57 protein-coding genes (2 of these 57 only partly in view) are annotated in these 57,671 nt (G+C 40.5%); 27 read left to right on the top strand and 30 right to left on the bottom strand.

Annotated elements, in window-relative coordinates; all coding sequences use genetic code 11:
- The 6 genes from ACNKW3_RS06310 to ACNKW3_RS06285 all read right to left on the bottom strand — a co-directional run.
- Positions 1-1,295 carry the start of a TonB-dependent receptor domain-containing protein gene (locus ACNKW3_RS06310; RefSeq protein ID WP_427398430.1) on the bottom strand. It extends 1,825 nt beyond the left edge of the window, so the window shows 1,295 of its 3,120 coding nt (coding positions 1-1,295); it begins with the start codon at positions 1,293-1,295; its stop codon lies beyond the left edge, outside the window.
- A 229-nt stretch (positions 1,296-1,524) separates the two neighbouring features.
- Positions 1,525-3,324 carry a tetratricopeptide repeat-containing sulfotransferase family protein gene (locus ACNKW3_RS06305; protein ID WP_427398429.1) on the bottom strand — a complete coding sequence of 600 codons (1,800 nt, stop codon included), beginning with the start codon at positions 3,322-3,324 and terminating at the stop codon, positions 1,525-1,527.
- Between the two features lie 111 nt (positions 3,325-3,435).
- Positions 3,436-4,575: a carboxynorspermidine decarboxylase gene (gene nspC, locus ACNKW3_RS06300; protein ID WP_427398428.1), complete on the bottom strand. Its 1,140-nt coding sequence runs from the start codon at positions 4,573-4,575 to the stop codon at positions 3,436-3,438.
- Positions 4,576-4,655: 80 nt separating this feature from the next.
- The gene (locus ACNKW3_RS06295; RefSeq protein WP_427398427.1) at positions 4,656-5,858 is read right to left on the bottom strand and encodes a saccharopine dehydrogenase family protein; all 1,203 of its coding nucleotides are present in this window, start codon (positions 5,856-5,858) and stop codon (positions 4,656-4,658) included.
- Positions 5,859-6,059: 201 nt separating this feature from the next.
- On the bottom strand, positions 6,060-6,476 hold the full coding sequence (locus ACNKW3_RS06290) for a hypothetical protein (RefSeq protein WP_427398426.1): 417 nt from the start codon (positions 6,474-6,476) through the stop codon (positions 6,060-6,062).
- Positions 6,477-6,551: 75 nt separating this feature from the next.
- Positions 6,552-7,457, bottom strand: a complete 906-nt coding sequence (locus ACNKW3_RS06285) for a 1-aminocyclopropane-1-carboxylate deaminase/D-cysteine desulfhydrase (RefSeq protein WP_427398425.1) — start codon at positions 7,455-7,457, stop codon at positions 6,552-6,554.
- Between the two features lie 104 nt (positions 7,458-7,561).
- Here ACNKW3_RS06285 and ACNKW3_RS06280 point away from each other — a divergent pair, with 104 nt between their 5' ends.
- Both ACNKW3_RS06280 and ACNKW3_RS06275 read left to right on the top strand, forming a co-directional pair.
- Entirely contained in the window at positions 7,562-8,068 is a 507-nt protein-coding gene (locus ACNKW3_RS06280; protein WP_427398424.1) for a chalcone isomerase family protein, read from the top strand.
- Complete coding sequence (locus ACNKW3_RS06275) at positions 8,069-8,611, top strand: DUF3833 domain-containing protein (RefSeq protein WP_427398423.1); 543 nt, start codon at positions 8,069-8,071, stop codon at positions 8,609-8,611.
- 2 nt (positions 8,612-8,613) lie between these two features.
- On the opposite strand, the gene ACNKW3_RS06270 is transcribed toward ACNKW3_RS06275, so the two are convergent.
- The gene (locus tag ACNKW3_RS06270) at positions 8,614-9,984 is read right to left on the bottom strand and encodes an ATP-binding protein (RefSeq protein ID WP_427398422.1); all 1,371 of its coding nucleotides are present in this window, start codon (positions 9,982-9,984) and stop codon (positions 8,614-8,616) included.
- A complete protein-coding gene (locus ACNKW3_RS06265) occupies positions 9,985-10,683 on the bottom strand; it encodes a response regulator transcription factor (RefSeq protein ID WP_427398596.1) in 699 nt (232 codons plus the stop codon).
- Positions 10,684-10,755: 72 nt separating this feature from the next.
- Between ACNKW3_RS06265 and ACNKW3_RS06260 the strand changes: the two genes are divergently transcribed.
- A complete protein-coding gene (locus ACNKW3_RS06260) occupies positions 10,756-11,142 on the top strand; it encodes an MAPEG family protein (protein WP_427398421.1) in 387 nt (128 codons plus the stop codon).
- Here ACNKW3_RS06260 and aceK read toward each other — a convergent pair.
- Both aceK and ACNKW3_RS06250 read right to left on the bottom strand, forming a co-directional pair.
- Positions 11,139-12,854, bottom strand: coding sequence for a bifunctional isocitrate dehydrogenase kinase/phosphatase (gene aceK / locus ACNKW3_RS06255; protein ID WP_427398420.1), 1,716 nt, complete (start codon positions 12,852-12,854; stop codon positions 11,139-11,141). The genes ACNKW3_RS06260 and aceK overlap by 4 nt on opposite strands.
- A gap of 169 nt (positions 12,855-13,023) precedes the next feature.
- The gene (locus ACNKW3_RS06250) at positions 13,024-13,566 is read right to left on the bottom strand and encodes a YkvA family protein (RefSeq protein WP_427398419.1); all 543 of its coding nucleotides are present in this window, start codon (positions 13,564-13,566) and stop codon (positions 13,024-13,026) included.
- Positions 13,567-13,829: 263 nt separating this feature from the next.
- Here ACNKW3_RS06250 and ACNKW3_RS06245 point away from each other — a divergent pair, with 263 nt between their 5' ends.
- A complete protein-coding gene (locus ACNKW3_RS06245; RefSeq protein WP_427398418.1) occupies positions 13,830-14,504 on the top strand; it encodes a hypothetical protein in 675 nt (224 codons plus the stop codon).
- A gap of 144 nt (positions 14,505-14,648) precedes the next feature.
- On the opposite strand, the gene ACNKW3_RS06240 is transcribed toward ACNKW3_RS06245, so the two are convergent.
- Positions 14,649-15,425, bottom strand: a complete 777-nt coding sequence (locus ACNKW3_RS06240; protein ID WP_427398417.1) for a hypothetical protein — start codon at positions 15,423-15,425, stop codon at positions 14,649-14,651.
- Between the two features lie 627 nt (positions 15,426-16,052).
- Here ACNKW3_RS06240 and thrA point away from each other — a divergent pair.
- The 4 genes from thrA (at position 16,053) to ung (ending at position 21,535) form a co-directional block, all read left to right on the top strand.
- The gene (gene thrA / locus ACNKW3_RS06235) at positions 16,053-18,518 is read left to right on the top strand and encodes a bifunctional aspartate kinase/homoserine dehydrogenase I (protein WP_427398416.1); all 2,466 of its coding nucleotides are present in this window, start codon (positions 16,053-16,055) and stop codon (positions 18,516-18,518) included.
- Positions 18,519-19,466 carry a homoserine kinase gene (thrB, locus tag ACNKW3_RS06230; protein WP_427398415.1) on the top strand — a complete coding sequence of 316 codons (948 nt, stop codon included), beginning with the start codon at positions 18,519-18,521 and terminating at the stop codon, positions 19,464-19,466. It begins immediately after the preceding gene.
- 27 nt (positions 19,467-19,493) lie between these two features.
- A complete protein-coding gene (thrC, locus tag ACNKW3_RS06225) occupies positions 19,494-20,780 on the top strand; it encodes a threonine synthase (RefSeq protein ID WP_427398414.1) in 1,287 nt (428 codons plus the stop codon).
- Between the two features lie 86 nt (positions 20,781-20,866).
- On the top strand, positions 20,867-21,535 hold the full coding sequence (gene ung / locus ACNKW3_RS06220; protein ID WP_427398413.1) for a uracil-DNA glycosylase: 669 nt from the start codon (positions 20,867-20,869) through the stop codon (positions 21,533-21,535).
- Here the strand turns inward: ung and ACNKW3_RS06215 are convergent, their stop codons facing one another.
- The 3 genes from ACNKW3_RS06215 to tal all read right to left on the bottom strand — a co-directional run bounded on the left by ACNKW3_RS06215 (position 21,536) and on the right by tal (position 24,511).
- A complete protein-coding gene (locus ACNKW3_RS06215; protein WP_427398412.1) occupies positions 21,536-21,712 on the bottom strand; it encodes a DUF3545 family protein in 177 nt (58 codons plus the stop codon). It lies immediately after the preceding gene.
- Between the two features lie 187 nt (positions 21,713-21,899).
- Positions 21,900-23,537, bottom strand: a complete 1,638-nt coding sequence (gene pgi / locus ACNKW3_RS06210) for a glucose-6-phosphate isomerase (protein ID WP_427398411.1) — start codon at positions 23,535-23,537, stop codon at positions 21,900-21,902.
- 20 nt (positions 23,538-23,557) lie between these two features.
- Entirely contained in the window at positions 23,558-24,511 is a 954-nt protein-coding gene (gene tal / locus ACNKW3_RS06205; protein WP_427398410.1) for a transaldolase, read from the bottom strand.
- Between the two features lie 164 nt (positions 24,512-24,675).
- Here tal and yaaA point away from each other — a divergent pair, with 164 nt between their 5' ends.
- Positions 24,676-25,455, top strand: a complete 780-nt coding sequence (gene yaaA, locus ACNKW3_RS06200; protein WP_427398409.1) for a peroxide stress protein YaaA — start codon at positions 24,676-24,678, stop codon at positions 25,453-25,455.
- 21 nt (positions 25,456-25,476) lie between these two features.
- Positions 25,477-26,109: a glutathione S-transferase family protein gene (locus ACNKW3_RS06195; RefSeq protein ID WP_427398408.1), complete on the top strand. Its 633-nt coding sequence runs from the start codon at positions 25,477-25,479 to the stop codon at positions 26,107-26,109.
- Positions 26,110-26,121: 12 nt separating this feature from the next.
- Here ACNKW3_RS06195 and ACNKW3_RS06190 read toward each other — a convergent pair whose 3' ends face one another.
- The 4 genes from ACNKW3_RS06190 to ACNKW3_RS06175 are packed head-to-tail and all read right to left on the bottom strand — an operon-like array spanning position 26,122 to position 28,712.
- Positions 26,122-26,571: a DUF4426 domain-containing protein gene (locus ACNKW3_RS06190; RefSeq protein WP_427398407.1), complete on the bottom strand. Its 450-nt coding sequence runs from the start codon at positions 26,569-26,571 to the stop codon at positions 26,122-26,124.
- A gap of 44 nt (positions 26,572-26,615) precedes the next feature.
- Entirely contained in the window at positions 26,616-27,158 is a 543-nt protein-coding gene (locus tag ACNKW3_RS06185) for a YggT family protein (protein WP_427398406.1), read from the bottom strand.
- A 15-nt stretch (positions 27,159-27,173) separates the two neighbouring features.
- Positions 27,174-27,995, bottom strand: coding sequence for a pyrroline-5-carboxylate reductase (gene proC, locus ACNKW3_RS06180; RefSeq protein ID WP_427398405.1), 822 nt, complete (start codon positions 27,993-27,995; stop codon positions 27,174-27,176).
- Between the two features lie 9 nt (positions 27,996-28,004).
- On the bottom strand, positions 28,005-28,712 hold the full coding sequence (locus ACNKW3_RS06175; protein ID WP_427398404.1) for a YggS family pyridoxal phosphate-dependent enzyme: 708 nt from the start codon (positions 28,710-28,712) through the stop codon (positions 28,005-28,007).
- 41 nt (positions 28,713-28,753) lie between these two features.
- Between ACNKW3_RS06175 and ACNKW3_RS06170 the strand changes: the two genes are divergently transcribed.
- Together ACNKW3_RS06170 and ACNKW3_RS06165 are read left to right on the top strand one after the other, a co-directional pair.
- Positions 28,754-29,797 carry a type IV pilus twitching motility protein PilT gene (locus ACNKW3_RS06170; RefSeq protein WP_427398403.1) on the top strand — a complete coding sequence of 348 codons (1,044 nt, stop codon included), beginning with the start codon at positions 28,754-28,756 and terminating at the stop codon, positions 29,795-29,797.
- Positions 29,798-29,808: 11 nt separating this feature from the next.
- Positions 29,809-30,927: a PilT/PilU family type 4a pilus ATPase gene (locus ACNKW3_RS06165; protein ID WP_427398402.1), complete on the top strand. Its 1,119-nt coding sequence runs from the start codon at positions 29,809-29,811 to the stop codon at positions 30,925-30,927.
- On the opposite strand, the gene ACNKW3_RS06160 is transcribed toward ACNKW3_RS06165, so the two are convergent.
- The gene (locus ACNKW3_RS06160) at positions 30,924-31,352 is read right to left on the bottom strand and encodes an organic hydroperoxide resistance protein (RefSeq protein WP_427398401.1); all 429 of its coding nucleotides are present in this window, start codon (positions 31,350-31,352) and stop codon (positions 30,924-30,926) included. The two genes, ACNKW3_RS06165 and ACNKW3_RS06160, sit on opposite strands and share 4 nt — an antisense overlap.
- A gap of 110 nt (positions 31,353-31,462) precedes the next feature.
- Here ACNKW3_RS06160 and ACNKW3_RS06155 point away from each other — a divergent pair, with 110 nt between their 5' ends.
- Positions 31,463-31,897, top strand: coding sequence for a MarR family winged helix-turn-helix transcriptional regulator (locus ACNKW3_RS06155; RefSeq protein WP_427398400.1), 435 nt, complete (start codon positions 31,463-31,465; stop codon positions 31,895-31,897).
- A gap of 40 nt (positions 31,898-31,937) precedes the next feature.
- On the opposite strand, the gene ACNKW3_RS06150 is transcribed toward ACNKW3_RS06155, so the two are convergent.
- The gene (locus tag ACNKW3_RS06150) at positions 31,938-32,096 is read right to left on the bottom strand and encodes a hypothetical protein (RefSeq protein ID WP_427398399.1); all 159 of its coding nucleotides are present in this window, start codon (positions 32,094-32,096) and stop codon (positions 31,938-31,940) included.
- Positions 32,097-32,231: 135 nt separating this feature from the next.
- On the opposite strand from ACNKW3_RS06150, the gene ACNKW3_RS06145 reads away from it, so the two are divergent.
- Positions 32,232-32,564 (top strand): DUF2007 domain-containing protein, encoded by a 333-nt coding sequence (locus ACNKW3_RS06145; protein ID WP_427398398.1) that lies wholly within the window; start codon positions 32,232-32,234, stop codon positions 32,562-32,564.
- Here ACNKW3_RS06145 and ruvX read toward each other — a convergent pair.
- The 5 genes from ruvX to ACNKW3_RS06120 all read right to left on the bottom strand — a co-directional run bounded on the left by ruvX (position 32,561) and on the right by ACNKW3_RS06120 (position 35,600).
- Positions 32,561-32,977, bottom strand: coding sequence for a Holliday junction resolvase RuvX (ruvX, locus tag ACNKW3_RS06140; RefSeq protein ID WP_427398397.1), 417 nt, complete (start codon positions 32,975-32,977; stop codon positions 32,561-32,563). The two genes, ACNKW3_RS06145 and ruvX, sit on opposite strands and share 4 nt — an antisense overlap.
- A 7-nt stretch (positions 32,978-32,984) precedes the next feature.
- Entirely contained in the window at positions 32,985-33,560 is a 576-nt protein-coding gene (locus tag ACNKW3_RS06135) for a YqgE/AlgH family protein (protein ID WP_427398396.1), read from the bottom strand.
- Positions 33,561-33,575: 15 nt separating this feature from the next.
- On the bottom strand, positions 33,576-34,523 hold the full coding sequence (gshB, locus tag ACNKW3_RS06130; RefSeq protein ID WP_427398395.1) for a glutathione synthase: 948 nt from the start codon (positions 34,521-34,523) through the stop codon (positions 33,576-33,578).
- Between the two features lie 77 nt (positions 34,524-34,600).
- The gene (locus ACNKW3_RS06125) at positions 34,601-35,329 is read right to left on the bottom strand and encodes a 16S rRNA (uracil(1498)-N(3))-methyltransferase (protein WP_427398394.1); all 729 of its coding nucleotides are present in this window, start codon (positions 35,327-35,329) and stop codon (positions 34,601-34,603) included.
- Between the two features lie 70 nt (positions 35,330-35,399).
- Positions 35,400-35,600: a hypothetical protein gene (locus ACNKW3_RS06120; RefSeq protein WP_427398393.1), complete on the bottom strand. Its 201-nt coding sequence runs from the start codon at positions 35,598-35,600 to the stop codon at positions 35,400-35,402.
- Between the two features lie 314 nt (positions 35,601-35,914).
- On the opposite strand from ACNKW3_RS06120, the gene ACNKW3_RS06115 reads away from it, so the two are divergent.
- Complete coding sequence (locus ACNKW3_RS06115) at positions 35,915-36,715, top strand: mechanosensitive ion channel family protein (protein ID WP_427398595.1); 801 nt, start codon at positions 35,915-35,917, stop codon at positions 36,713-36,715.
- A 58-nt stretch (positions 36,716-36,773) separates the two neighbouring features.
- On the opposite strand, the gene ACNKW3_RS06110 is transcribed toward ACNKW3_RS06115, so the two are convergent.
- Both ACNKW3_RS06110 and metK read right to left on the bottom strand, forming a co-directional pair.
- Positions 36,774-37,571, bottom strand: coding sequence for a M48 family metallopeptidase (locus ACNKW3_RS06110; RefSeq protein WP_427398392.1), 798 nt, complete (start codon positions 37,569-37,571; stop codon positions 36,774-36,776).
- Between the two features lie 41 nt (positions 37,572-37,612).
- A complete protein-coding gene (gene metK, locus ACNKW3_RS06105; RefSeq protein ID WP_427398391.1) occupies positions 37,613-38,764 on the bottom strand; it encodes a methionine adenosyltransferase in 1,152 nt (383 codons plus the stop codon).
- 304 nt (positions 38,765-39,068) lie between these two features.
- Here metK and epd point away from each other — a divergent pair, with 304 nt between their 5' ends.
- The 4 genes from epd (at position 39,069) to ACNKW3_RS06085 (ending at position 43,030) form a co-directional block, all read left to right on the top strand.
- On the top strand, positions 39,069-40,088 hold the full coding sequence (epd, locus tag ACNKW3_RS06100; RefSeq protein WP_427398390.1) for an erythrose-4-phosphate dehydrogenase: 1,020 nt from the start codon (positions 39,069-39,071) through the stop codon (positions 40,086-40,088).
- A 12-nt stretch (positions 40,089-40,100) separates the two neighbouring features.
- Positions 40,101-41,276, top strand: a complete 1,176-nt coding sequence (locus tag ACNKW3_RS06095; protein ID WP_427398389.1) for a phosphoglycerate kinase — start codon at positions 40,101-40,103, stop codon at positions 41,274-41,276.
- A 62-nt stretch (positions 41,277-41,338) separates the two neighbouring features.
- Positions 41,339-42,244 carry a fructose bisphosphate aldolase gene (locus ACNKW3_RS06090; protein ID WP_427398388.1) on the top strand — a complete coding sequence of 302 codons (906 nt, stop codon included), beginning with the start codon at positions 41,339-41,341 and terminating at the stop codon, positions 42,242-42,244.
- Positions 42,245-42,511: 267 nt separating this feature from the next.
- Entirely contained in the window at positions 42,512-43,030 is a 519-nt protein-coding gene (locus ACNKW3_RS06085) for a hypothetical protein (RefSeq protein ID WP_427398387.1), read from the top strand.
- Between the two features lie 43 nt (positions 43,031-43,073).
- On the opposite strand, the gene ACNKW3_RS06080 is transcribed toward ACNKW3_RS06085, so the two are convergent.
- From ACNKW3_RS06080 to ACNKW3_RS06070, 3 genes are read right to left on the bottom strand one after another with little or no spacing between them, the layout of a single operon-like run.
- Positions 43,074-44,615, bottom strand: coding sequence for an exopolyphosphatase (locus tag ACNKW3_RS06080; protein ID WP_427398386.1), 1,542 nt, complete (start codon positions 44,613-44,615; stop codon positions 43,074-43,076).
- A gap of 3 nt (positions 44,616-44,618) precedes the next feature.
- Positions 44,619-46,682, bottom strand: coding sequence for a polyphosphate kinase 1 (ppk1, locus tag ACNKW3_RS06075; protein WP_427398385.1), 2,064 nt, complete (start codon positions 46,680-46,682; stop codon positions 44,619-44,621).
- A 12-nt stretch (positions 46,683-46,694) separates the two neighbouring features.
- The gene (locus ACNKW3_RS06070; RefSeq protein ID WP_427398384.1) at positions 46,695-47,192 is read right to left on the bottom strand and encodes a glycine cleavage system protein R; all 498 of its coding nucleotides are present in this window, start codon (positions 47,190-47,192) and stop codon (positions 46,695-46,697) included.
- A gap of 90 nt (positions 47,193-47,282) precedes the next feature.
- Between ACNKW3_RS06070 and ACNKW3_RS06065 the strand changes: the two genes are divergently transcribed.
- From ACNKW3_RS06065 to prsK, 8 genes are all read left to right on the top strand, one after another.
- Positions 47,283-49,421 carry an ABC transporter permease subunit gene (locus ACNKW3_RS06065; protein ID WP_427398383.1) on the top strand — a complete coding sequence of 713 codons (2,139 nt, stop codon included), beginning with the start codon at positions 47,283-47,285 and terminating at the stop codon, positions 49,419-49,421.
- Entirely contained in the window at positions 49,414-50,958 is a 1,545-nt protein-coding gene (gene pstA, locus ACNKW3_RS06060) for a phosphate ABC transporter permease PstA (protein WP_427398382.1), read from the top strand. The genes ACNKW3_RS06065 and pstA overlap by 8 nt, the downstream gene beginning before the upstream one ends.
- Positions 50,959-51,765, top strand: a complete 807-nt coding sequence (gene pstB / locus ACNKW3_RS06055) for a phosphate ABC transporter ATP-binding protein PstB (RefSeq protein WP_427398381.1) — start codon at positions 50,959-50,961, stop codon at positions 51,763-51,765.
- Positions 51,766-51,782: 17 nt separating this feature from the next.
- Positions 51,783-52,496, top strand: a complete 714-nt coding sequence (gene phoU / locus ACNKW3_RS06050) for a phosphate signaling complex protein PhoU (protein WP_427398380.1) — start codon at positions 51,783-51,785, stop codon at positions 52,494-52,496.
- A 126-nt stretch (positions 52,497-52,622) separates the two neighbouring features.
- Positions 52,623-53,915, top strand: a complete 1,293-nt coding sequence (locus tag ACNKW3_RS06045; RefSeq protein ID WP_427398379.1) for an inorganic phosphate transporter — start codon at positions 52,623-52,625, stop codon at positions 53,913-53,915.
- A gap of 46 nt (positions 53,916-53,961) precedes the next feature.
- Positions 53,962-54,870 carry a hydrogen peroxide-inducible genes activator gene (locus ACNKW3_RS06040; RefSeq protein WP_427398378.1) on the top strand — a complete coding sequence of 303 codons (909 nt, stop codon included), beginning with the start codon at positions 53,962-53,964 and terminating at the stop codon, positions 54,868-54,870.
- A gap of 126 nt (positions 54,871-54,996) precedes the next feature.
- Positions 54,997-56,121 carry a beta-ketoacyl-ACP synthase III gene (locus tag ACNKW3_RS06035; protein WP_427398377.1) on the top strand — a complete coding sequence of 375 codons (1,125 nt, stop codon included), beginning with the start codon at positions 54,997-54,999 and terminating at the stop codon, positions 56,119-56,121.
- A 5-nt stretch (positions 56,122-56,126) separates the two neighbouring features.
- Positions 56,127-57,671: the 5' portion of an XrtA/PEP-CTERM system histidine kinase PrsK gene (gene prsK / locus ACNKW3_RS06030; protein WP_427398376.1), read on the top strand. The gene runs 480 nt beyond the window's last position; 1,545 of the gene's 2,025 nt are visible here — the first part of the coding sequence; it begins with the start codon at positions 56,127-56,129; its stop codon lies off the right edge, out of view.

The following is a 57,671-nucleotide window of genomic DNA, read 5'->3' as shown; positions in this document are numbered from 1 at the left end:
GTATAAGTAGAAGGGTTGTCATCACTAAAATCAAGTGGATCCTGAGTTAGTAAAAGACCACCAGTCACATCTACTACTGGTAGTAGTTGCTCAGGAATAAAAGGGTTATCAGGTAGAATGAAAAGCGTATCGTAGAAAGTGTCTTGTTCTGCAAACGTAGTAGATTCCGCTTTCACATATTTGGCTTCAAAGAAACCAGACAAATCATCAGTAAAATCATATTTACCGTTCAAGTTTAGAACGAATTTATCTGTGGCAGGGAAAAGCGTATCACGATTGAAACTAATAGCTCCACCGTCACCGCCAATACCCCAAAGACCGTTCAATACGGTACCATCTTGGTTGACGCTAACTGAACCATCTGGGTTGGTAATCCAGCAACCAGCTAAGAATCCAGTACGGCCAGCTTCTGATTCTTGACAGTCTGGGATACCATTACCATTGATGTCTACATAAGTAACATCTCGTCCACCAAAGGTTGGTGCTATGGATCCTTGTTGTGATGTTAACCAAAATCTTGGATCATGGATGACGGCTCTAGGTGGACCGTTTGGATCAGGGTTTGCTCTTGGTTCCACTGATGCAATGCCGTTATCTTTCGACCAGTCTCTTTCGCCATAAGTAAGATCATTTTCTCTTTCAATAGTGGCAGCAAAAACGATATTACCCTTGCTGTTATCAAAGTTTTGTCCGTAAAGCACATCAAACCCGAAGCTTTCACCACCTCCTTCTAAAGGTGCGACACCTACGGCATCAAATTCAAAGCCTTCAAAGTCGTCTTTTAGAATAAAGTTAACAACACCTGTCACAGCATCTGCACCATAAACTGCAGATGCACCACCGGTAGTTACTTCAACACTTTTTACTAACGCTCTTGGGATAGTACCTATGTCAACTGCAGAGGTCCCTCTAAAACCTGCCACATGGCGACGACCATTCACTAAGGTTAAGGTTCTTTCTTCACCTAGACCTCTTAAGTTAAGGGCGTTTGCACCTGTTGTAGAGTTTTCAGCAGTTAAAGACGAAACAAGTGCAGGAATATCATTCACTATATCCGCCAAGTTTAACTCACCTGATAATTTGATGTCAGATTCGTCTATAGATTGTAATGGAACTGAAGAGGTAACATTGGGGTCTGTAGGAATACGAGAACCTGTGATATTAATAACCTCTACATTTTCTTCATCTTCCTGCGCAACTGCAAATCCAGATACAGACATGCCTAATGCTGTTGCTATACATAGAGAAACCGTAGATCGCTTTATGTTTAGTCGTGGTGTGTTGTTTGACTTCATTATAGTTTTACCCTGTGCTTCTATTAAATATATTATTCAAAAGCGTTTCTGTCTTTTAAAAAAGTGACAAAAGCATACTTTGTGCCAGACGTTTTATCTCAAGCAAACAGCGTTCTACAGCTTATTTTGAATATGCTAAAGATAATTGAGCGCCCTTATGGTGCAACTATGGCACTAATACGGTGCGTAAAGATAAGAGTAATAAGTGAAATTTCAAATATCAAGCAAATTAAAGATAGGTTGAGAACCTTTGCAAGGTTTTCTTGTCCAACGCGGCCTTTAATTGTTGTAATTCTTGCGCAAACGGGTTCCAACTACCTATTCCCTTGTTATTAATAGGCTGCCTGACTTGTTCGCTACTCGCCGTATGCACTTTTCGCTTAGAAGCATAAAAATTAAGGCATTGCTGTTGGTACTCAAGTCCAATACCCTTTAACAATTTACGCACTTGTGTTTCTGGATTTTGGATTAATTCTTCGTACTGCACCGAGATAATGTTGGTTGGAATTAGTGTTTCCCAATGCGTCATTAAATCTACGTAGGCGTTATAAAAGTGCGCTATATGTTGCAGGTTAAAACTAAAAGCAACACCCGATGGGAAGTACTGTTTATACAAGCTAAACCCACAATCTAAGGGATTTCGACGCACGTCGATAATCAGTGCTTGTGGTAAGATTTTATGAATCAACCCTATATGCCTAAAGTTAAAAGGCTGTTTGTCAGTGAAGAAAGGTCTATTGGTTTGCCTAAATAGCGCCCCTTTTTTGATATAGTCCTGCCCAAGACGGTGCAATTGCTCGGGTGTTAAATTTTCGATGGCGGAAAAAAATCCAGTTTTGTGTTGAGATAAGCAGAGGTTATGGGCATTTCTCTCGATACAAGCCATCGTCGGTTGCTCAAAGGTTCCTTCAATTTGACTATGACTGGCAAGTATTTGCTCCACAAGGGTAGAACCAGAGCGGGGTAAACCTAAAATAAAAATCGGCCTTGGTTCGTTTGCATCTAAAGGTGCTTGAGTATCTAACACTGTTTTTGAAAAGGTTTGTTTGCGCAATTCAAATTCTTTATCGACGTTTTCTGGTTGGTATCTGTCTAGGTTGTAAAGCTGGTTAGCCTTATTGTATAGGGCCATAGTGGTCGCATTATCTTTGTCACTTTCGGACGCTTTAGCCAAACTAAAAGTAGCAAGACATTTACTGATTTGTGGCACATCGGGTCGCATCAACAACTCGGTCAGAGCTTGTTTGTCTTGGTCAGTGAATTGATAATTTTTCATATCAGCTAATGCCCACCAAGCGTCAGCGTTTTGCGGATTCAACCTTAGGCTTTGTTTTAGGGCTTTAATACTGTCATCGCGTTTACCCAAAATTCGCAGACATTGCCCTCGGGCAAGTTGTAGTTGACTGCCTTGTTGTTGGTTTAATTGCGATAAGGACTCAGCCTCAGCACAAGCATCCAACGAAGCTTCATGTTGCCCCAGCTTTAGTCGCAAATTTATTTGTCGCCATAAATTGGCAAAGTTTTTTTGCAATGAGACCAGCGTGTCTAGGTTGTCTAACGCTTGTTGAAAGTCTCCTGAAGATTCCAACCCATTAATATACATTTGCCTAAGCACAAGATTGGCTGGAGAATGCGCTAGCCCATGAGCTAAGTAGGTATTACTTGTTTGTAAATCTTGCTTTTGCTGAGATAGATGGGCGAGAGTAAAAATAGCTCTGGGGTGGCCGGGTTGTTCATTCAACATTTTTTCAGCCAGTGTTTCAGCTTGGGCGAATTTTTGCGATTGGATTAATTGCTGTATGTCAGAAAAAGATTGTTGTAAGGGGTCAAATTTCTCAGCGTTTTGTCCTACTAAGACTGCTTCATTATAAAAGCCTGTGTTGTACAAACATTGACTCAATAAAAGCCATGCTTGATAGTCTTGAGGGAATTGAGTAACGCGTTTTTTTAGGGCGCTGATTGCTTGGGTAAATTCTTGGTTATCAATGTGCTGTTGAATGGCCTGTAATGCATCGGCTGAGTTGCCCATATGTGATAACCTAATTGTTTTTAAGTTTTATTATTCTATTGGCTTGAGGCTAACAATTATTTCAATAGCTCGCAACTTCAGAGGAGAATTTACGAGCAGCTATTGACGTGACTAAGATAGACGATGTTTAAAATCTTCATAACTAAATTCACGAACAAGATCGAATTCGCCGGATTTTCTTAAAATGCCAATGGCAGGATGTTGTACCCCATTAAAAAACGTGGTTTTTACCATGGTGTAGTGCATCATATCTTCGAACACGATGCGATCGCCTGGATTCAAGGGCTTATCAAAGCTATATTCTTCAATCGCATCTCCAGCAAGACAAGAATTTCCTCCAAACTTATAAGTATGCGCTTTTTCCCCGGGCTTGCCTGCACCAAGAATACTTGGTCGGTAAGGCATTTCTAACACGTCCGGCATATGAGCGGTGGCAGATATATCCAAAATGGCGATGTCCCTTTCGTTATGCACAATATCGACCACCTCACAAATTAAAGGGCCTGTCTGCCATGCAACAGCGGAGCCTGGTTCTAAAATGATTTGCAAATTCGGATACTTGGCTTTAAATCTGGTCAGCACTGAGATCATATGCTCAATGTCGTACCCTTTACGGGTCATTAAATGACCACCTCCCAAATTTAGCCATTTAAGATGAGGCAAATACTCCCCAAATTTTTCATCAATTGCGTTTAGGGTGCGTTCGGCAGCATATGAATCACACTCACAAAGATTGTGGCAATGAAATCCTTCTATTCCCGATAGGTCTTGGCCATGAATGTCTTTTGCTAAAATTCCCAGACGAGAGCCCGGGGCACAAGGATCGTAAAGAGGTGTTTCCGCTTCTTGGTTTTCAGGATTAATGCGTAAACCTGCGGATACCCCATTGGTTAATACTTGATGCTTAAACTTAAACCACTGAGCAAGGCTATTAAATGAAATATGGTTCACCAAACCGACTAAGGTATCCATATCAGAATCTTTGTAAGCGGGTGAAAATACATGCACATCGCCGCCGATTTCTTCTCGGGCTAATTTCGCTTCCCACACGCCACTTGAAGTAGCCCCTTTTAAGTACTGCTTGACCATAGGAAAGCACGACCACATGGAAAATCCTTTAAGAGCAAGAATAATATCCACACCAGTTGCTTGTTGAACCCGTTGCAATAACTGTAAGTTAGCTTCTAATTTGGCTTCTTCTAACACATAACAAGGTGAGGGAATTGCTTCTGACAAGAAGATATTATTCATTGCGTAAATTTACCTGTGTATCTAAGAGGATAAAATAAAGGTGAGCTCCTTGCAGGTACTCACCTTAACTGCGTTTATTGTTATTTGCTGAACGGACTCTTGTCACATTCAATCACATGCCAAGGTAACCCGTGGATGTTCAACATTTCCATAAAGGGATCTGGGTCAAATTGTTCCATATTCCAAACGCCAGGCTTGTGCCAAGTTTTATTCAACATTAGCGCTGAACCTATCATTGCAGGCACGCCAGTGGTATAAGAAACCGCTTGAGCGCCTACTTCTTCAAAACACTTGGCGTGATCACAGTTATTATAAATAAATATGGTTTTTTCTTTACCGTCTTTTATACCCGTAATGTAAGTACCTATACAGGTCATTCCCGTATATCCGTCAGCAAGAGAACCTGGATTTGGTAACACAGCTTTTAGGAATTCAAGGGGGACGATTTGTTGACCTTGGAATTCTATGGGTTCAATACTTGTCATGCCAATGCCTTCTAGCACGCGCAAATGCGTTAGATAAGCATCACCAAAGGTCATCCAAAATCTAGCGCGTTTCAGTGTTGGGAAGTGCTTAACAATGGATTCTAATTCTTCATGGAACATCAAATATGACGCTCGTACACCAATATTCTGGTAGTCCAAATCTTCGCGAACACTTAGTGGGTCAGTTTCTCTCCATTCACCGTCTTCAAAATAACGACCGCGTTGAGTAATTTCCCGGATATTAATTTCAGGGTTAAAGTTAGTTGCAAATGCCTGACCGTGATCACCGCCGTTACAATCAACAATGTCTAAATAGTGAATTTCATCAAAATAATGTTTAGCTGCGTAAGCTGTATAAACGTTTGTTACACCTGGATCAAAACCACTGCCAAGCAATGCCATAATACCTGCTTGCTGGAATTTTTCCTGATATGCCCATTGCCACGAATATTCAAACTTAGCTTCATCTTTGGGTTCATAATTAGCTGTATCAAGATAGTCAGTACCTGTGGCCAAACATGCATCCATGATGGGAAGATCTTGGTAAGGTAATGCTAAGTTAATCACTAAATCCGGTTGTACTTTGTTTATTAGCGCTTCTACAGCCTTGGCATCGTCTGCATCAACTGCAAACACACCTTTCACTCGGTCTTCGCCCACTTCTTTTTGTAATGATTCACATTTTGAAACGGTACGACTTGCCAAATAAATTTCATCAAAATGTTCTGGCAAACGTGCGCATTTCTTAATAGTAACTGAAGCAACACCGCCTGCACCAATAATCAAAACTTTAGACATTATACTCTCCAAGAAAAATTGTTTTGCCTGTTAGGGGGCTAAATAAGCTTATACTGAAAAATAAAAAATGAGGTCATTTTCAGCATTCTTATGTTTTATTGTATATTTTTGCGCATGATAACACAGGCTGTGATTACCACTAGAATTTTAGAGGAGAATGGGGAAATTTACACCAAGCTAATAAAGATAAACAGGCTCTAACTAGTTTGAAAAATCGCAGGTATAGGGTAGTCCCAGTTCGATTTTTCGACCTATGTGCATGTAAGGGTAAACGGTGATGGTATTACAACCCGCACTGTCTGTAATATTCAGTACCAGGGCATCATCTTCTAAACCATCGGGCTGAGAAATGGTGGCGGCGTAAACTAGAATTCCCACGGCATCTTCTGCCATTAGTCGTTGTGCATTCAATTGATCTTCAAGTGCTTCAATTAAATCTTGCGGTGTTTCCTGACCATCGTGCTCTGAAAATACACATTGCACATCTTTATCAATGGATATAACGGCGAAGGGATACAATATTGGAGAATGCGCTAACATAATATCGCAAAGTGATAATGCAGAGTTTATCAAGTTCGCATAAGGAATATTTTGTTTTAAAATGACATTAGGTTTCATCTTAACACCTGTCTTTTTATACGCAGTATCCTCCTTAACGGCAGCAAGATATAAAAAGTTCAGCACTTTTTTACTTTAATTTGACCGAACCCCTTGTATTCCGCCTGTATGAAGCAAGCAAACGGTTTTATTTTTCAATTCTGGTTGTGAGTTAACTAACTGATTATAGGCAAAAAAACTCTTGTTATTATAAACAGAATCTAGCGGGATTTTGGTCTGTTGAAAAAATTGCTCACTGAACGCATCTAGCACCTTGTTTCGTTTTGCATAACCTCCTTGATGAAAGTTATCTTCAATTCGCCATTGGGTATTTTGAATAGGAAGAGCGGTCAATTCTGGTATTAATTGGGTGTGATATCCCGGCGCTTTTAACACACTGATACCGATTAATTCGATTGCTAAACTGTGTTGTTCAATGTGGGACAACAAGCCTGCAAAAGTACCACCGCTGCCGACAGGAAGAATTATTACTTCTGGCAAGTGTTGGGAGGATAACTCTTCTACGATGCTACCCACATAAACTAACGTATCTTTGTCAGTGCCACCTTCCGGTACACATATTTGCGCATTGTGCCGTAGCTTTAATGCCTCAATGTAATCGGCATCATTGCGTTTTAAATATTCTTTTTTATTCACAAACACCAGCTTAGCTCCCCAGTTTTTCGCATCTAGCAAAGTAGGCGTTAACTGATGGCTATAATCCCCTCGAATGATCAATGTACAAGCAACATTTAGACGATTACACACATAAGCCAAAGCATGAATATGATTAGAAAAGCCACCGCCAAAACTTATAAGATGTTGAATATCTTGTTGCTGGATTTTCTGCGTTAAAGGTTTGAGTTTTCGCCATTTGTTTCCCGAAATAACAGGGTGCAATAAATCGTCTCTTTTGATCCAAACATTATGCTGCATGTGTGGCCACGTAATCTGCTCTAAAGGCGAGGGAGAGGTAATTTGTAGCAATCTTTCTATTGGCATTTTAGGGGGAAATGACACGCAAATATGAAAATTACGTAAAGTTAATGATCTTAGAAGTATATATCGCACGTTTATAAGCTCAAGCACAAAAGAGGTAATAATGTATGAAATGGTTTATCACATTACTTTTATTTTGGTCGCTTACGGTTTTAGCTGAACCACCGAAGCTTGAGTTCGTTAAAGATCCTAAAACTGTAGGAAAAACCCGGCTGGAAGTATTGTTTTGGGATATTTATGAGGCAGAACTCATTGCGCCTGAAGGTAAATGGGATAAGGATAAACCTTTCGCACTGAGATTAACCTATCTGAGAGACTTTGAAGGCAAAGAAATTGCCAGCCGCTCGGTGGATGAAATGCGTGATCTAGGCTTTGATGATGAGCTCAAGTTAGCAAAATGGTTTCAGAAAATGCATCGTATCTTTCCCGACGTTAAGGAAGGCGAATGCATCATGGGAATTGTTGACGAAGACAAGGTAAGCCATTTTTATTTCAATGACGAAAAAATTGGTAAAGTAACTGATGCAGAATTTACCGAATGGTTCTTTGCTATTTGGTTATCAGAAGATACCTCAGAACCTAAAATGCGTGAACAACTGTTAGGAATGAATTAAATGAGAAAGCAGCTCAAAACAATTGCATTGGCAGGTTTTAGTCTACTTTTCATTAATGCTTGCTCTGTTTCGATTAGCGGACAAAACTACGAAACTATTACGCCTGAGTTTTCATTAGAGGCATTTTTTGATGGCAAAATTAAAGCTTGGGGCATAGTGCAAGGCCGAGATGGAGAAATTTTACAACGCTTTATTGTCGACATAGATGCTTACAAGGAAAATGACACCTTGATATTGGACGAAGCTTTTACTTACGGCTACGGAGAAGGTCCCACCAAGCGCACTTGGAAAATAAGTAAGAATCCTGATGGAACATACACTGGCAATGCAGGGGATATTGCAGGGCCTGCGCTAGGTAAGTCCCACGGGAATGCATTTAACTTTAGTTATGAAATGGATTTAGACGTAGACGGTAGCGAATATCGCGTTAACTTTGACGACTGGTTTTGGGCATTTGATGACAATACTATGATGAATCGCTCTTACATCAAGAAGTTCGGCATTACCTTTGCGCAAGTGACTATTTTCATGCAGAAACAGTAAGTTTACTCTACCGGAATATCAAAACTACACTTGAGTCCTTTGTCGTTTTCATTTGCCGAGAATGTCAAGTGACCATTGTGCAATTCTACTACAGCCGAAACTAACGATAAGCCAAGACCATTACCTTGAGTCGATCGGCTTTTATCTGCTCGATAAAAACGACGGGTTAGTTTATCAATGTCTTTTGAAGATACGCCAATGCCGGAATCACTTACGCTGTAGTGAATATTTGTGCCTTGCCGTTTTAGGCTGATAGCAATTTCCCCTTGTTCAGGCGTAAACTTCACCGCGTTGTCGATAGTGTTGGCAAAGGCTTGGAATATCAAACTTTTGTCACAGATAGCATGTAAATCATCACTAATTTCGGTGGTTAACCGAATATGCTTATCTTCCATTACAGGTACATAGAGGTCGATAGCATCTTCTAATACCACTGAAAGATTGTTTAATTCAAAATGCGAACGCTGAGCACTGGTTTCAATATAGGTAATTCGAAGCAATGAATTAAAAATTTCCAGAATATTGTCGCACTCTTGCAATAATTGATATTTTTCGTCTTGGTTTGGCAATGCTTCTAAGTGGGTTTTAAGTCTAGTTAATGGGGTTCGTAAGTCATGAGCAATACTGTCTGATACGGATTTTATGCCTTTGACAGAATGCTCTAATTTTTCCAGCATTTGATTAAGCGCTAGAGTTAGCTTACTTAAGTCATCCCATTCACTTTCCACATATAAACGTTCGCTGAGATTACCTGATGAGACAATTTTGTCAGCCGTGTCTGATATTTTATTTATCCGACTTACTACATAGTAAGCCACGGCAATACTTAATATAGAGATGATACTCACTATGATGATCATGACCCAAGAAGAGACTTGGGCCAAGCGAACCGCTAATTCGTAGTTTTGCACACTACGTCCCACCAAGAGTTCGTCTTTGTTGTCTAGTTCTAGGATCATCGCTATGACGGTCTGATATTTGCGATTTTGTGCGGTCTGCGCGTTTCTTGGTTTTGCTTCTATTTCAAGAATACCATTGCGTACAATTTTTACGTTTTTGGTTGGCCATTTATCTAAATTACCGGCTAAGAAATTGTCATTTTTGTCTTTAAGATAATAAAAGAAGTCGTTGTTAAGGTTATTCACTCGGCTTTCAATGGATTTAATAACAGCCGATCTTCCTGCATTATCAAACAAACTTTTGAACCCGCCAATATCAGAAAGAATGGCCGCTTCAGTTTCTCGAATTAATAAGTCATCGTTGGTAACTGAAAGCACATAATTGTTAAATGCAACGCCAATAAACAAAAGACTCATGAAGATAAAACTAACAATAAAGCTAGAGCTTTTGGAATAGGCTTTTATCGCGCGCATTTAATCTGTGTTCGCTTGTGACTCTGGCGTTAAGCTATAACCCGCTCCGCGGATAGTGGAAATCATATTATGCTCGAATCCTTTGTCTATTTTATTGCGCAATCTGCTGATATGTACGTCTATTACATTGGTTTGGGGATCGAAATTATATTCCCAGACTTTTTCCAATAGCATAGCACGTGTAATAACTTTTCCTTGATTAAGCATCAAATACTCAAGCAACTTAAATTCTTTGGATTGCAATTCAATCTCAATATCGCCGCGTTTTGCTGTGCGCTCAATTAAGTCTAAGGTAAGGTCGCCCACCACAATTTCTGTATTGGTTGGATTGTTCTCGCTTATGGAACGGCTGGCGAGAATCTCAATGCGAGCGAGCAATTCTTCGAAGGCAAAGGGCTTACTTAAATAGTCATCGGCACCCGCTCTAAGCCCAGTGACTCTATCTTCCACCTTGTTTTTAGCGCTTAAGAATAATACAGGTGTGGTGATTTGTTGTTGCTTGATGTTTTCCAACACCTCCATACCATCCATTTCTGGCAGCATGCGGTCAAGAATAATCACGTCAAAGCCACCACTTAACGCCGAGGTTAAGCCACTGCGGCCGTCACTTTCACAGGAACAAGAATGCCCAGCTTCGGTTAAGCCATTTAGGATAAATTGAGCAACTGTTGGCTCATCTTCTATTAATAAAATCTTCATCACGATAAGATAGCGAATCCTGAGAGTAATGTCAGATTAAATTACTGTAATTCTTTTTAGAAAGGAACCTTTATGTTTGTTATCATCATTTGTATGGCCTTGGTGGTGTTTATGCCACTTGTCGCAAAAGCGCCGTTAGCTTGGCAAATGCATAAGTCTAATGGTTATGACAATCGAAATCCCAGACAACAGCAGGCTGGTTTGCAGGGTCTTGGAGCTAGGGCTTTAGCTGCCCACCAAAATTGTTACGAAGCTATTGCCTATTTCGCGCCAACAGTTTTACTGGTCATCGCAATGGATGCCCATACTGTTTTTACCGCACAATTGTGTATAGCCTTCGTACTACTTCGTTTGGCTTATTTAATTTGTTATTGGGCCAATTGGCATATCATCCGTAGTATTTTGTGGGTTTTGGGCATGCTCACAATTGGGATCCACTATTACCTTTTATTGCGTTAATGCTTAAAGCGAATCTCTTCAGGATATGGGGTGAAATTCTGTATTAACCCTTTGGCGGCTTCTTTTTGCAGAGACCGCCAATATTCTGGTAGCAACAAATCCCCATGCAGTTCTTTCAAGATATCCTTAAGATGTTTTTTGCCTACAATAAAGTGCTCAAATTGTTCCGGAAAAACATCATCTGGCGCTACTGATAAGGTATCGAGCGCGTAAGGGTCATCGCTTTTTGGGAGCTCTCTAAAATTACGCTCGTTCATGTAGCAAATTTCATCGTAATCGTAAAAAATGACACGACCAGTGCGATTGATACCAAAGTTTTTATGCAGCATATCGCCTGGGAAGATATTTGAATATGCAATTTGCTTAATGCATTGCCCCAGTTCATTAATCGCACTTCTTATTTTTTCTTCGTCAGTTTCTTCATTTAAATAAATATTGAGCGGGGTCATTTTGCGTTCAATGTATAAATGAGTGATGATCAACTCGTCTTCTGTAAACTCTAGAGAGCTTGCACAAGTATCTTTGAGATATTTAAGTAATTCTTCATCAATACGCTCCAAGGGGAACCTAAAGTTTACATACTCGTGGGTGTCAGCCATACGACCAACCCGATCTCCCATTTTGACAAGCCTATATCTATCTTTAACATGTTCTCGGGTAATCTTTTTACTTTCTGCAAATTCGTCTTTTATGACTTTAAAAACAACGCCGTAAGAGGGGAGGTGGAAAACCGCCATCACTAAGCCTTTTATACCCGGCGCTAAGCAGAAATTATCGTCACTATCCTGTAGATGTTGTAAAAAATTTCGGTAGAACACAGTTTTTCCATGTTTATAAAAACCTATGCCCATGTAGAGTTCAAAGTTCTTTTTGTGGGGAAGCAGCTCTTTTAAAAAGGCCACTAGCTCGGCCGGATACTGAGTATCTGCCATAAAGTAGGAGCGAGCAAAACTAAATACAAAACTTAAATGAGCCCGCTCAGCAACTAAGGCATCGACCATAATTTTTTGTTCATCTGTCATATGTAAAGCAATAACAAATGGCAAGGTTTCTTCGGGCATACACATTCGACCAATCATATAAGCAGCCTTACCTCGATAAAACACAGGTTTTAGCATTTCTATGGTATGCACACTGGCTAATTGAGCTTTGTTGAGACGCTTTCTTAATGCGGTGTCCAGATTTTGAATATCTCGTTCAAAATCTTCAAAAGGCGTATTAAAACGATAGGTGTTGAACACTTCATAATACATCTGGCGTACGCTGCCAGTGGTATCAAAGGTATTGATAATTTTATCTCTGTCACGTCCCGGTAAAAAGCATCGGCTTGGTAACACAAACATAATGCTATCGTCGATTTTAGTATGTTTAAAGATGCGTCCTATAACAGAATTATAGAAGGTTTCGGCAAGTTCAAATTGGGGATGATCTTCCAATAATTTAGAAAAGTAATTTTTAGTCTCTAACCAAAACTCCTGAGATTGCTGTCTTGGATAAACTTGGTGGTAAATCTCTGCCACAGCTTCGGACAAGCTTTTCTCATAAATGGTGATGCGCTCGGTAACCGCCGACTGAGATTCGGCCCATTGACAATTTTCAAAGCGTTCTTGTGCGCCTGAGGTAATGCGACGAAACCATCTAAATGACTTATCAAACTCATTTAAAATCTGGTAGGCCAGTTTTTTTGCGATTTTCTTTTCATCTGCCAACATACAATAAAGCTCTAAAAATGACGAAATAACCCTGTTTGCAACTCACCATAACCAAAACAAAACTAGAAACCTAGTGTACTTTAGTCTTCTATGATGAATGAGACATGCATTGATTTTAGATAAAAAAATGGCGCTAGTAGATAGCGCCAATGTTTTCGAGTTGGTTAGATTAACCAAAAATTCTTCTGCGCTTGCCTTCTTTACGGCGACGTCTAAATCCACTTCGAATTTCTTTACGAGTAGCATCGATCCAAACTTCGCGATTAACATTCGCTTGATCACCTCTACGGTTTTCTTCAATACGTCTAAATTCGCAGAATCTGTTATAGGCATCAAGATCTTGAGATAAATCTTGAATAACCAATTCAATCATTATGGCATCGTCTACATAACCAAGGCCTGGGATATGATCTGGTACTAAATCATGCGGCTCAGTGAAGTAGGCTAGGGAAGTCAACACTTCTGTTTTTTCATCTTCAGGCATTTGCCATTCAGGATCTTCAAGGGCGGCGATTAAGGTCTTTAAACAATCTAAACGCTCAGCAACAAAATCTGGAAGTGTTGCTTGAGACATTTCATCACAGACTTCTTTTGCTTTGGTAATGATTTCTTCGCTTGAATATTGGGTGGCTTTTGCAAGCGCATCCTTCATCAATGCACGAAAATGTTCCAAGTCGTTGTCAGATAATTCAAAGTTAATTTGTACTGGCATTAGCTGTCCTTAAAATTTTTTTAACTACATTAAAGGCATCTGGCTGAATAATCAATAATATTTGCGTGAAAAACCAGTCGGAGTTTTGATAAAAGGAGATTTAAAATCTGTTAATTTTTGAATTGGTGTCTCATAAAAAAAGATAAATAAAAATTAATAGCTAGGTTAATCACGGGTTTGCTTACTTTGACGCATTATATAACTGGTGGACTTTGCATTTACTACTATACTTTTTCTACTAGCAACAAAAGGAGATGATGCTTATGTATCTGCACAAACAAAATGCCTACACCAAGTTAATTCAAACACCTTTATTTTTAATTACCACTATGCTCTTTATGATGGCTAGCCAAACTGCTAACGCGGCCTTGCTTTCATGGGATAATGCTACTTTGTTAAAGGGCAATAGCCTAGATGATATCAACCCATTAGTCTTGTTTGGTTTTAATCCACAGCCAGAACCGCCGGCGTTGCCTAGTACGAAACCTACATTTGTGGTTGAAGATGTGGAAAATCCACAAGTCTTTGATTTGGGTTTTGCAATCGCTAGTGAGGGCAATGTTGCCCCTTTAATGATAGAACTGCTAGATACTCCCATCGATGACTTTTCTAGCCTAACGTTGATGGTTAAAAATCAGAGAAGCTTAGAAGATATTTTCCAGGTTAACTTTGAATTTTCCACAAGTTCAGGCGGTGTAATAGATCTTGATAGTCTATCTTTTAACCCTCAGCCTGAACCGCCCGCAGAATTTAGAGACGGTGGCGTTTTCGGTATGAATTTTTCGTTCACTTCACTATCCGATGTGTGGGTATCCTTTGAAGTACTCAATATCAATAACCAAGCCATTAGTTTCTCTAGAGTCTCAGCGCCTAGTACTGTCTTGTTACTATCATTTGCAGTTTTTGGGCTTTTAAGGCGTAGAGGGAACAGAGCATAAAATTGAGACATTTTAGAGAGGAGACTGGGGCTCACTATAGGTTCGGGCCCTGGCTATACTTGTCCCATGATAAATATGCTTTCACGAAAGACATAAAAAAAGCCGACGAATCGGCTTTTAAGAAAACGTCACTATGTCAGTATATCACGCTGTTTTGCGTCTAAACGCAAGACCTGCGATACCCATTACAAACAAGCCAAGTGCGGCAGGGGTAGAAACTGTAGGAACAACCTGCTGTTCTGTTAGGCCAGCATATAATACGTTCTGTTGAGAGTAGTTGTAAAAACCTACCGAACCATCACCAAATGAAGCAAGTCCAGCATCGGCAGCAGTAAAGTTCAACTCAAGTACGTTATCAACGTATACTTGTATCAAATTTGAAGTAAAAACTATGTCAAACAAATACTCGGTACCGGTGACCCAGCCAGTTGAACCTAGAGTAGTTGCTCTGGTAACTTCGCTAACAGCACCTGTATGTGTCCAAAATTCCGAATCAGCTGCAGCACCTGTTACAACAGAAGCTGCCAAGCCGTCGAACGCTTGACCTAGACCAGGAAAGGATTGATCTCCCTGCTTCCAATCTATCAAAATATACTCTGCACTAGCAGAAGTAAGCTCGTTGTCTTGATATCCCAAAACAAAACCAATAAAGTCGTCGTCTCCGCCGTAATTACTGGAAATGCGACCAGATATTTGAGTGCCCTGAGCATTCTCACCGTCTTTAAAAAAGATAGTGGGATCTGTGTTTTGGGTTTGTCTTACAGTATCGTTCCCAGGTTGGAGCTGCCAAGTTGTAGTGCCATCTGATTGCCATGTTGATAAGTCGATGGGAATAGGCGCAGCTTGAGTTGTAAAGGCAGAAAATAAAAGCGCCGCAGCACCATATTTTAAAAGATTTAGTTTAGATGTTTTTGTGAACATTCGATTCCTTTCTGTTATGTGATATTAAAAGCAAAAGTGATTAAAAAATTGCCGTATAGATTCTAAGGCAATAATTACGCCAAAAAATAAAGCTAATTTTTTCAATCATTTATTGATTTATTTGACGTGGTTTGTAAAAAAGTCTGACAATGATTAAATCTATCAAATTGTTCAGCCGTAAAATGAGTGGGGAACTTTTTTTGCCAAATTAATTTGGATTGCGAAGCGCTTATTTACAATAAATATGAAGATCAGAATCCCCAATTAAAATATAAAAATTCCCACCCAAAATGAAAATTTTGATCAGAAAAAATCTGTCATTTTTCCTAACTTATTGAAAACATTGAATTCCAAAACATTGAAAACTTCCCAAGTTAAATTGATATGATCATATTTATCTGATTTTATCGAGGTTCGGTATTGACATTTAGACGTCTATACGGCAAATTGGCGCCATGAAAACAATTCTAATGACTAACGACATGATTATTATTACCACCTCTATTGAGGGCGGTCGTTAGCCAGTGCCAGATTCCTGATAACGAAAGCCCGCAAATATAGCGGGCTTTTTTGTATCAAAGGCATTGAATTGAGCAAATTAAAATTTAAGAGAGCGAGGAGTCTCGAATGAAAGTGTTGAAGTTTGGTGGTTCGTCTTTGGCCGATGCTCAACGGTACTTGCGAGTATTTGATATCAGCCAACAAACGCATCAGGCAGAAGGGGCTGCGGTAGTTTTATCTGCGCCCAAAGGGGTCACTAATGCGCTGTCTTTACTATGTGAACAAGCGCATAAGAATCAAGATTATGGTGAACTTTTTGCTAAATTGACTATGACCTTAAAAGGTATTGCAAAAGAACTCAATGACACTCTCGATAACTTTAATTACCCTCCTTTAGCAGAATATATACAAAATAAACTTGATAATTTAGAGCAACAACTACAGGGCATTAGTCTACTAAAAAGCTGCCCAGATCAAGTTACTGCTGGCATTTTAAGCATGGGCGAATACGTCAGTGTCAATATTTTTAGCGCCATCTTATCCGCCAAGGGCATAAGCAATAAAATAATCGATCCAGTAGATTACATTATCGCAGAAGGGGACTATTTAGATAGTTTAGCCTTGTTATCAGAAAGCCGCGCTCGTTGCAGCGAAATAAACACAGACGGTAGCGAGTTTTTGGTAATGCCAGGCTTTGTCGCTGTGAATGAGCTAGGCGAAAAGGTGACGTTGGGCCGCAACGGTTCTGATTATTCAGCGGCAATTTTAGCTGCTTGTATTAATGCGAACTGCTGTGAAATCTGGACTGATGTTGACGGTGTTTACAATGCTGATCCCAATCAAGTAGAAGGTGCGGTATTACTGGATAAACTTACCTATCAAGAAGCCATGGAGTTATCTTATTTTGGGGCTAAGGTGTTACATCCAAAAACTATTGGTCCTATCGCGCAATTTGGAATTCCTTGTTTAATTCGTAATACCTTGAATCCCGCAGCACCCGGTACGCTAATATCTAACGAACCCAGTGAAAAATGGACCAGTGTTAAGGGTATTTCGCACCTTGAAGATATTGTGATGTTTAATGTATCCGGTCCTGGCATGAAGGGCATGGTAGGCATGGCGAGCCGCATTTTTGATGTGATTTCAAAAGGCAATATTTCTATATCCCTGATTACTCAAAGTTCGTCGGAATATAGCATTAGTTTCTGTATTCAAAACAAAGATGCAGAGAAAGCACAAGAATTATTAGAAGAAAGTTTTGCCCTTGAATTGAGCAACCACTTATTAGAGCCAATTGAAGTACGCAAGCATTTAGCCATAGTCACCTTAGTGGGCGATGGTATGCGAGAATCTAAAGGTATGGCAGCGAAGTTTTTTAATGCCTTGGCCCAAGCAAGAGTCAATAATGTAGCGATCGCGCAAGGGTCATCAGAGCGTTCTATTTCAACTGTGATTGAAAACAGTAAAGCGCGCAAAGCAGTGAAAGTTATACATCAAAACTTTTTCTCCTCCAATCAACCATTGGATGTGTTTTTTGTGGGCTGTGGCACTGTAGGCGAAGAACTACTTAGACAAATGCATGTGCAACAAAAACTACTTGCAACTAAGGATATAAAACTCACTGTTTATGGTATCGCCAACAGCAAGGCTAATTTACTTAAGGCCGGTGGTATTGCCATTGACCAAGATTGGAAAGCAGACTTAGCGGCCAGCAAAGAGGCGTTTTCAGTAGACGCAGTAGCTGAATTTGTGCGCACCAACAGCCTAACTAATCCAGTGATTATTGATTGTACCAGCAGTCAAGAGGTGGCTGATCAATACATCAATATGTTAGAAGCTGGCTTCCACGTTGTTACGCCGAATAAAAAAGCCAATACGGCCAGTTATAAATATTATCAACAGCTACATAAAGCTGCCCAAAACGTGAAGCGTTGCTACTTGTATGAAACTACGGTTGGCGCAGGTCTGCCTGTCATTGATAACTTACAAAAGCTTGTGCTAGCAGGTGACAAACTTGAAACCTTCGAAGGGATCTTGTCTGGCTCGCTATCTTTTGTATTTGGTAAGCTTGATGAAGGATTAACCTTGTCTGAGGCAACCAAAGTCGCTAAAGAAAAAGGCTTTACCGAGCCTGATCCTCGTGATGATTTAAGTGGCATGGATGTAGCGCGAAAGTTGCTAATCATGGCGCGTGAATCAGGTATGCGCCTTGAACTAGATGATATTAAAATTGAATCGGTTTTGCCTGATGATTTTGATGCTAGCGGCGACGTCGCACAATTTATGGCTAACCTACCGGCGTTAGATCAAAAAGTTTCTGACATGGTGAGCAAAGCTCAGGCTGAAAATAAAGTCCTTAGATATGTTGGCTCGATCAAAGACGGTCAATGTAAAGTGAGTATTCAAGCTGTCGAGCAGACGCATCCATTGGCGGCGGTAAAAGACGGTGAAAATGCGCTGGCAATACATTCTACTTATTATTCACCGATTCCATTTGTTATTCGTGGTTACGGAGCGGGCGCTACTGTGACCGCTGCGGGCGTGTTTGCTGATTTATTGCGTACCATCCCAAATGAATTGGAGTATCAATAAATGGCAACAAGAGCATTTGCACCTGCTTCTATAGGTAATGTAAGCCTTGGTTTTGATATTTTAGGTGCAGCGTTAGCGCCAATAGATGGAACTCAACTTGGGGATTGGGTTGAAGTTACGGACGCAGATACATTTGCCCTAACCGTGGATGGGCGATTTAGCGATCGCCTTCCCAGTGGTACCCAAAACAATATAGTCACCCAGTGTTTTGAATACTTTCAAAATGCACTAGTGAAGCATGGACATGCGCCTTTAAAAGTCGCTATGCATTTGCATAAAGCCCTGCCAATTGGCAGTGGACTTGGCTCTAGTGCTAGTTCGATTGTGGCTGCTTTTTATGCGTTAAATGCTCATGCAAATAAGCCCTTCGATGAAAATACGCTATTATTAATGATGGGTGAATTAGAAGGGCAAATTAGCGGCAGTATTCATTACGACAACGTAGCACCAAGTTATATTGGCGGTATGACATTAATGTCAGGTCTTGAGGATGCGGTGGCATTATCTTTGCCTGTATTCGATGATTGGTATTGGATCGCCAGTTATTCAGGTTTGTCGGTATCTACTGCTGCTGCTAGAAAAATTTTGCCAAAACAATATGATATGTCTACATGCTTAACGTTTGGAAGACAAATGGCGGTGTTCGTTGATGCCTTATATCGTGGTGATCGCCAAATTGCTGCCAAGGTTATGACAGATGTGATTGCCGAAAAATACCGTAAATCGTTATTGCCCATGTTTGATAAAGCCCGTGATTATGTTGCAAGTCAACAAGGCTTGGCCTTTGGTATTTCAGGCTCTGGACCAACAGTTTTTGCGGTGACTGACAACCTAGACGCAGCAAAGAATATTGAAAATTGGTTAAACCAGCATTACGTACAAAATGCTGATGGCTTCAGCCATATATGTAACATTGATACTGCTGGTACTCGTGTTATTTCTGAATAATACGATGCCATGTAATAGGAAATAGAAGTGAAATTAGTAAATCTAAAAGATGCAAGCGACACAGTCAGTTTTGCAGAAGCAGTAAGAAAAGGCTTAGGAAAACAACAAGGACTGTATTTCCCCGATAAAATAACCCCTATGCAAGATATTGCAGGGTTATTGGCTTTACCTTTGGTTGAGCGTAGTGTAAAAATTATTTCTCATTTAATTGGCGATGAAATTCCCGTTACTGAACTGGAACCTCTGATTAAAGCCGCCTTCACATTCCCTGCGCCGTTAAATAAAGTAAACGAGAATACTTATTGTCTTGAGCTATTTCATGGTCCTACCTTAGCGTTCAAAGATTTCGGTGGGCGTTTCATGGCGCAGGTACTGGCGCATATTAGTAAAGGACAGCCAATCACCATCTTAACCGCAACATCTGGTGATACTGGTGCAGCTGTAGCTCATGCTTTTCACGGCATAGACAACATCAATGTGGTGATTTTATTTCCTAAAGGCAAAATTAGCCCATTGCAAGAAAAGTTATTTACAACATTAGGGGATAACATCCACACGGTTGCGATAGAGTCGGATTTTGATGCTTGTCAGCAACTCGTGAAAACAGCATTTGATGATCCCGACGTACGTGAAGGTCTACATCTTAATTCGGCAAACTCAATCAATATAAGCCGATTGATCGCCCAGGTATGCTACTACTTTGAAGCTGTAGCCCAATTACCTGAAGATGAAAGAGAAAAAGCTGTTTTTGCCGTTCCTAGTGGTAACTTTGGTAATTTAACCGCTGGGATCATTGCAAAAACGTTGGGTCTCCCCATTAAGCGCTTCATTGCTGGCACTAACAGCAATGATACAGTACCTCGTTATTTAGCTAGCGGCGAGTGGGCACCGAAAAAGACCATTCCGACTATGTCGAATGCAATGGATGTGGCGCAACCGAATAATTGGCCACGTATTGAAGCGCTTATTGAGCAAGGCTATTTTGACAAAGGTTTGTTAACGGGTGAAGCTGTAGACGAAGAATATACTCAGGTCGCTATGCGTCAGTTACAACAGCAAGGGTATTTGTCAGAGCCTCATGCCGCTATTAGCTACCGAACATTGACCAAACAACTGCAAGATGATGAAGTAGGTGTATTTCTTGGTACCGCACACCCTGCAAAATTCAAAGAAACAGTAGAAAATGTACTAGGTCAGCCAATCACTGTGCCTAAAGTATTGGCTGAATTTTCCGCCAAAAAATCATTGGCGGTAGAAATGGTAAATGATTACCAAGCACTAAAAGCGCATATGTTTGCTACTTTAAAGAACTAGTTTGACTAGCGAGCAATGAGAGGGCGATTTTTATCGCCCTTTGTTTTATATAAAAGTAAAAGTTGACCTAAGACAGAGCGCAAAATATGGACTGGCAATCACTGATTGGTGAGCAGAAACAACAAGACTACTTTCAGGATCTGATGGAAAGTGTACAGCAGGAAAGGGATCAGGGGATTCTTGTATATCCACCAAAAGAAGATGTGTTTAACGCGTTTAAATATACAACGCCAGACAATCTAAAAGTGGTGATTATTGGGCAAGACCCATATCACGGACCAAATCAAGCTCACGGTCTATGCTTCTCAGTCAAAAAAGGTAATAAAATACCCCCTTCTTTGCGCAACATATTTAAAGAATTGGAAAATGATATAACTGATTTTAGTACACCCAGTCATGGCGATTTAACCGCTTGGGCAAAACAAGGGGTCTTGTTGCTGAATACAGTTTTGACCGTGAGAAACGGTGAGGCCAATTCACACAAGGGTAGAGGCTGGGAGAAATTCACAGATGCAGTGATTTCAGCCATTAGTGAGCATTTATCTGGCGTCGTGTTTTTGCTCTGGGGAAGTCCAGCACAAAAAAAATCGCAGCTAATAGATGCTAGTAAACACGCCATTTTAAAAGCCGTCCATCCATCGCCGTTATCGGCACACAGAGGCTTTCTTGGCTGTAAACATTTTAGCCAGGCAAATCAAATATTGACTCAAACAAATCGCCAACCTATAGACTGGCGATTGTTTGAGGATAAATGACTATCGAGTTAGTTGCTCTAGCTCAAGTTCTAACGAAAGATCCATGTCAGAAAGTTCGCGCTGTAACTTGTATCTGTCTTGAATAGCTTCGATTTCGCGCCACTTGCGCTTCTTGCTATTAGTTTTAGCAGGACGAGTTTCATTGTCTATCATAGAGAGAATTTCGACTGATTCCATGAGGATGCTCCTATCAGTTACTACACGTGGATGTTATTGTTATTGCCACTGCTTACTTTTTAACACAACAAGCTTAAAAATAAAATAATTAAGTTAAAATTATGTTAAAAGTAAACGAAATTTTTATGAAGCTTTTCTGACAGAGGTACTGCGGGGGAAGAGTTATGCGGGCATTGCCCGCAACTAACTATTTGTTAACAAATCGGTTAATCAATTGCTGGGTGGAGCTATCTGCGCTAGTGAGATCTGTTTTTCCATCAATCATATCTAACACTTGATTTCCTAGCACTTTGCCGAGTTCAACACCCCATTGATCAAACGAGTTGATACCCCAAATACATCCTTGCACAAAAACCTTATGCTCGTACAAAGCAATTAGTGCGCCAAGTGTCTTAGGATCCAGTTGTTCAAACACCAATGTGTTGCTAGGGTTATTGCCAGGCATGGTTTTGTGGTGTGCCAGCACATTTTTTTCCGCTTCAGATAAAGAAGAATTTTGCAAATCTGCGAGGCATTCATCAAAGGTTTTGCCCTGCATTAGTGCTTGTGCCTGTCCAAAACAGTTCGATGCAAGCATATTATGGTGCGTTTGATTTTGATTAGGCACCTTAATAGGAAACATGAAGTCCACCGGAATAGGTAAATTAGACTGGTGAATCAATTGATAAAAGGAGTGTTGACCATTGGTTCCTTCACTTCCCCAAATAATAGGTCCTGCTCCGTAATCAACAATCTTGCCGTCAATTGTTACCGATTTACCATTACTTTCCATGTCTAATTGCTGAACATAAGCAGGGAAACCGCGTAAATAATGATAATAGGGCAAAAGCGCATGGCTTTGGCAACCTAGAAAGTTTCGATACCACACGCCTAGCATGGCTAATATGACCGGCATATTTTGTTCAAACGGTGCTGTTTGGAAATGCTCATCCATCTCGAAGGCGCCTTTTAAGAGGCTTTCAAAATGTTCAAATCCAAGCGCCAAACAAATAGGTAAACCTATAGCTGACCATAAAGAATATCTGCCGCCTACCCAATCAGCCATAGGGAACACATTTTCTTTTGACATGCCGAACTCCACTGCCGCCGGCACGTTAGAGCTTACCGCAACAAAATGTTTTGCAATGTCTTCTTGGCTTGGGCCTTGTTCCAAGAACCAAGCTTTTGCAGTTAGGGTATTTTGTAAGGTTTCCTGAGTACCGAATGACTTAGAAGACATGACAAATAATGTTGTTTCTACATCAATGCTAGCGAGCACATCATGAATATGGCATCCATCAACATTGGCCACAAAATGTACCTTTATGCCCTCTTTGGAATAGGGCTTTAAGGATTCGGTTACAATTTTAGGCCCTAAAAATGAACCTCCAATGCCGATACTTACAACAGTATCAATAGCTTTGCCCGTATAACCCTTGTGTTCGCCACTATGCACACTTTCGGTGAAAGTCTTCATTTTAGCTAAGGTATTTTTCACATCTGGCATGACGTTTTCGCCAGCCACATAAACGGGGTTATCAGAAAAATTACGCAATGCAGTATGCAACACTGATCTATCTTCAGTGGTATTTATCGGTTGCCCACTGAACATGTCTTGTATTTTCTGCTGTACTTTTCGTTCTTTTGCTAACGCGAAAAGAGCATCAAGTACATTTTGATCAACGCGATTTTTTGAATAATCCAAAAATATGCCCGACGTTTCTAAGCTGTATCTGCTAGATCGTTCTGGGTCTAGTTCAAACATTTGTCGCATATGCTTACGCTTAACTAAAGGAGCAAGCGTTTCTAGTTTAGTCCATGCGGGTGCGCTGCGTAACTTTTCCATAATGATTCCCTAGATTAAGACTAAAATAAATCGCTTAGTAAGGTTTCAAGTTTGCCTTGGTCTTTAGCGAAGTTACGAATACCTTCGGCTAGCTTTTCGGTTGCCATAGCATCTTGATTCATATCCCATCTAAACTCAGCTTCGGTGAGTTTCTCACTGGCAGTTTTTACCTTGCCATTGTCAACCAAAACGGCTTCTAACTCGCCTGAAGTATCTTCTAGCTCTTGTAATAACTGAGGACTGATAGTTAAGCGATCACATCCAGCCAATGCGATGATTTCCCCTGTATTTCTGAAACTGGCGCCCATAACAATAGTATCGTAGCCATGATCTTTGTAATACTGATAAATTTGGGTAACTGATTGAACGCCTGGGTCATTTTTGCCTTCGAAATCTTCGTCTTCGGTATTGGCTTTGTACCAATCAAGGATTCGACCGACAAAAGGAGAAATTAAGAAAGCGCCTGCTTCAGCACATGCGCGCGCTTGTGCAAAGCTGAAAAGTAAGGTTAGGTTACAGTTGATGCCTTCTTTTTCGAGAATTTCGGCTGCTTTAATGCCTTCCCAAGTAGAAGCAATCTTAATGAGTATGCGGTCTTTACTTACGCCAATTTGCGAATACATATCGATCAGTTTTTTCGCTTTAGCAACTGTGGCTTCGGTGTCAAAAGACAATCTAGCATCCACTTCTGTAGAAACTTTACCCGGCACAACTTCAACGATTTCTTTACCAATTAATACCGCAAGTTTGTCACTTGCTTCTATGATTTGCTCATCAACATCGCTGGTTTGTGACTTAGCGTAATTCACCGCTTCGGTTAACAGTGATTTATACTGGGGCAAGCTCGCCGCCTTTAACAATAAAGAAGGATTTGTTGTAGCATCAACGGGTTGGTATTTTTTAATCGCATCAATATCACCAGTGTCAGCGACAACAGTAGTAATTTTGCGTAAAGAAGCTAATTGATTTGACATGATATTCCTGTAAATTAGTGAAAAATTTAGCGCTAAGCTTATAGAACTTATTCGCCAATACTAGAGTAAAATTTTTTACTGTGTTTGCTTTTTCTAACAAATTTGCATCATTAATAATAATTTTATAATTAAATAATACAAATAAGAGGGATTCTACACCAATTATGCTATTAGTTGTATCACCCGCAAAAAATTTAAATTACACAACAGCTGTTCCTGACGTTTCTGCTACTTTACCAAGGCTGCTACAAGATACCAAGGTGCTGGTAGACAAATGTCGCACATTATCACCTGCCAATTTGGCATCTCTAATGAAAATTAGTGATAAGCTAGCGATTCTAAATGCAGAGCGCTTCAATAGTTTCGAAACTACTTTTACCGAAAATAACTCACGACCTGCGATTTTTGCGTTTAATGGCGATGTATACACTGGACTAGATGCTAATAGTCTTACATCAGAAGATTTAATTTTTGCCCAGCAACATTTACGCATATTATCTGGTCTATATGGTGTATTACGCCCGTTTGATTTAATGCAAGCTTATCGCCTTGAAATGGGGACTAAATTGAAAGTGGCAAGAAAAGGCTCGTTATACGATTTTTGGGGAAGCAAAATTACTGATTTGGTCAATCAAGATATAGCAGAAAGTCAATCAGAAGTACTGATTAATCTAGCATCTAACGAATACTTTAAAGCCGTTAAGCCAAAACAATTAAAAGCGAAAATAATCACCCCGCATTTTAAAGATCAAAAGAATGGGCAATATAAAATTATTAGTTTCTTTGCCAAAAAAGCCCGGGGACTAATGGCGAGGTACATCATACAAAACAAGTTAACAACAACAGAGCAGTTGAAAGGATTTGATTTAGACGGATACGAATTTGATGCTAATGAAAGTACTGAAACAGACTTGGTATTCAAACGTCCAGAAAGTCATCGTTGATGCTGATTGGAGACAAAGTACATGCTAACGATCTATAGCCATCCTGGTTCTCGAGGCTTTCGCTGTGTTTGGGCAGCTGAAGAGCTTGAGCTGCCTTATGAATTTAAACTGGTAAACTTATACAAAGGCGAGCATAAGGCGCCAGAATATAAAGCAATTACACCTACAGGCAAGGTGCCTTGTATTAGTGTAGACGGTGTTACTATTGCGGAATCTGGCGCTATTCTGTCTTTTTTAGGAGACAAGTCTGGTAAGTTGATTCCAGTCGCTGGCAGCGCCTTAAGAGCCAAATTTGAAGAGATGATGTACTTTGTCATGACGGAACTTGAACAACCGCTTTGGTTGATTGGTAAACATAGCTTTGCATTACCAGAAGATAAGCGTATAGAACAAAACAAAGCCTTAGGCGCTTGGGAGTTTCAACGTGCGTTAAAAGTGTTTAGCAAAATGTTGGGCGAAAATGACTATGCAATATCAGATGTATTTTCGCTGGCAGACGTGGCTGCAGGCCATACGCTAGCTTGGGCCAAAGCATTTGAACTAGAAATTGCACCCGATAACGTAAAGGCTTATTTAGAACGCGTGACCTCAAGAGAGGCGTATAAAAAAGCACGCCAAGTAGAAAAAGATGTGAAAATAGCAGCCGGACTTTAGGCTGCTGTTATTTTATTCTTCATACATTAGCTGTTGAAACTTTAACTGCTGCGATTGCTTTCCTTGCTCAAGATCTATTGTGAATCTGAGAGTTTCTTTATCATCAATGCCAACTGTTGCTAGATAATAAATGGCGTCGCCTTCAGCTACCTTTTTAAATGTCAGTGGCGTGGTGGTCCCCAAAAGATTGCGCGCTATGCCTGTTACTTCAACATCTTGTGCTGCTTGAGTCACTTTATCAAGCACTGAAATATTTACCAGAGCAGTCACCTTGCTGCGGCGAATATCATAAGCACGAGCCACTTCTGGGGTCAGAAAAGTTGTAGGTATTACGATGTAATGCACATCCCAACTCCCCAAGGTCTTTTTCTGCTCAGCCTGCGCTGGCATTAGAATACTGAGTAAAGTCAGTATTGAAACAACAACAACGCGGTTAATCATCTGTTTTGGAAACCTAATCATTTGTAGCCTCTCGCCCAAACTATGCAACCTTAATTACTTTTGAATTAAATGATAGGACCAATTAAATCTGTAATTAAGATTTTCACAAACTGAAGCCCGATGATTAACACCAACATTGACAGATCCAAGCCTCCCATGGGCGGGATCACTTTGCGAATAGGACGTAGCATAGGTTCAGTCAGTTGATACAACAAGAGTTCGATAGGATTTCGGCCCTGGCTTACCCAACTTAAAATGGCTCTTACAATTAACACAATGAAAATTAACCAATAGATTTTATTGATCAGTTGTAATCCTGCCGCTATTAATACATCAGCAACCGGAATGACGTTATAAACAAGAAATACTTTTATCGTCACAATAAGGCAAGAGACGATATAAGCGAATAACAAGGTAGCTGTATCTAATGGACCAATAGAGGGAATTATTCTACGTAAAGGCCCCACCACGGGTTGAGTGGCTTTTACAACTGCCTGACTCATGGGGTTGTAAAAATCTGCTCTGGCCATTTGTAACCAAAGCCGCAACAGAATAATGCTTAAATAGAGACCGCCTACAACATCTATTAGAAAAACAATTGCGTTCATATTTATTTTGCTTCCTTAAAACTCCGCGGCCATTTCCCGCGCGCGTTTGACAGCGGCCTGCATGGCTTCTGCCAATATTCTATCAAGTTTATTGTTTTGCAAACTGACCACTGCTTCGTGGGTAGTTCCGCCTTTTGAGGTTACATTTGCTCTTAATTGAGCGGGTGAAACCTCAGAATTTTGCTTGAGCATCATAGCACTTCCTAGCATCGCTTGTTGCACTAATTGACGTGCTTGCTCGGTCGAGAGACCCATGTCAACTGCCGCTGACTGCATAGCTTCAGCAATTAAGAAGAAGTAAGCAGGGCTACTACCAGCTGCGGCGATCACAGTATCAATATCGTCTTCATTGGCTACAACTATAGCATCGCCTACTTTTTTCATCATATCGGCGACAAATTGCACTTGTTCTTGATGCACTTGCTCGGTGGCATATACCCCTGACATACCCTGGCCTATAGCAGAAGGTGTATTTGGCATAACTCGCACTATTTTCGAGTGACCATTGAGCATTTCAGACAAGCGCTTGCAAGGGATTCCTGCGGCAATGGAGACAAAGCATTTATCATCTATATTTGATTCTTTTACTAACGAACTACAAACATCTGCCATCAACTGAGGCTTAACTGCCAGCACAACGATGTCACCAAACTCTACTGCTTGGGTATTTGTTTGAGTGGTTTGAATCCCACAGTCTGATGCTAAAACATCTAATTTCCCGCGACTGGGGTTACTTGCCATTATCATATCCTTAGGATAGCCACTGGCTACCAGACCTCGAATGATGGCGGATGTCATATTTCCTGCACCAATGAAACTGACTTTTTTGTATTGCATGTAATTCCTTTAGTGTTGAGCTTTGTTTCTAACGCCGAAAATGGCAGTACCTACTCTTACCATGGTGCTTCCTTGGGAAATTGCAAGGGCTAAATCTTGAGTCATGCCCATGGACAAGGTATCGATAGTGGAACAATTTTGCTGACATTGAATAAACAAATCCTGCATGTGAGAAAAACTGTCCTTGAGTTCAGTATCAGATTGTTCTGCTTTGGGTATAGTCATTAAACCGCGTATTTTTAAATTGGGTAATTTTTCTATTTGCCGAATCAGTTCGGAGACTTCCTTTGGGGGCACGCCTGACTTATTAGGATCATTGTCAATATTTACCTGAATACAGATTTGTAAAGGTGAAGAGGCTTCCGGCCGTTGATCATTCAAACGTTTCGCTATCTTAAATCTGTCGACGGAATGTACCCAATCAAAATTTTCTGCCACTAATTTACTTTTGTTTGATTGTATGGGGCCGATAAAGTGCCAAAGGATGTCCGAATATTGTTTCAGCTGTTGAATTTTATCGACGCCTTCTTGAACGTAATTTTCACCAAAGTTCCGGTGTCCAGCATCATACGCAAGCATGATATCAGATACGGGTTTGGTTTTACTTACGGCAAGTAACTGAATATCGTTTGGACTGCGAGAACAGGCAATGGCTGCTGCCTCAATTTGCCCATGAACCTTTTTAAGGTTTTCAGCAATGGGATTGTTGTCTGTCATGTTAATTTTTACAACCTTACATACCTGTTGGAGATACGGCTTTGGATATTAACGAATTATTGGCATTTAGCGTTCAAAATAAAGCCTCAGATTTACATTTAACCGCTGGCCTTCCACCTATCATTCGTGTCGATGGCGACATGCGACGATTGAATGTAGATCCATTATCCCATAAAGAAGTGCATGGGTTAATTTACGATATTATGAACGATAAGCAGCGCAAAGAATACGAAGAAAATCTTGAAGTGGATTTTTCATTTGAGGTCAAAGATCTCTCTCGTTTCAGGGTTAATGCGTTTATGCAAAACCGCGGTGCAGCAGCTGTGTTGCGGACCATACCAAGTGAAATTCTAACCTTAGATCAACTTGGTGCACCTAGCATATTTAAGAAAATTATAGACCAGCCAACAGGTATAGTTTTAGTTACAGGAGCAACAGGTTCAGGTAAAAGTACTACTCTGGCCGCTATGATCGATCATATAAATACACTTAAGCGTGAGCACATACTTACTATTGAAGATCCTATTGAATTTGTGCATGACAACAAACTCAGCGTGATAAACCAACGGGAAGTGCATCGAGACACTCATAGCTTTAATAATGCCCTTAGAAGTGCATTGCGTGAAGACCCAGATGTTATTCTAGTGGGTGAACTACGTGACTTAGAAACCATACGTTTGGCAATTTCGGCGGCAGAAACAGGTCACTTGGTCTTTGGTACTCTACATACTAACTCAGCACCTAAAACTATCGACCGTATTATTGATGTGTTTCCAGCAGAAGAAAAATCTATGGTCAGGTCCATGTTATCCGAATCACTGCGAGCGGTAATCTCTCAGACCTTATTGAAAAAAATTGGCGGTGGGCGAGTCGCTGCCCATGAAATTATGCTAGGTATTCCAGCCATTCGTAATTTGATTCGTGAAGACAAAGTGCCGCAAATGTATTCGGTTATTCAAACAGGGCAAGCCCATGGTATGCAGACCATGGATCAGTGTTTACAACGACTGGTTGCACAAGGACTCATTTCATCTCAAGACGCAGCGGCTAAATCTATTGATAAACCGCAAAACACTGGATTTTAGGAGAGCAGCATATGATGACACTGGACCAATGCTTAGCTGATATGGTAGCACATCAGGCTTCTGACCTCTTTATTACCGTAGGCATGCCAGTCAGTGCGAAAATCAATGGTAAGTTAGAACCCCTTACCAGTATGAAGCTATCAGAATATGAAGCACTGGATTTAGTGCATCAAGCCATGTCTGAGGAACAAAAAGAGGTTTTTGCCAAAAGTAAAGAATGTAACTTTGCTGTGGTAAGAGATCATATTGGTCGTTTTCGTTGCAGCGCGTTTTGGCAACGTGAAAAAGCAGGGATGGTTATACGTCGAATTGTTACTGATATTCCAAGAGCTCAAGATTTGGGGCTGCCGCCGGTATTAAACGACATTATTATGGCTAAAAAGGGCTTGGTATTGTTTGTGGGTGGAACAGGCACTGGTAAATCAACGTCATTAGCTGCGCTTATAGGGCATCGCAATCAAAATTCCTTTGGGCATATTCTTACGATCGAAGATCCTATTGAATATGTGCACGAACATCAAAATTGTGTCGTAACGCAACGAGAAGTCGGATTAGACACTTTGAGTTTCGATGATGCGTTGAAAAGCTCATTGCGACAAGCGCCGGACGTTATTCTTATTGGTGAAATCAGATCCATGGAAACCATGGAATATGCTATGTCCTTTGCCGATACTGGACACCTGTGTGTGGCCACATTGCACGCCAACAACGCGAATCAGGCCATTGAGCGTATTATGCACTTAGCGCCTAAAGACTTGCATGCCAAGCTACGCTTCGATTTAAGCATGAACATTCGCGCCATTGTAGCGCAACAATTAGTGCCAACCATTGATGGCAAGGGCAGAGTCGCGGCCATTGAAATATTATTGAACTCGCCGTTGGTGGCTGATCTTATTCGCCGAAATGAAATCGGTGGACTAAAAGAAGCCATGACCAAAGGTAAAGAAATGGGTATGCAAACCTTTGATATGGCGTTGATGGAGCTTTATACCCTAGGTAAAATCAGCAAAGACCAAGCGCTACATCATGCTGACTCGCCAAATGATCTTCGCCTAATGATGAAACTTGGGGCAGAAAACACTGGACCTTCATTAGGATCTTTGTCCAACGTTTCAATCGACTTAGATTAAGCTAGTGCAATCTCTACTTCAATGTTGTTTCTAGTGGCATTGGAGTAGGGACAAACCTGATGCGCTTTATCTACCAATGCTTGTGCGGTATCTCGATCGACGTCACCTAAATCTACCGTGAGTTTAACCGCTATGCCAAATCCCGGTTCAATTGGACCAATAGCGACTTCGCCAGTGACGTTAATATCATCACCTAACTTTACTTTAGCGCCTGCCGCGACATTTTTTAACGCACCAATAAAGCAGGCTGCATAACCAGCTGCAAACATCTGTTCTGGGTTAGTGCCTTCTCCGCCAGCACCACCAAGGGTTTTAGGTGTTGATAACTTGACCGAAAGGTTTCCATCATCAGATTTAGCGGTACCTTCGCGGCCACCAGTGGAAGTAGCCACACCCGTGTAAAGCACTTGTTTTAACTTGTACATTTAGTTCTCCGTTGTTAGTTTATTTTGTATGCAAAGTAAATTAGCAAAAATAGCGTTTGCTCGTCAAGTGTTTTGCATGCAAAATATATTTTTCTATTGGGGAGATTGGAATGACAGATGTACTAAAGCTAGAAAACCAACTTTGTCACCGTTTTTATATTTTGTCTAATGCCTTTACTCGGGCATATCGACCATTGTTAAAAGCCTTAGATATTACCTATCCTCAGTATGTGATTATGATGGCGTTATGGGAACATGATGATATTACGATTGCGCAATTGTTGAATAAAACCATGATCGATGGTGGTGCCATGTCGCTAATTTTAAAAAAACTAGAGATCAAAGGATTTATTCATATTAGAGGGGATCATAAAGACAAGCGTGTTAAGCGAGTGTTACTAACAAAACAGGGTAAGGAAGCAAAACAAGAAGCCAGATTTGTGCCTGAACAAATGCTTTGTAAGTTAAAAGGCATGACGGTGGAAGAGGGGAAACAGTTAATTAGTTTAATCGACAAACTACAAAATTGTTTTGAAAATAATTAGAACCCCATCTGTATGATGGAGCTCTAAAATTCGGTCTTATCTATCTGGCAGCAGATTTGTTTTTGTCAGATGTATTCGTTTGTACGAGGTAACATTGCTGATCACCGTAATAATTATCAGCGAAATTACATAATTGGGTTTGACCTGCAGTGTTAACTAACACCCAGTTTTGATTAATTTTAACAACTTTTGTAGGCATATGAGTCTCCTTGGCATACTCTCTAATCTCGAAAGTAATAATATGCTGAGAACTATATAGTTTAAAACGATTAAAATAGATTAACCTAATCTGTAATTTAGATTTAGATATTCAAACCCTTTGCATAGGAAATTTATGAAGCGCTTCTATCAAGATTATAACCGTTTTCGTGTGTATCAAGTGAAACAGATATTAGAAGATGCAGGCATTCCTTGTATTCTTAAAAATGAATTTATACAGGGCGCGGCGGGAGAGTTACCACTAAATGAAGCTTTACCAGAAGTATGGTTAGTAGATAATGAATGGGAAAATAAAGCCAATCAATTACTAGCGGAATTTGAGCAAGATTTGGATGAGGTAAGTTCCGCAGGTGATTGGATTTGTGGAAAATGCCAATCAGAAAATGAAGCTGAGTTTGGCATTTGTTGGCAATGCTCGTTACCTAAAAAAGAAGTGGACTGGAATTAAATTGGATTATTTTCACACCAGCTTTCGAAAATCAAACAAGCAGATACGCTGTCAACTTTGTCTTTAGACAGTTTCTTATAACCACCGAGCTCGAACAGACGAGCTTTAGCATCTACTGTGGATAATCTTTCATCTTGATGATGTACTTGTAAGCGAGTTTGATTGGCTAGTCGATTAGCAAACTTTCTCGCGCGACGAGTGAGTTCCTGTTCAGTGCCATCCATATTTAAGGGTAGACCGACAACCAAGCTGTCCGGTTGCCATTGTTCAACTAACTTAATAATGTCTTGCCAATCAGGAATACCTTCATTTGCACGAATGGCTGCTAAGGGAGAAGCTGTGGCTGTAATCGTTTGACCGACAGCTACGCCAATACTTTTTGTACCAAAATCAAATGCGAGGACAGTTTTCATCAAATTATCAAGCATGCCCAGATTGTTGGGTAAGTTGCCAAATATCGACGCCTAACTTGTTTACAGCTGCCTGCCATTTTTGGTGTACCGGTACATCAAATAAGATTTCGTTATCCAATGGCAGGGTTAACCAAGCATTGTCTTGTAGTTCCTGCTCTAATTGACCGGCACTCCAACCTGCATAACCTAATGCAACAATGGCTTTATCTGGTCCTTTATCATTACCTAAGACTGATAATATATCTTTAGATGTGGTAATCATTATGTCCGAAGTGAGTTCGACACTTGACGACCATCCGACCTGTTTTGAATGTAAAACAAAACCTCGATCTTGGTGCACAGGTCCGCCACAGATAACTATTTGTTCACTTTTTTCGTCATTAACTATAGCGTCTTCATCGGTTTGATTGATCAATTCCCTAAACGTCATATTTGACGGTTGATTGATTACTAATCCCATCGCACCTTCATCATTGTGTTCAATGACATAGGTGACTGAGCGAGAAAAATATCGGTCAGTCAAGGCTGGCATCGCCACTAAAAAGTGGTTTTGTAAGCTGCTTATTGACGGGATCTTAGCCATTGTAATCTTTCCTGTTTAATTCACTCTTTGCTCTATCGCATCAAAGAGTTTTGCACATATATTAATAGGATATGCGGCTTCAATTTCTCTTACACAAGTAGGGGAGGTAATGTTTATTTCAGTAATTCTATCACCAATCATATCTAATCCAACGAACAGAATGCCCTTTTCGACCATATCTTTGGCGACTTCTTGGGCAACTGCCAGTTCAGATTCGGTGACTTCCTGCGCTCTACCGGTACCGCCTGCAGCAAGATTTCCTCGAGTTTCATTTTTCGCCGGCAATCGAGCAAGGCAATATGGCATCACCTCTCCGTTAACGATAAGTACACGTTTGTCGCCATCAGTAATTTCGGGTACAAAGCGCTGAAACATAGCGTGACGTTGACCCTTGTTGGTGAGTATTTCGATTACAACTCCTAAGTTTAAGCCATCTGTTTTCACGCGAAATATTGACGTCCCGCCCATGCCGTCTAAAGGCTTACAAATTATGTCGCCATGCATTGAATGAAAGGCTCGAATCTGCGTAGCATCTGCAGTGACCAAGGTATCTGGAATTAACTCAGGATACAATGAGGTAAATAATTTTTCGTTAAAATCTCTTAGTGCTTGGGGTTTATTAACGATTAAAGAACCTCTGTTTTCAGCTAATTCTAAAATCTGAGTCGCATACAAAAACTGGCTGTCAAAGGGGGGATCTTTGCGCATCAAAATTGCGTGCATTTGTTCCATGGGAATAGTTTTTGTTTCTACTATTTTATAATAATCTGTTGGCTGATCTTGAAGACTTACTTGGCAAACTTTAGCGAAAGGCACCCCATTATTGATTGTGAGATCTTCAATTTGCATGTAATACACATTATGCCCTCTTGATTGGGCTTCTAACATCATTGCAAAGCTTGTGTCTTTCTTGGTGTTGATGGCGTTGATGTCGTCCATAACGAAACCAATATTAAGTGACATGAAAATTTCCTTTAACAATTATTCTTTGAATATAGTGGTATTAGATATACGTTTTACAAGGACATTCTGATCCTAAATTATATATCACCGTGCAAACTTTGCAGAATGCTCATTGCAACAACAGTCGCTGTCTCAGTGCGAAGTATTCTCGGACCTAGGTTGACACACATAAAGCCTCGTTGCTGAGCATTGTAGACTTCTTGATCAGTAAATCCGCCTTCGGGCCCAATGGTCAACAAAAATCCCTTTGAATTTTTCTTTACACCGCTTAAATAATGGGTTGCGCCAGGGGCCAAAATAATTTTTTCCATGCCAGTTTGAGTCGCGAGAAGTTGGTTGAAGCTAATCGGCATATTGACATGTGGTACAAAATTTCGTCCGCTTTGCTCACAGGCTGAAATAACAATTTTTTGCCATTGTTCTACTTTCTTTTCCCACCTTGCATCATTTAATTTTACGTTACAGTTTTCCGACAGTATTGGGCTAATCTGACTAACTCCCAATTCAACAGCTTTTTGTAGTGCATAGTCCATACGATCCCCCTTTGAAATACATTGGGCAAGGTGAATCTCGGCAGGGCTTTCCACTTGTAAACTGATTTGGGAATTGACTAAGACCGTTATTTTGCGTTTTTGTGCTTCAATTATTTCGCAAGGATAATCGCATCCGTTTCCATTGAATAACACAATAGGCTGACCAACTTTAGCGCGCAATACGTTGCTAATGTAGTGAGTGAGATCATCTGGGAGGGTTATTTCAGCGTCTACAGTAATGACATCGCTGTAATAGAATCTTGATATTCGCATGTAATGTAAAAGGGCTTACTAAGTTTGAATATCGCATAAATACCAAACTCAGTAAGCCCTGTCGAGATTACTATGCCACTTCTTTGACATTTTTATCTATTTCTAAGTCGTTAGATAATTTTTCAGATTTTTCAGATTTTTCAATTGTCGCGACGTTTGAATGCCGACGAGCATATCTCGTGTTTTTACCTTTTGGTTCCGTGAGACAAAACACCAAAAGCCCTGTTGTTAACACAAATAACAGGGTCACTATAATGACAACAGCTTCCATACTTACACCTCTCTCTCAAGTGTCAATTTTTTATACACCTTTACAGTGCAAATTTCAAGTGCAAAAAAAGTTGTAATGTATATAATTTTCTACGACCATAAGTAGGCATTACCTACGGATGTGCAAACAACAAGCAATTGGGATTTAACAGTCATTTTCTATTCTTCATAATGACTGACACACTACATAAAAAGGATAATACTGCCATGTTTAATTTCAAACTTCAGGATTCAGCCGGTGCTGAAGAAGCTGCAGAAGAATCATCTGCATCAGTTATTGATACAGTCACTAATATGAATTCTTCAGATATTGAAATGTATTTTAACGATTACATTGTGCCATTTGCGCTCAATGTTATTTTAGCCATCGTTATTTATATTGTGGGTAAAATTGTTGTTAAAGTATTAGTGAGTGTTCTAGGAAAGGTCCTTTCCAAATCTAAGTACGACGACATGCTAGTCGCGTTTTTAATGGCAATTGCTAATGCGCTATTAATGCTGTTTGTCATTATTGCAGCATTAGGCCAACTAGGTGTTGATACGACTTCTTTAGTCGCAATTTTAGGTGCTGCTGGTTTAGCCATTGGTCTATCTCTTCAAGGCTCTCTTTCTAACTTTGCTGCTGGCGTTATGTTACTTGTGTTTAAACCGTTTAAGTCGGGTGATTTTATAGATGCAGGTGGTGCTACGGGTGTAGTAGATAATATCAGCATATTCACCACCACTATGCACACAGTTGATAATAAAAAGGTGATTGTACCTAATGGAGCAATTTACGGTGGTAACATTACAAACTTCTCTGCTATGGATACTCGCCGCGTCGATATGACCTTCGGTGTTAGTTATGACGACGATATTAAGAAAGTGAAAGAACTTTTAATTGAAATGATCAACGCAGATGAAAGAGTATTGCAAGATCCTAAGCCAGTGGTTGCACTGCACTCACTAGGCGACAGCAGCGTTAACTTCATCGTAAGACCTTGGGTAAAAGCAAGCGATTACTGGGGTGTGTTATTTGATTTTAATGAATCAGTTAAATTACGCTTTGATAAAGAAGGTATTTCAATCCCTTATCCACAAATGGATGTGCATGTGCACAAGCAAAAAGGGGAATAAGCCTCAAATTAAAAAAGCAGTTCGTTTGAACTGCTTTTTTTTGTGCTTGTAATTTATTTTACCGACATTTTGGCCTGTCGCTGGTTTTGTTGTAAATAGCCAGAGCCGCATCCATGTTTTGCTGAAGGTTCTGAATTCTTGTAGAAGGTGCAGGATGAGTTGATAACAACTCAGGTTGTCTGGCGCCACCAAGTGACGACATTTTTTGCCAAAGAGAAACTGATGCCTTAGGATCAAAGCCTGCTGATGCCATCAAATCAAGACCAATAAGATCCGCTTCACTTTCATGAGTCCTACTAAAAGGTAATGATATTCCCACTTGAGTCGCCAAACCTAGAGCGCCCATTATTGTGGCAGAGTTGGCGACTTCGTTTGCTTCTAATACTTGGGCAGCAACTTGTTGTCCCATTCCAATGAGGGAACTCTGACTCATCCGCTCGTTACCATGTTGTGCAATAACATGACCGACCTCGTGTCCAATTACTGCGGCTATTTCAGCTTGAGTAGTCGCGATTTCTAACAGACCTGTGTACACGCCAATTTTGCCACCTGGCAAAGCAAAAGCGTTTGCGTCTTGCTCATCGAAGACCACAACTTCCCATTCTCCGGCGAACACAGAATCTGGGAGTTGAGCCGTTATTGCATCCGCTATACACTCGATGTATCGGTTGGTAGAAGGCGTTGTACTCACTTTTTGTTGGCTTTTCATGGCATCAAACGCTTGTTGACCAGAATTGGCAAGCTGGTCACTAGAAAATAATAACAATTGATTTCTGCCGGTGGGCGAGGTCGCACATGCAAAAAGTGACGCTGCAAGGCTAATACTTACAGCGATTTTAGTCATCCTGTTCAACATAGGTATCCTTGTAAACCTAAATCAATAATTACGATCTACGATTATATCCCAGCATCGGATTTTAATATTGACGCTTTGTCGGTTTTTTCCCAAGGGAACTCTTCTCTTCCAAAATGTCCGTAAGCGGCAGTTGGTTGATAGATTGGTCGTTCAAGATCGAGCATTTTTATCAATCCATAGGGACGAAGATCAAAATGTTGCTTCACTAACTCAGTCAGTAATTCTTCGCTGACTTTGGCGGTGCCAAAAGTCTCAACACTGATTGATGTTGGTTCAGCCACACCTATGGCGTAGGACACTTGAATTTCACACTTATCTGCTAGTCCCGCAGCGACAATATTCTTAGCAACATAGCGACCTGCGTAAGCGGCTGATCTATCTACTTTTGATGGATCTTTACCAGAAAACGCACCGCCACCGTGACGGGCCATACCACCGTAAGTATCCACAATGATTTTACGGCCAGTTAAACCGCAGTCGCCCATAGGACCGCCAATTACAAAACGGCCGGTGGGGTTTATGTGATACTTGGTATTTTTAGTTAACCACTCAGCGGGTAAAACAGGCTTGATAATTTCTTCCATTACAGCCTGTTGGATAGTGTCGTTATCTACGCTGTCACAATGTTGGGTAGATAAAACTACCGCATCAATACCCACAGGTTTACCATCTTCATACACAAAGGTGACTTGGCTCTTGGCGTCAGGTCTAAGCCAACTTAAAGTTCCATTACGGCGCATTTCGGCTTGTCTTTGTACCAATCTATGAGCATAAGTAATAGGTGCAGGCATTAATACATCAGTTTCGTTACTCGCGTAACCGAACATTAGGCCTTGATCGCCAGCGCCTTGTTCTTCAGGCGCTGATCTGTCGACACCTTGATTAATATCGGCGGACTGTTTTCCTATGGCGTTTAAAACCGCACAGGACTCTCCGTCAAATCCCATATCTGAATGCACATATCCAATGTCCAATACTGTTTTCCGAGTGAGTTCTTCAATGTCTACCCACGCAGATGTATTGATTTCACCACCTACTAAAACCATTCCTGTTTTGACAAAGGTTTCGCAAGCCACTCTGGCTTTAGGGTCTACTTTTAAAATAGCGTCTAATACGGCATCAGATATTTGATCCGCTATTTTATCCGGATGCCCCTCAGATACAGATTCAGATGTAAATAAACGAGTCGTCATAAAATTTCCCTGCAAGTTTTAGCTTTAGCATTCACACGATTAAGTCGTCTATTGTAGGGGGGAAAATAAAATTTTACCAGTATTTACTTCTAGACGTCTAAAAGTCTATTTAAAAAAGCTCTAATAAGACCTATTTCGAATTTTTAGTTTGTTTCGGTGATTAATTTTTCCCTTACTTTCAAGCGATATTCATTCTGCGAATAGGGACTACAAGAATAAATAATTGAAGATAGAATTCGCTTAGTACACAATATCGGTCTCTTAATCTTGGGTTAGCCAAGATCTTAGTTTTGGATGTTGTTGAATGCTTAAAATCGGAATCAATGGTTTTGGTCGTATAGGGAGAAATGTACTCCGCGCTTTATATGAGCAAGACTATAGAGAGCATGTCAAAGTAGTCGCAATCAATGAAATTGCGCGTCCTGAAGCCATTGCCCACTTGTTACAATATGACACTGCCCACGGCCGATTTTCTGCCAAGGTAAAAAGTGAGCATCAATGTCTTATTGTTAATCAAGACAAAATCAACTTATTGCATCAAAAAGATATTCGTCAAATCAATTGGGGCGCTTATGATGTGGATATTGTTTTGGAATGTACTGGCGTATATTCATCCAGAGAAAATGCTCTGATGCACATTGCCAATGGCGCAAAAAAAGTGCTTTTTTCGCAACCCTGCTCGGATGATATGGATGCAACTATTGTTTTTGGTGTCAATCATAATGAATTAAGTGCTCAAGATAGAGTGGTGTCCAATGGTTCATGCACCACCAACTGTATTGTGCCAATCATACAGATTTTGGATGATGCTTTTGGGATTGAAAGTGGCACTATTACCACCATACATGCTTCAATGCATGATCAGCAGGTCATAGATGCCTATCATGATGATTTACGTAGGACCCGAGCTGCTAGCCAATCTATCATTCCTGTAGATACTCGTTTAGCCAGAGGAATTGAGCGTATCTTACCTAAGTTTGCCAACAAATTTGAAGCTATCGCGGTGAGGGTACCGACCATTAACGTTACGGCGATGGACTTAAGTGTTAGCTTGTTATCTGACGTTAATGTGCAGCAAGTTAATGCAGCAGTGCAAGCCGCTCAATGTCATTTCCCTGATAACATTGTGGATTACACTGAGTTGCCCTTGGTGTCAGTGGATTTTAATCATGATCCACATTCATGTATTGTTGATGGCACACAGACCAGAGTGAGTCATAAACGTTTAGTAAAAACATTAGTGTGGTGCGATAATGAATGGGGTTTCGCAAACCGGATGCTAGACACCGCACTACACATGCATAGATTAAATTATACAGATTAAAAGGAGATAAAAATGCCGATTACCTCAATGAGCGATAAAGACCTTAAAAATAAACGAGTGCTCATTCGACAAGACCTGAACGTTCCTATCAAAGATGGAAAAATCGGCTCCGATGCACGCCTTAGAGCATCTCTCCCGACGATTAAGTTAGCACTGGAAAAAGGTGCAGCCGTGTTAATAATGTCTCACCTAGGTCGACCTACAGAAGGTGAATACGATGCAAGTTTTAGCTTATCACCTATCGCGGATTATTTGTCTGAACACCTTAATGTAAAGGTCAACTTTGTTAAAGATTACCTTGATGGTGCAAACGTTGATTCAGCGCCAGGGCAAGTCACTCTATTAGAGAACGTGCGTTTTAATCCAGGTGAAAAAAAGGACGATGAAGCATTAGCTAAACAATACGCTGCTTTATGCGATATCTTCGTGATGGATGCCTTTGGTACCGCACATAGAGCGCAAGCCAGTACCCATGGCGTCGCAAAGTTTGCACCAGATGCTTGTGCTGGCCCTTTACTTGCCGCCGAATTAGATGCATTAGGTAAAGCGCTTGATAACCCAGCTCGCCCCATGGTTGCTATCGTCGGTGGCTCAAAAGTCAGCACCAAACTGACGGTATTAGAAAGTTTGGCTAACAAGGTAGATCAATTGATCGTAGGCGGCGGAATTGCCAACACTTTTATTGCAGCTCAAGGTCACAATGTAGGTAAATCTTTGTTTGAACAAGATTTAGTGGATGAAGCGAAAAAGCTCACGGCTCAAGCTCAAGCTAAAGGTGGCGATATTCCTGTACCAACAGATGTTGTCGTGGGCAAAGAGTTTTCCGAAACCACAGTTGCAACCACCAAAGCGGTTGACCAAGTAGCAGATGATGAAATGATTTTTGATATAGGTCCAGAATCTGCTGAATATTTAGCGAACATTTTAAAAACTGCAGGTACTATAGTATGGAACGGACCTGTAGGCGTATTCGAATTCGATCAATTTGCAAAAGGTACTGAAATTATTGCTAGAGCAATTGCTGAAAGTGATGCTTTTTCAATTGCCGGTGGAGGTGATACTTTAGCCGCAGTTGATAAATTTAATATTGCAGATAAGGTATCTTACATATCAACAGGTGGTGGTGCTTTCTTAGAATTTTTAGAAGGTAAAACCCTGCCCGCTGTAGCGATCCTAGATCGCGATTAAACAACAACGCTGTACTTAAATGTACGTTATTTGTACCGACAGAAAAAATGGAGCCCTTGCTAATGTCAAATGAAAACCCCGTTTTAAAGGAGATGCTGGAAAAAGTTACTTCACAAACTGGATTTATTGCTGCTTTGGATCAAAGCGGTGGTAGCACGCCAAAAGCCCTTAAGCTATACGGTGTGAGTGAAAGTGAATATTCTGGCGATGAGGAAATGTTTGATCAGGTACATGCGATGCGTACACGCATTGTTACCAGCCCAGCATTTGATGGTAAGCGAGTACTTGGTGCTATTCTATTTGAAAACACTTTGGATCGTGATATCGAAGGCAAAAACAGTGCGGTTTATTTGTGGGAAGAGAAAAACGTTGTACCTTTCTTAAAAGTCGATAAAGGCTTAGCTGAAGAAAGCGACGGTGTTCAAATCATGAAACCTATTCCTGATTTGGATGACCTTCTAGCAAAAGCCAGCAAACAGAATGTTTTTGGTACCAAAATGCGTTCGGTAATCAAAACGGATAACGCAGACGGGATAAAAGCAGTTGTCGAACAACAGTTTGAAATCGGTAAACAGATTATTGCCGCCGGTATGGTGCCTATTATTGAGCCTGAAGTAGACATTAACAGCCCGCAAAAAGCGGCTGCTGAAGCTTTGTTACGCGATGAAATCATGGCACAACTTGCAAAGCTTGAAAGTGATCAATTAGTAATGCTTAAACTTACGCTACCAGAACAAGCTGATTTCTATGTGCCCTGCATAGAACATCCTAATGTAGTTAAAGTTGTGGCGCTATCCGGTGGTTATAGCCGTGATGTAGCCAATCAACGATTATCTGAAAACCATGGCATGATAGCGTCATTCTCTCGGGCATTGACTGAAGGATTAAGCGCGCAACAATCTGATGATGAGTTTAATGCCGCCATTGATGCTGCAATTCAAGCTATTTATGATGCGTCAGCGACTTAATTAGCTGTTATGAAATAAACCCTGATGAATATCAGGGTTTCCCCCTGTGTCATCCGGTTGAAAACTAGGATCTTCTTAAATTTTAGAGCTCATCATCAAAAAAACAGCTACCTAAATTTACCCATTGAAGATAAGGATAATCAATTGAAGCAAGAGCTGTTAACCCATATTTTAGAAATGTAAAGTTGTGTAAACAAGCTGTATTGATAACAGAAACTCCAGCAGAATATTGAGTAATATAGAATTTTAGTTTAGGAAAGATACAAAATGGCATCGCCAAAGTTTCACAATTCAATAAGAAAGTACCACCGTTGGATAGGCTTTTTTCTAGCAGGAATAATGAGCGTTTATGCCATTAGCGGCACCTTGCTGATCTTTAGAACAACTGATTTTCTCAAGTTTGAACAAACCTCTGTTAGGCAAATAGAGACAAACCTAAATGCAAATAGTTTAGGTGAACAGTTACGCATCCGTGGATTTAGAGTAATAGAGGAAGACGACCAGACGATTCGTTTTGCAAATGGTGAATACAACAAGCAAACCGGAGAAGCAAGGGTTACTAGCAAAGAATACCCGATAGTGCTTGATAAACTAGTCAAATTACACAAAGCCACTACCAATAGCCCTATTTACTATGTAAATATAGCTTTCGGTGCATGTTTGCTGTTTTTTTCTATCTCTGCTTTTTTAATGTTTTTGCCAAGAGCTGCCCCCTATAAAAACGGATTAAAGATTGCCGGTGCAGGTATTGTCTTTATGCTTTGCGTGGTATTTTTTGCCAGTTAACGAAATTCTAGATACTAGAAACGCTTCGTATATTATTACAAAGTTATTGCACTGTAATATCTAAATCTATATTGATGTCCACCAAATATGATTGTTCTTTTTCCAAATCTACCATCAACAGTGGATGTTGTTCTAACAAGGAATTTTCAATAATTAACTCGATATTTTGATCGTCACGGGCCAAAATATTGCCCGTTACTATAGATTCAGTACGATTAATATTAAATACAAGTGCAATCCTTAAAATTGCCAATAGCTTGTACAACCGTAGTCGGTCATAGTTAACAAACTCCGGAAACTCTTTCAACTTGATACGCTTGCGATGGAACTTTACAAGGGTTGCAATTACTTGTTGCTGTTCTTGGTGAAAGCCTGGCATGTCAGAATTAGCTAAAATATAAGAAGAGTGCTTGTGGATTCCCTTAGAGTTGATATGCAAACCGACTTCATGTAGCAGGCTAGCCCAGCCAAGGATGAATCTGTTATTTGCACTATCGATTTCCCACACGTCTTTAACCTTGTTGTACAACGCCATGCAAGTTTGTAGCACATTATGCGCGTACTGAGGATCAACATGGTAGCGCTTAGCCATACTTTGCGCTGTACTCAGGCAGATATTCTGTGTCGTTTGTTTGGGTTGTAGTTCGTATAACACACCTTCTCTAAGCGCATTGGCTGCATACTTGTATTCGCCAATTCTCAAGGATTGGAAAATCGCCAACATTATGCATAAACCCGAAGCAAATACAGGTTTTCTCTCTTCTGATAATCCCTCAAAATCTAAGGCCTCTGCGTGGCCCTTTTCGATACAACGAGCTAAAAGTAGTTGTAAATCATGTTGATTTACCGCTTCTTCGGGTTCGCCAGTATCGGATGGATGAATGACCTGCGCTATAGCTTTTGCAGTACCTGAACTAGCAAAAATAACCTCCCAGCTATGTTTATTTAAACTGCGAACGGCTAATTCAAGATCCTGCCTAGCCATAGTGATCGCCTGTTCACAGGCTTTTTGGGTAATAATGCCGGATTTAAAGAAGCGTTTTTGATAGGTAACACAGCCCATGGAAATACTCTTGCATATGTCCGGAGTAAAACTTGTACCTATAGCAAATTCGGTTGAACCACCGCCAATATCAAATATCAAACGCGGTTGAAGCACTTGTAGTCCCGACGAAATACCTACGTAAATAAGTCGAGCTTCTTCTGCCCCCGCAATAATATCAATGGGGTAGGGGAAGACTTTCTTGGCAGCTCGTTGAAAAGCTTTCGCATTTTGAGCTCTTCGAAGCGTATGGGTAGCAACGACCCTAACTTTAGTATGATGCAAACCGCTTAATGTTGGTGTCATTGAAGCCAAAGTTTGCACGCCTCTATCAATATACTCTGGCGATAAGTATTGATTGTTGTCTAAGCCTTCAGCTAGTCGTACCTTGTGCTTGATTTTATTCACAACTTGCAATGCACCCTGGACAACTCGAGCAACCACGAGATGAAAACTGTTGGAACCTATATCAAGGGCAGCGTAATGTTCATACTCTTCGGTATCTTCAGATTCAAATACTTGATATAGGTTATTGTCCGTCATGTTTTATTCGCTTTCGAGTTTGGTCAGGTATTGGTGAATTTGAATCTGTGAGCGCAGTTTCTTTCTATTGCCTCTTTTGACATATTCGTTGGTCTGATGCTCATCAATGACCCTGGCCTTAAGAGTATCTCTAAATTGTAGGTCTAATAGTGTATCAATCATGGCTCTGGCATCAGGATCTTTGACCGGACATCCTACCTCGATTCGATAATCCATATTACGGGTCATCCAGTCGGCAGAAGATATGTAGTAGCGAGGGTCGCCGCCATTTTCGAATACCATAATTCTCGGATGTTCTAGATATCTGTCCACTATACTGATGACTTCTATATTCTCACTCATGCCAGGAATCCCAGGTATCAGGCTGCACATGCCGCGAACAATGGCGCGTACTTTTACCCCAGATTGGCCAGCACGGTATAAATCATCGATCAATTCGTTATCCACAAGATTGTTCACTTTAAGAGTGATTTGCGCAAAGTGACCTTCGGTACAGCGCTGAATCTCTTGACGAATCAGGGATTGTATTTTGCTTCTGGCGTTAACCGGAGATACCTGCAATTGGTTAAACCTGACTTTTTTGTACGGGTTTTGAATAATGTCAAATACCTGAATCGCTTCTTGAGTAAGTTCTTCGTCGCAAGTAAACAATGATAAATCTGTATAAATTTTTGCGGTTTTTTCGTTAAAGTTACCAGTACCAAAGTGAGCATAGTGTTTTAGCTGGCCTTTTTCTTCACGGGTCACAATACAAAGTTTACTGTGAATTTTAACATTCGGGTTACCTAGAACAACTTTTACGCCAGCATCCGTCATGCGTTTTGACCAGGCAATGTTATTTTCTTCATCAAATCGCGCGCGCAATTCCACTACCACAGTCACTTTTTTACCATTGTCTACCGCATCCACCAGAGAGCTAATGATGCGCGAATGAGAAGCCACGCGATAAATATTCAAGCGTATATGTCTTACTTGAGGGTCAAACGCAGCCTGACGAACAAATTCGGTAAAATGGGTAAAGTCGTGATAAGGGTAATACAGTAAGATGTCTTTTTGTGAAATAGCATCAAACACAGTGTCATGTTGAGTAAAGGTTTTATTTCGAATCACTGGCAATTTTGTGTGTTCCAAATAATGCCGACCAGGATTAGGGAAACCAATAAAGTCTTTAAAGTTGCGATAGTGTCCGGCTGACTGAATGGTATCTATGGACGAAATCTTCAATCGCTTTCGCAGATCATTGACCATTTCAACCGGCATTCCCTCATCATGAATAATTCGCACCGGCTCAGCGATTAACCGCTGTTTCATGCTCTCAGACATTTTTTCAACGTAACTTTCATCAATTTCATCGTTGATGGAATATTCGGCATCACGGGTAATTTTGAAGGAATAAGCTTCGGTAGATTCAAATTTAACGAAGCCTTTAAAAATATCACCCACACAGAGTTTTATTACATCATCAATCAGTAAAATTTGCTTTTTCTTTTTGGATTCATCTGACGGTAAAACAACAAAACGCGACATAGATGACGTTGGGATTTCTACCACAGCGTATTTCGGCGATTTTCCCGGTCTATTTAGCGCAACGTCTAAATATACCGAGCTATCATTAAGACGTTGCAGCAACTGCACTTTGTTGTCCAATAAAATCGGAGCGACATGCATCAGCACATTTTGTTGAAAATAATTTTTTACCCATACTTTTTGTGGGTCTGACAATTGGGTGTGAGTCAGAATATGGATATTATATTTTTTCAGTTCTTTAGTGACTTGTTTGTGCAACTGATCAAAACGGGCAGACAGTTTTTTTACTTTACGTTGAATTTCGTAAAGTAATTCAGAAAATTGTTCAGCTTGAAATAAATCCCCTTCGTTTTGAAATATAGTGATCTGACGTTTTACGTCGGCCACTCGTACTCGATAAAATTCATCTAAATTGTTGCTGTAAATACCTAGAAAGCGGATCCGCTCAATTGCAGGGGTGTTTTCATCAGCCGCTTCTTGTAATACGCGTTCATTAAACGCTAACCAACTTAACTCTTTGGGATAGTAAAGCTGTCTCATTTTTTCCTCAAATTATTCAAATTCAACAATTAGATCATCAGCCAAGGCTTCTATCGCTGATTTTAATTCACTTGCTTCAACTTCATCTGCGCAAAGCAGGTTCAATTTGGCACTAAATAAAGGACTTCCCCAGTTTGCGGCACTTTCACAACGGGTTTCCATTTCTCGGATATTGACCGAAAACGTTTTTAATGTGGTAGTTATGTCGTTGACTATGCCTTGCCTATCATTACCTGTGACAGTCATTCTGATGCGTTTTGAGCGAGTGTCCACATGTTCAGAGGCTGGCGTTAGTGTGATTTGAAGATTGGCAATGGCGTGACATTTACGAATCAATTCATTGTGCATGTCTTGTTCTAACAAAACTTCAACAAAACCTGCAAACTGACCAGCAAGATGGCAGAAACTACTCCTGAGCCAATTTCCCTTGCATTCAGAGACTGCGGTTGCTATTTCATTAATTAAGCCTGCTTTGTCACGACCAATAACGGTAAGTACCATTGCTTGCATTTTTTGACCTTTTTAATAGTTTTGTCATCAAGTTGTTGTGTTATTATCGCAGAAAGATTGCATCTTTATGAAATTATTTAAAATTCTTCCATGCAAAGCAAGCTTAAAACACACAACGCCAAGGTGCGATTCCGTAACAATGCCATAGCCGCTCGTGTTTTCACGGGATTTGGTTGGTTAGTGCTTGCTACATTTTTAGTGCTAATCTTACATATCTTGTCAAACGCTGTCCCCTTATTATATACGCCAAAATTGAGCTTTCAGTCCAGTGTTTCTATTTCCGAATTGACAGATGTGATAGGGGTAAGAGAAAGTGCCGAACGCACTATTATTTACAGTCAAGAAAATTGCGCCCTAGTGGTGTCCTCGGTAATACAAGACAAGGTTGAAAAATTGTCACATCACAGAGTCACCTGTGATAGCGAATTGGTGATGCTAGATGCGAGTAGCGAGATTAATCATGGGTATGTGGTTATTTCACCCAATGGCTTAGTGGAGCTTTACCGTTTAAACATAACCGGGACTCGGGTTGAGTCTACTCGTTTTACTTCTTTCGATTTATCCTCTTTGATCTTGGGTGTCATAAAATCAGACCACAATCAACAATGGCAAGCAAACCTAACTCAAGGGCGCGTGCACCTTTGGACCAAAGGGCAGAATAAAGGGATAAGAGTTTACCAATTTGATATAAATCAGTTAGAAGAGGCGGAAGTTTTTGATTACCCTGACGCTCAATTTTATCTCCCGCTTGCCAAATATCACCAGCATTTGATCAAAACAGGTGAGCAAGTGCTTATTTATGATGATGCCCAGGTCCTACTACAGAATGTTGAGCTTGGCGCGAATCAAGCGCTTATTCCGATGACGAATCAAAGAGGCTTTTTCTTATTCGAACAGCATAGCTATTCTGTTTGGGGCATAGTGAATCACCAAGGAAACTTCATTTTTAAACAACTTAACCGATTTGAAAATGCAGAGGTTGGTAATGTGCTTCATATGGATTTTGATCCACATACAGGCGCCCTCTATTTCATCAGTGATACGAATGAATTATTACTGCTTAACCCAAATACGTTTGAATTGGTAAGTAAACAAAGTTTGCGTACAAAAGTAACAGGTATTTTTGCCTCCACTAGCAGGGTGATTTTAGTGGGGGAGAATAAAATCATGTTTTATTTGCCCGAAAATCTGCAAGGCGTAGTGACTTGGAAAAGCCTATTCTCTGAGGTGCAATACATTGGATACGAAACACCGGGATTTATTTGGCAAACCAGTGTTGTGGATGGTAATGATCAGGCTAAATTCAGCTTAGTGCCACTTATTATTGGTAGCATAAAAGCGTCTGTACTTTCCTTATTTGTCGCTGTGCCTTTAGGCTTAGGTGCTGCTGTATTTACGGCGTTTTTTGCCAGTAATGAAACCCGTGCGATTCTCAAACCCTCAATCGAAATGATAGAAGCCATTCCGGCCGTCATTATTGGTTTTATCGCTGCGGTATGGTTAGCGCCATTTGCTGAGAAATCGTTGCTAGCGCTACTAATGATGCTGTTGTGCATGCCCATGGTGTTTTTGGCAATGATCTTCATACATTCATCAATAAAAACTCGTCATGAAGACTTCACTCAATCTATCTTTTATATCTGTCTAATGACAGGCTTTTTTGCTTTGGCACTTTTTGCTCTTTTTAGCCTAGCCCAAGGTTTACAGGCGTTGTTGCTGACTCAACCTGAAAGCCTTTTCACCCAAATTATGACCAGTGTCACCTTGACCAAAAGCTCAATAGTAGTCGCCTTGGCCTTAGGAATTGCCATCACACCTACCATTTATACACTAGTCGACGATGCCATTCATGATGTTCCAGATGGCGCCAAACATGCGGCTTTTGCACTAGGTGCAACAGAAGTTCAAACCTTGTTTAGAGTGGTTTTGGTTGTAGCTCAGCCAAGTATAATTTCTGCAATTATGTTAGGTTTTGGGCGGGCTTTCGGCGAAACTATGATAGTCTTGATGGTCACTGGAAATACCCCAGTAGCAGATTGGGATTTATTATCTGGCCTACGTTCGCTCACATCAAACTTAACTATAGAACTGCAAGAATCAAGTCAAGGAAGCACCCATTTCCATATTTTATTTTTAACTGCTGCTATCTTATTTGCATTTACTTTTGTGATTAATACCTTGGCCTCCATGTTCAAAAATCGGCTTAGTTGGAAAAACAACAATGGTTAATCAAGACTATTTTAAATTTAAACAGTCAATGGTTGAGGCCATCAGTATTTTATGCATGGCAATATTGTTTATTTTTTTATTTGCAATGGTGGTGTTTATAGGCTTGCAAGGCGCTAGATATTTTCTACCTTCAGCAGTACATTCTGTCACCTTGTCTTATCCTCAGTCCTTACAAGAAGAGTATTACGAAATTAGTTATTTGTCAGCAGAAGAGCTAGCTCAGGAATATCAAACAAGATTTCAAAAGCAATTTAGATTTGAAAATGCAAACATTCCTCAGGTCAGTGTCAGGACTGAAGCAGATGTGGTTCATCTTAAAACTCATTTGGGTGAAAGCATATTGGGGAAAGTCCGAACTTTAACCTCACCAGAATCCAATACCTTAAACTTAGAAAATTTAGATGATCTACTCGCCACCACCGAATTATTGAAATCAGAGCTGGGGGAAGTACAAAGTACAATTTTACAGCCCTTGCATCAAGATATCGCCACCTTGTTGCAACAGGATGTAGCCAAAGATAGTCCTGCATTACAAGAGAAATATCAACAATTTAGTCGCTGGCAAACCTATTCAAATAGTATTGATCAACAATTAGCTGCCTATACCATTGAACTAGTAGATAGCCATGGGAATTTGAGACAAGTACCCTTGGCAAGCATGGAATCTATTATTTTTCCTAATGATCTTGGATTTTTCGATGGCATCTACATCACATTCAGTAAAATGATGGCCTTTTTGGCGCAAACGCCTAAGCAAGGTGCCACCTCTGGCGGCGTTTTTCCTGCCATTTTCGGAACTGTGCTTATGGTATTGTTGATGACTTTGGTGGTCGCGCCATTCGGTATTATTGCTGCCATCTATTTGCACGAATACGCACCTGATAATAAAACTACAGCGCTAATTCGCATCGGCATAAGCAATATGGCGGCAGTTCCTTCAGTGGTGTACGGCGTTTTCGGACTTGGCTTCTTCGTTTACACCCTTGGCGGTAGTCTTGATACTTTGTTGTTCGATGATAATTTACCTTCCCCGACCTTTGGCACACCAGGCTTACTTTGGGCCTCTTTAACCATGGGCTTGTTAACTTTACCCGTAGTAATAGTCTCAGCTGAAGAAGGCTTGCGGCGAATACCCCAGGGGCTACGAGAGGGCAGTTATGCCTTAGGGGCAACTAAATTAGAAACCATTCAAAAAGTAGTCTTACCCATGGCAAGCCCAGGGTTGTTGACCGGAATTATTCTGGCTATTGCTAGGGCCGCTGGTGAAGTAGCGCCACTTATTTTGGTGGGAGCGGTAAAATTTGCGCCGAATTTGCCAGTGGATGGCGAGTTTCCCTTTTTACATTTAGAACGTCAATTTATGCACTTAGGTGTGTTTATTTATGACGGGGCATTCCATAATCAGTTAGATAGCCAAACATCATCGATGATGTTTGCATCTTGTATGTTATTGTTGGTGATTGTATTTCTATTGAATATTACAGCGGTAATTGTGCGTAAGCGTTTACGTGATAAATATGAAAGGAACCAGAAATAGATGTTTAAGTTGTTTGAACGAAAAATTCTTTCTGTTGATGAAATTTCACGTGCCCAAGCTGGCATTGATGTGAGGGATTTAAACGTTTGGTTAAGTAATAAAAAAGTACTTAACAACATCAGTATCCGCATTCCTAAAAATCGAATTACCGCCCTCATAGGACAGAGTGGTTGTGGCAAAACAACTTTGCTGAACAGCTTTAATCGTATGAATGATCTCAACAAAAAACACCGTTGCCAAGGCGAAGTGTGGATTGGTGATCGTAATGTGTACGATAAGAAAGAACAGACAGCAAATTTACGTACTCAAGTAGGTATGGTGTTTCAAACCCCCAATCCTTTTCCTATGAGTATTTACGAGAATGTGTGTTTTGGTTTGCGTATCCAAGGACAAAAAAGCCGCAGGGTACTCGACGACGCAGTAGAAAATGCGCTCAAACAAGCTGCATTATGGAACGAAGTTAGAGATCGACTATTCGATTCGGCATTACTTCTCTCTGGTGGGCAACAGCAACGTTTAATGATCGCAAGAGCACTGGCGCTCGCGCCAGAAATTTTGTTGCTTGATGAGCCTACATCTGCTCTTGATCCTCTTACCACGCTTTATATTGAAGAGCTGATTAGTGAATTAGCCAAACATTGTACCATTGTAATTGTGACACATAATATGCAACAAGCGGCCAGGGTTTCTGATTATGCTGCTTTTATGCATCAGGGAGAATTAATCGAGTTTTCAGACAGCGATTCATTATTTACCATGCCTGCTAAGCAGCAGACAGAAGATTATATTACCGGCCGATATGGCTAATTGTAGAGTAGATTAAAATGCGCAAGCCATTACAACTAGATACCCATATATCAGCCAAATATAATCAGGAATTAGAAACGCTAAAACATTCCGTGTTGACTATGGGCGGTGTGATTGAGCAACAAATTGTCAATACCTTGGTGTCCATCGAAGAAAAGATTCCAAATTTAGCGGAACGGGTGAGCTTAAATGACACCAAAGTAGACGCCATGGAATTTCAAGTTGAGCAAGAGTGTATGCGCATCATTGCTAAGCGTAACCCAACTGCGGGTGATTTGCGATTGGTCATGACAGTGGCGAAGACCTCTACCGATTTAGAACGTATCGGCGATGAAGTTGCTAGAGTAGCAAGACTGATTTCGTCTGAGCAAATGCCTGAATCAGAAATGGTTAGAGCCGGTATTATTGATATAGGCAATCGCCTAGTGCATATGATGCGTTCGACCCTAGATGCCTTTGCTCGCCAAGATGATAAGGCGGCCATACTTGCCCATCAGCAAGATAATGAAATCGATAAAATGTATAAGAAGTTGTTGGAACAAACGGCGTCTGAAATTCAATCTAATCCTGAAGATATTAACCGCTGGTTGGATGTTTTATGGTCAGTTAGAGCCTTTGAGCGTATTGGTGATCGATGCAAGAATATTTGCGAATACGTCATCTACCTGACGCATGGTAAGAACCTTAAAAATGCGTCTATGAAAAAGACAATTAAGAAATTACTGAAGTAATTTTTCCGACGTTATTACAGTTACATAAAAATTTAATATTTGGTTGTGTTGTCAACTAGAGCGTAAACGTTTATATTGCGCTCACTTTATTTGATAATTCTCGCAAGTCTATAGGCCACGTTTTTAATGGATATTTTATCAAGTTATAGCCTGTTGTTGGTTATGCTAGCGGCTATTTTTGGGTTAATAATGGCGTGGGGCATAGGCGCAAATGACGTCGCAAACGCTATGGGCACCTCTGTAGGTGCTAAAGCCGTTACGCTAAAACAAGCAATACTCATTGCTATGGTGTTTGAGTTTGCTGGTGCCTATCTCGCTGGTGGAGAAGTGACCTCGACTATCCGCAAAGGTATAGTGGACAGTGGTTACTTTGAAGAGGTTCCGCATTTACTTGTAATAGGGATGATCTCTTCTCTATTAGCTGCCGGTATATGGCTGGTGGTAGCATCCTTTCAAGGATGGCCGGTTTCTACAACACATTCAATCATAGGTGCCATTGTAGGTTTTACCGCCGTAGGGATAAGCGCTAACGCGGTAGAATGGGGCAAAATTTTAGAAATTGTTGGAAGTTGGATCATCACACCTGCAATTTCAGGCATTATTGCCATTTGTATCTTTATCAGTGCGAAAAAGTTAATATTCGATCGTGACCACCCTCTAGCTTATGCAAACCGTTATGTTCCTGTGTACATGGGCTTGGCTGGTTTTATTATGTCGTTGGTTACCATTAAAAAAGGGTTAAAACACGTCGGACTGAATTTACCATCTGATCAAGGCTATATGTTGGCGATTGGTATAGGTGTGCTCGTCGGTATCATTGGTTTTTTCCTCATTCGTAAAGTCAACCAAGGACATCTTCCTTCTGATGACGCTATCGACCATATGACGCCCGAACAGCAAAATGCCCGCATTGAAAAAGTGTTCGCAGTGTTAATGGTACTAACCGCTTGTTGTATGGCTTTTGCTCATGGATCAAATGACGTTGCAAATGCCATTGGGCCATTAGCCGCTGTTGTAAGTGTTGTATCCAATGATGGTGCTATTTTAGATAATTCCCCTCTTGCATGGTGGATCCTACCTTTAGGCGGTATCGGCATAGTGCTTGGTCTTGCGATGTTTGGTCATAGAGTGATGGCCACCATTGGTTCTAAAATTACCCATTTAACGCCATCTAGAGGTTTTGCTGCAGAACTTTCAGCGGCAACTACGGTATTGGTGGCATCTGGCACAGGATTGCCTATTTCGACTACTCAGACGCTAGTGGGTGCGGTACTTGGTGTTGGTATTGCACAAGGTGTTTCGGCGGTAGACGGGAAAGTAATTAGAACCATTATTACTTCATGGGTAATTACCTTACCTGCAGGCGCAGCGTTATCTATTATTATTTTCTACATATTGTCGTTTATATTTGGTGTTTAAGCGTTAATTTGGTATATCTATAATCAGATTAACTAAAGATTAACTTATGCGATTTCCAAATTTAAAGCATTTGTATTACCTCATCGTATTGCATAAAGAGCAGCATTTTTTACGGGCTGCTCAAAAATGTAATGTAAGCCAATCGACCCTAAGCACAGCCATTCAAAATCTCGAAGATACTTTAGGACATCAACTCTTAGAACGGGATCATAAATCTTTTGTGTTTACCGACTTTGGCGAAGCCATGGTTGAAAAATCAAAGCAATTACTCAGTAATGCCCAAGAATGGACAAGCTTTGCTGAATCTGCTGGAGATTGGAAAAGCGGAAGTTTACGATTAGGTGCTATACCCACCATAGCGCCCTTTGTGTTTGAATCCTTAATCCGTCAAATGGCAACGCACTTGCCTAACATTGAACTTCAGCTCAGTGAAGACACCACAGACAACTTGTTGGAACGCTTATCTGATGGTGAATTGGATTTACTTATTCTCGCGCTACCGATGAAAACTCCAGGTTGTAAGCAGTTAGTCGTGGGTACAGATGCTTTTCATCTAGTGACCAATAAAACCGCGGCTGTGGCATTAAAAAATCATGTCAGTATTGATGAGTTGCCAAATGAAAGTATTTTCTTATTGCAGAAAGAACATTGCTTAACTGAACATGCAGTATCTGCTTGTGGGCTAGCACATAAATCTCAAGTAAGTAGTTTAAAAGCCAGCAGTCTGCATACCTTGGTTTCCTTAGTAAATAGCGGACTAGGCTACACTTTTATTCCTGCCATGGCCCTCAAAAAAGGTATTTTAACCGGTACAGATGTGATTGCTTTGCCGGCAGAACAGGAAGCTTTCCGAGAAATTGGTTTGGTGTGGCGAAATGGAACCACAAGAGTGCAATTATTTAGGGCAATTGCAAAATTAATTGCGCCCTTGATGCCGGATCCTAAAGAGTTATAACAAATACTTGCTCTTCATCTTGCCCCAAGTTTGGGCATTAAATGCAATAAGGGCTTCATGTTTTATTGAACATTGCATCGTCAGGCACTACTATTGTCACAGTTAAAATAATAGTAAGAGTTTAAAATGACAAAACAAATTGTGCTCAGTGGGTCAGGGCTTTGGACACCAGAGCATAGTATATCAAATCAAGAACTTATCGATTCCTACAACGCCTATGCAGACTGGCATAATCAAAACTATGAAGCAGAAATCGCTAAAGGCGAAATGGAGGCAAAACCGCATTCTTCTGCTGAGTTTGTGGAAAAAGCGTCGGGTATAAAAAGTCGTTATGTTTATTGCAAAGATGGGGTATTAGATATTCATCGAATGCGTCCAGATATAAAGCCGCGTTCAGACGACGAAATTTCACATCAAGCGGAAATTGCCATTAAGGCGGCGAAAGCTGCAATGGCATCGGCAAATAAAACTGCCAACGACATTGATGCCGTCATTGTGTCTTGTGCCTACACACAACGCTCATATCCTGCAATAGCAATAGAAGTTCAGGAAGCCTTAGGTATTGATGGTTTTGGTTTTGACATGTTAGTAGCATGTTCAGCTGCTACCTTTGGTATGCATCGAGCTTACGAAATGGTTGCCGCTGGCACGGCCAAAGCGGTACTAGTCATTAACCCAGAATTAGTATCACCTCAAGTAAATTACAAAGATAGAGATAGTCATTTTATTTTCGGTGATGTGGCCACTGCGACTATCATTGAAGCCCAAGAGACAGTCACTAGTGATCACGCTTTTGATATATTGTCGACCAAAGCAGTGACAAAATTTTCGAATAATATTCGTTCAAATTTTGGCTATATGACCCATGCCACTGATGAAGATCCATATGCAGCCGATAAACTCTTTCATCAAGAAGGAAGAAAAGTTTTCAAAGAAGTCTGTCCAATGGCTGCGCAACACATAGTGGATCATCTACAAGCTCATGAGCTCGGGCCAGAAAACCTCACAAGGTGGTGGTTACATCAGGCGAATATCAATATGAATTTATTGATAAGTAAGCGATTGTTAGGCAGAGATGCATCTCTAGAGGAAGCGCCCATTGTGTTGGACCGGTATGCAAATACAGCGTCTGCAGGTTCTGTTATCGCCTTTATTTTGCATCATCAAGATTTGAAAGCTGGCGACTATGGCATTCTATGCTCTTTTGGCGCTGGTTATTCCATCGGTAGTTTGTTGATTCGAAAGAGGTAACCCCTTTGGTATTTGATTTAGGTTATGGACTGACCGCGTTAGGTTACTTTTTACTTTTCCTTCTGCTATTAACTACGCGCAAATCTGGATTTGCGCGTCATTTGCTTATGTTGTCCACCATTATTATGGTGGCTTGGGCAGTGTTGCACGTTACCTATATTAATAATAACCTCTCCAGAGAATCCATCTTAGTCTATGACAGCATCAGACAAAGTGTTTGGATGCTGTTCATATGCGCCTGTATACAAACCAGTGTAAGCAATCTATTTAGTTTCTTGCGGCAACCAACGACGTTAATTGCCTTGATTTTACCCGTCACTACTATGCTTTCAGCTGGTTTTCAGTTAATGCCGAGTAGTTGGCAATTTAGCTTGCATACATTACTTGCAATCCAAGCCTTAGTAATGACGGAGATCATGTATCGCCAAGCAGGTGAAAATAAATGGGCGTTTAAACCCCTGGTGATATATTTGGCCGCCATCAACTTAATGGATTTCGCAATTTATGCGAATGCACTGATGTTAAATACCCTAAGTTGGGATTTCTTTGCCGCAAGAGGCTACATATTTTTCACCTTAATGCCGTTTTTAGTCATTGCTGTGCGCAGAATTAAACATTGGGGTATAGAAATATTTGTCAGTCGTGATGTGGTATTACACAGTACCTTATTACTCTTGGCTGGCATCTATCTTTTAGTGATGTCACTTTTAGGCTATTTGGTGAAATATTATGGCGGTAGCTGGTCGTTAAGTATTCAATTGGCATTGGTGGTTATTTCCTTGACCTTACTAGCAGCCTTGCTGATGTCTCATCAAATTCGAACCAAGGTAAAAGTGTTTATTACGAAACACTTTTATGCCAATCAATATGATTATCGTGTTGAGTGGGTAAAACTTACCAAAACGCTCACCGAAAGTAAGACCGATAATTTGCCAAGTGTTTATGAAACAGCGTTAAGAGGCTGGATGGAAGGCATAGGTTACGATTCGGGGATTGTGTATAAAAAAAGAAATCTAGACTTTACCCCTGTGAGTCGTTTGCCAGCGCATGCAGAAGATCTTCCTAGGCTTGTAATCCAGTGTATAGCTCGATTTTATGATACAAAGCCTTGGATCATCGATGTGGATGAACTTAAATCTAAACCAGAAAACTATGCCCATCTTGATGAGAAATCAGCCTTTATTCATCACTGTCCGTATCAACTTATTATTCCCATTGTGGTCAATGATGATTTATGGGGATTTGTCTGCTTAGATGCTGAATTGCCAAACCGTAGAGCGCTAAATTGGGAATTGCGAGATTATATCAGTGCATTGTCTGATCAAATTACGTCTTTTATTATCAATGCAGAGAACTCGCTTGCGTTAGCTGAAAACGCGCAGTTTGCAGCCTTTAACCGCATGTCGGCTTTTGTTGTGCATGATTTAAAAAACGTATTGGCCCAAATAAACTTAATTATTTCTAATGCAAAAGAACATAAAGATAATCCAGAGTTTATTGAAGATACTTTTGAAACCCTTGAATACACCAAAGAACGTATGGACAAGATG

The sequence above is a fragment of the Glaciecola sp. 1036 genome, assembly GCF_050306235.1.
In the GTDB taxonomy this organism is placed as follows: Bacteria; Pseudomonadota; Gammaproteobacteria; order Enterobacterales; family Alteromonadaceae; genus Glaciecola.
Note: the sequence above shows the minus strand (reverse complement) of the source record. Positions and strands in the feature narration are given on the sequence as shown.

Coding starts and splice junctions, on each gene's coding strand:
- ACNKW3_RS06305 (WP_427398429.1), bottom strand. CDS start 3,324: ATGGGCAACTCAGCCGATGCATTACAGGCCATTCAACAGCACATTGAT.
- nspC (WP_427398428.1), bottom strand. CDS start 4,575: ATGAATAATATCTTCTTGTCAGAAGCAATTCCCTCACCTTGTTATGTG.
- ACNKW3_RS06295 (WP_427398427.1), bottom strand. CDS start 5,858: ATGTCTAAAGTTTTGATTATTGGTGCAGGCGGTGTTGCTTCAGTTACT.
- ACNKW3_RS06290 (WP_427398426.1), bottom strand. CDS start 6,476: ATGAAACCTAATGTCATTTTAAAACAAAATATTCCTTATGCGAACTTG.
- ACNKW3_RS06285 (WP_427398425.1), bottom strand. CDS start 7,457: ATGCCAATAGAAAGATTGCTACAAATTACCTCTCCCTCGCCTTTAGAG.
- ACNKW3_RS06280 (WP_427398424.1), top strand. CDS start 7,562: ATGAAATGGTTTATCACATTACTTTTATTTTGGTCGCTTACGGTTTTA.
- ACNKW3_RS06275 (WP_427398423.1), top strand. CDS start 8,069: ATGAGAAAGCAGCTCAAAACAATTGCATTGGCAGGTTTTAGTCTACTT.
- ACNKW3_RS06270 (WP_427398422.1), bottom strand. CDS start 9,984: ATGCGCGCGATAAAAGCCTATTCCAAAAGCTCTAGCTTTATTGTTAGT.
- ACNKW3_RS06265 (WP_427398596.1), bottom strand. CDS start 10,683: ATGAAGATTTTATTAATAGAAGATGAGCCAACAGTTGCTCAATTTATC.
- ACNKW3_RS06260 (WP_427398421.1), top strand. CDS start 10,756: ATGTTTGTTATCATCATTTGTATGGCCTTGGTGGTGTTTATGCCACTT.
- aceK (WP_427398420.1), bottom strand. CDS start 12,854: ATGTTGGCAGATGAAAAGAAAATCGCAAAAAAACTGGCCTACCAGATT.
- ACNKW3_RS06250 (WP_427398419.1), bottom strand. CDS start 13,566: ATGCCAGTACAAATTAACTTTGAATTATCTGACAACGACTTGGAACAT.
- ACNKW3_RS06245 (WP_427398418.1), top strand. CDS start 13,830: ATGTATCTGCACAAACAAAATGCCTACACCAAGTTAATTCAAACACCT.
- ACNKW3_RS06240 (WP_427398417.1), bottom strand. CDS start 15,425: ATGTTCACAAAAACATCTAAACTAAATCTTTTAAAATATGGTGCTGCG.
- thrA (WP_427398416.1), top strand. CDS start 16,053: ATGAAAGTGTTGAAGTTTGGTGGTTCGTCTTTGGCCGATGCTCAACGG.
- thrB (WP_427398415.1), top strand. CDS start 18,519: ATGGCAACAAGAGCATTTGCACCTGCTTCTATAGGTAATGTAAGCCTT.
- ung (WP_427398413.1), top strand. CDS start 20,867: ATGGACTGGCAATCACTGATTGGTGAGCAGAAACAACAAGACTACTTT.
- ACNKW3_RS06215 (WP_427398412.1), bottom strand. CDS start 21,712: ATGGAATCAGTCGAAATTCTCTCTATGATAGACAATGAAACTCGTCCT.
- pgi (WP_427398411.1), bottom strand. CDS start 23,537: ATGGAAAAGTTACGCAGCGCACCCGCATGGACTAAACTAGAAACGCTT.
- tal (WP_427398410.1), bottom strand. CDS start 24,511: ATGTCAAATCAATTAGCTTCTTTACGCAAAATTACTACTGTTGTCGCT.
- yaaA (WP_427398409.1), top strand. CDS start 24,676: ATGCTATTAGTTGTATCACCCGCAAAAAATTTAAATTACACAACAGCT.
- ACNKW3_RS06195 (WP_427398408.1), top strand. CDS start 25,477: ATGCTAACGATCTATAGCCATCCTGGTTCTCGAGGCTTTCGCTGTGTT.
- ACNKW3_RS06190 (WP_427398407.1), bottom strand. CDS start 26,571: ATGATTAGGTTTCCAAAACAGATGATTAACCGCGTTGTTGTTGTTTCA.
- ACNKW3_RS06185 (WP_427398406.1), bottom strand. CDS start 27,158: ATGAACGCAATTGTTTTTCTAATAGATGTTGTAGGCGGTCTCTATTTA.
- proC (WP_427398405.1), bottom strand. CDS start 27,995: ATGCAATACAAAAAAGTCAGTTTCATTGGTGCAGGAAATATGACATCC.
- ACNKW3_RS06175 (WP_427398404.1), bottom strand. CDS start 28,712: ATGACAGACAACAATCCCATTGCTGAAAACCTTAAAAAGGTTCATGGG.
- ACNKW3_RS06165 (WP_427398402.1), top strand. CDS start 29,809: ATGATGACACTGGACCAATGCTTAGCTGATATGGTAGCACATCAGGCT.
- ACNKW3_RS06160 (WP_427398401.1), bottom strand. CDS start 31,352: ATGTACAAGTTAAAACAAGTGCTTTACACGGGTGTGGCTACTTCCACT.
- ACNKW3_RS06155 (WP_427398400.1), top strand. CDS start 31,463: ATGACAGATGTACTAAAGCTAGAAAACCAACTTTGTCACCGTTTTTAT.
- ACNKW3_RS06150 (WP_427398399.1), bottom strand. CDS start 32,096: ATGCCTACAAAAGTTGTTAAAATTAATCAAAACTGGGTGTTAGTTAAC.
- ACNKW3_RS06145 (WP_427398398.1), top strand. CDS start 32,232: ATGAAGCGCTTCTATCAAGATTATAACCGTTTTCGTGTGTATCAAGTG.
- ruvX (WP_427398397.1), bottom strand. CDS start 32,977: ATGAAAACTGTCCTCGCATTTGATTTTGGTACAAAAAGTATTGGCGTA.
- ACNKW3_RS06135 (WP_427398396.1), bottom strand. CDS start 33,560: ATGGCTAAGATCCCGTCAATAAGCAGCTTACAAAACCACTTTTTAGTG.
- gshB (WP_427398395.1), bottom strand. CDS start 34,523: ATGTCACTTAATATTGGTTTCGTTATGGACGACATCAACGCCATCAAC.
- ACNKW3_RS06125 (WP_427398394.1), bottom strand. CDS start 35,329: ATGCGAATATCAAGATTCTATTACAGCGATGTCATTACTGTAGACGCT.
- ACNKW3_RS06120 (WP_427398393.1), bottom strand. CDS start 35,600: ATGGAAGCTGTTGTCATTATAGTGACCCTGTTATTTGTGTTAACAACA.
- ACNKW3_RS06115 (WP_427398595.1), top strand. CDS start 35,915: ATGTATTTTAACGATTACATTGTGCCATTTGCGCTCAATGTTATTTTA.
- ACNKW3_RS06110 (WP_427398392.1), bottom strand. CDS start 37,571: ATGTTGAACAGGATGACTAAAATCGCTGTAAGTATTAGCCTTGCAGCG.
- metK (WP_427398391.1), bottom strand. CDS start 38,764: ATGACGACTCGTTTATTTACATCTGAATCTGTATCTGAGGGGCATCCG.
- epd (WP_427398390.1), top strand. CDS start 39,069: ATGCTTAAAATCGGAATCAATGGTTTTGGTCGTATAGGGAGAAATGTA.
- ACNKW3_RS06095 (WP_427398389.1), top strand. CDS start 40,101: ATGCCGATTACCTCAATGAGCGATAAAGACCTTAAAAATAAACGAGTG.
- ACNKW3_RS06090 (WP_427398388.1), top strand. CDS start 41,339: ATGTCAAATGAAAACCCCGTTTTAAAGGAGATGCTGGAAAAAGTTACT.
- ACNKW3_RS06085 (WP_427398387.1), top strand. CDS start 42,512: ATGGCATCGCCAAAGTTTCACAATTCAATAAGAAAGTACCACCGTTGG.
- ACNKW3_RS06080 (WP_427398386.1), bottom strand. CDS start 44,615: ATGACGGACAATAACCTATATCAAGTATTTGAATCTGAAGATACCGAA.
- ppk1 (WP_427398385.1), bottom strand. CDS start 46,682: ATGAGACAGCTTTACTATCCCAAAGAGTTAAGTTGGTTAGCGTTTAAT.
- ACNKW3_RS06070 (WP_427398384.1), bottom strand. CDS start 47,192: ATGCAAGCAATGGTACTTACCGTTATTGGTCGTGACAAAGCAGGCTTA.
- ACNKW3_RS06065 (WP_427398383.1), top strand. CDS start 47,283: ATGCAAAGCAAGCTTAAAACACACAACGCCAAGGTGCGATTCCGTAAC.
- pstA (WP_427398382.1), top strand. CDS start 49,414: ATGGTTAATCAAGACTATTTTAAATTTAAACAGTCAATGGTTGAGGCC.
- pstB (WP_427398381.1), top strand. CDS start 50,959: ATGTTTAAGTTGTTTGAACGAAAAATTCTTTCTGTTGATGAAATTTCA.
- phoU (WP_427398380.1), top strand. CDS start 51,783: ATGCGCAAGCCATTACAACTAGATACCCATATATCAGCCAAATATAAT.
- ACNKW3_RS06045 (WP_427398379.1), top strand. CDS start 52,623: ATGGATATTTTATCAAGTTATAGCCTGTTGTTGGTTATGCTAGCGGCT.
- ACNKW3_RS06040 (WP_427398378.1), top strand. CDS start 53,962: ATGCGATTTCCAAATTTAAAGCATTTGTATTACCTCATCGTATTGCAT.
- ACNKW3_RS06035 (WP_427398377.1), top strand. CDS start 54,997: ATGACAAAACAAATTGTGCTCAGTGGGTCAGGGCTTTGGACACCAGAG.